51 protein-coding genes (2 of these 51 running past the window's edge) are annotated in these 56727 nt (G+C 58.7%); 17 read left to right on the top strand and 34 right to left on the bottom strand.

The genetic code is table 11. The features are described from left to right. Positions 1-673 carry the beginning of an FGGY-family carbohydrate kinase gene (locus tag AC6I8F_RS09845; protein ID WP_059008819.1) on the bottom strand. 884 nt of this gene lie to the left of the window's left edge, so the window shows 673 of its 1557 coding nt (coding positions 1-673); the start codon lies at positions 671-673; its stop codon lies beyond the left edge, outside the window. A 432-nt stretch (positions 674-1105) separates the two neighbouring features. Here AC6I8F_RS09845 and AC6I8F_RS09840 point away from each other — a divergent pair, with 432 nt between their 5' ends. From AC6I8F_RS09840 to AC6I8F_RS09820, 5 genes are all read left to right on the top strand, one after another. Further along, the gene (locus AC6I8F_RS09840; protein ID WP_021506049.1) at positions 1106-1759 is read left to right on the top strand and encodes a DUF2291 domain-containing protein; all 654 of its coding nucleotides are present in this window, start codon (positions 1106-1108) and stop codon (positions 1757-1759) included. Next, entirely contained in the window at positions 1756-3294 is a 1539-nt protein-coding gene (locus tag AC6I8F_RS09835) for a sugar ABC transporter ATP-binding protein (protein ID WP_211726182.1), read from the top strand. The genes AC6I8F_RS09840 and AC6I8F_RS09835 overlap by 4 nt, the downstream gene beginning before the upstream one ends. A gap of 22 nt (positions 3295-3316) precedes the next feature. Continuing rightward, a complete protein-coding gene (locus AC6I8F_RS09830) occupies positions 3317-4372 on the top strand; it encodes an ABC transporter permease (protein ID WP_058758647.1) in 1056 nt (351 codons plus the stop codon). Between the two features lie 74 nt (positions 4373-4446). Further along, positions 4447-5394 (top strand): D-ribose ABC transporter substrate-binding protein, encoded by a 948-nt coding sequence (locus AC6I8F_RS09825; RefSeq protein WP_058758551.1) that lies wholly within the window; start codon positions 4447-4449, stop codon positions 5392-5394. A 128-nt stretch (positions 5395-5522) separates the two neighbouring features. Then, positions 5523-6386, top strand: a complete 864-nt coding sequence (locus tag AC6I8F_RS09820; RefSeq protein WP_021506045.1) for a DeoR/GlpR family DNA-binding transcription regulator — start codon at positions 5523-5525, stop codon at positions 6384-6386. 15 nt (positions 6387-6401) lie between these two features. On the opposite strand, the gene AC6I8F_RS09815 is transcribed toward AC6I8F_RS09820, so the two are convergent. Both AC6I8F_RS09815 and rihB read right to left on the bottom strand, forming a co-directional pair. Further along, positions 6402-7652, bottom strand: coding sequence for a NupC/NupG family nucleoside CNT transporter (locus AC6I8F_RS09815; RefSeq protein WP_031279101.1), 1251 nt, complete (start codon positions 7650-7652; stop codon positions 6402-6404). 83 nt (positions 7653-7735) lie between these two features. Further along, the gene (gene rihB / locus AC6I8F_RS09810; RefSeq protein ID WP_058769797.1) at positions 7736-8668 is read right to left on the bottom strand and encodes a ribosylpyrimidine nucleosidase; all 933 of its coding nucleotides are present in this window, start codon (positions 8666-8668) and stop codon (positions 7736-7738) included. Positions 8669-8804: 136 nt separating this feature from the next. Between rihB and yeiL the strand changes: the two genes are divergently transcribed. Continuing rightward, positions 8805-9497: a transcriptional regulator YeiL gene (gene yeiL, locus AC6I8F_RS09805; RefSeq protein WP_498028798.1), complete on the top strand. Its 693-nt coding sequence runs from the start codon at positions 8805-8807 to the stop codon at positions 9495-9497. Between the two features lie 3 nt (positions 9498-9500). Here the strand turns inward: yeiL and AC6I8F_RS09800 are convergent, their stop codons facing one another. Continuing rightward, positions 9501-10235, bottom strand: coding sequence for an SDR family oxidoreductase (locus AC6I8F_RS09800; RefSeq protein WP_058769798.1), 735 nt, complete (start codon positions 10233-10235; stop codon positions 9501-9503). A 109-nt stretch (positions 10236-10344) separates the two neighbouring features. Between AC6I8F_RS09800 and AC6I8F_RS09795 the strand changes: the two genes are divergently transcribed. Then, positions 10345-11178, top strand: coding sequence for a LysR family transcriptional regulator (locus tag AC6I8F_RS09795; protein WP_152391003.1), 834 nt, complete (start codon positions 10345-10347; stop codon positions 11176-11178). A gap of 40 nt (positions 11179-11218) precedes the next feature. Here AC6I8F_RS09795 and AC6I8F_RS09790 read toward each other — a convergent pair whose 3' ends face one another. Next, a complete protein-coding gene (locus AC6I8F_RS09790; protein ID WP_104186652.1) occupies positions 11219-11974 on the bottom strand; it encodes an SDR family oxidoreductase in 756 nt (251 codons plus the stop codon). A 322-nt stretch (positions 11975-12296) separates the two neighbouring features. On the opposite strand from AC6I8F_RS09790, the gene AC6I8F_RS09785 reads away from it, so the two are divergent. Then, positions 12297-12740 (top strand): NUDIX hydrolase, encoded by a 444-nt coding sequence (locus AC6I8F_RS09785; RefSeq protein WP_264443549.1) that lies wholly within the window; start codon positions 12297-12299, stop codon positions 12738-12740. Positions 12741-13530: 790 nt separating this feature from the next. Here AC6I8F_RS09785 and AC6I8F_RS09780 read toward each other — a convergent pair. From AC6I8F_RS09780 to AC6I8F_RS09765, 4 genes are all read right to left on the bottom strand, one after another. Then, entirely contained in the window at positions 13531-14046 is a 516-nt protein-coding gene (locus AC6I8F_RS09780) for a phenolic acid decarboxylase (protein WP_058758650.1), read from the bottom strand. 182 nt (positions 14047-14228) lie between these two features. After that, positions 14229-15146 (bottom strand): nucleotidyl transferase AbiEii/AbiGii toxin family protein, encoded by a 918-nt coding sequence (locus tag AC6I8F_RS09775; protein ID WP_058780563.1) that lies wholly within the window; start codon positions 15144-15146, stop codon positions 14229-14231. After that, positions 15121-15675 (bottom strand): type IV toxin-antitoxin system AbiEi family antitoxin, encoded by a 555-nt coding sequence (abiEi, locus tag AC6I8F_RS09770; RefSeq protein WP_021506034.1) that lies wholly within the window; start codon positions 15673-15675, stop codon positions 15121-15123. The genes AC6I8F_RS09775 and abiEi overlap by 26 nt, the downstream gene beginning before the upstream one ends. Before the next feature lie 146 nt (positions 15676-15821). Then, positions 15822-16553 (bottom strand): YoaK family protein, encoded by a 732-nt coding sequence (locus tag AC6I8F_RS09765; protein ID WP_021506033.1) that lies wholly within the window; start codon positions 16551-16553, stop codon positions 15822-15824. A gap of 228 nt (positions 16554-16781) precedes the next feature. Here AC6I8F_RS09765 and AC6I8F_RS09760 point away from each other — a divergent pair, with 228 nt between their 5' ends. Continuing rightward, positions 16782-17561 carry an alpha/beta hydrolase gene (locus AC6I8F_RS09760; protein ID WP_058774676.1) on the top strand — a complete coding sequence of 260 codons (780 nt, stop codon included), beginning with the start codon at positions 16782-16784 and terminating at the stop codon, positions 17559-17561. Positions 17562-17645: 84 nt separating this feature from the next. On the opposite strand, the gene AC6I8F_RS09755 is transcribed toward AC6I8F_RS09760, so the two are convergent. Beyond that, positions 17646-18176, bottom strand: a complete 531-nt coding sequence (locus AC6I8F_RS09755) for a GNAT family N-acetyltransferase (RefSeq protein ID WP_058769804.1) — start codon at positions 18174-18176, stop codon at positions 17646-17648. Positions 18177-18451: 275 nt separating this feature from the next. Here AC6I8F_RS09755 and AC6I8F_RS09750 point away from each other — a divergent pair, with 275 nt between their 5' ends. Next, a complete protein-coding gene (locus AC6I8F_RS09750; RefSeq protein WP_088515770.1) occupies positions 18452-19879 on the top strand; it encodes a purine-cytosine permease family protein in 1428 nt (475 codons plus the stop codon). Positions 19880-20006: 127 nt separating this feature from the next. Further along, positions 20007-24590, top strand: a complete 4584-nt coding sequence (locus AC6I8F_RS09745) for an ATP-dependent helicase (RefSeq protein WP_498027971.1) — start codon at positions 20007-20009, stop codon at positions 24588-24590. Here AC6I8F_RS09745 and AC6I8F_RS09740 read toward each other — a convergent pair. The 5 genes from AC6I8F_RS09740 to AC6I8F_RS09720 all read right to left on the bottom strand — a co-directional run bounded on the left by AC6I8F_RS09740 (position 24587) and on the right by AC6I8F_RS09720 (position 31212). After that, complete coding sequence (locus AC6I8F_RS09740; protein WP_498027970.1) at positions 24587-26683, bottom strand: FUSC family protein; 2097 nt, start codon at positions 26681-26683, stop codon at positions 24587-24589. The two genes, AC6I8F_RS09745 and AC6I8F_RS09740, sit on opposite strands and share 4 nt — an antisense overlap. A 322-nt stretch (positions 26684-27005) precedes the next feature. Then, positions 27006-28121, bottom strand: a complete 1116-nt coding sequence (locus AC6I8F_RS09735; protein WP_211726173.1) for a lactonase family protein — start codon at positions 28119-28121, stop codon at positions 27006-27008. Positions 28122-28442: 321 nt separating this feature from the next. Then, positions 28443-29717 (bottom strand): MFS transporter, encoded by a 1275-nt coding sequence (locus AC6I8F_RS09730; protein WP_498027969.1) that lies wholly within the window; start codon positions 29715-29717, stop codon positions 28443-28445. Further along, positions 29692-30762: an amidohydrolase family protein gene (locus AC6I8F_RS09725; RefSeq protein WP_498027968.1), complete on the bottom strand. Its 1071-nt coding sequence runs from the start codon at positions 30760-30762 to the stop codon at positions 29692-29694. The genes AC6I8F_RS09730 and AC6I8F_RS09725 overlap by 26 nt, the downstream gene beginning before the upstream one ends. A gap of 267 nt (positions 30763-31029) precedes the next feature. Next, positions 31030-31212: a DUF1289 domain-containing protein gene (locus AC6I8F_RS09720; RefSeq protein WP_021506023.1), complete on the bottom strand. Its 183-nt coding sequence runs from the start codon at positions 31210-31212 to the stop codon at positions 31030-31032. Between the two features lie 121 nt (positions 31213-31333). Between AC6I8F_RS09720 and AC6I8F_RS09715 the strand changes: the two genes are divergently transcribed. The 4 genes from AC6I8F_RS09715 to AC6I8F_RS09700 all read left to right on the top strand — a co-directional run bounded on the left by AC6I8F_RS09715 (position 31334) and on the right by AC6I8F_RS09700 (position 34531). Further along, positions 31334-31609, top strand: coding sequence for a metal/formaldehyde-sensitive transcriptional repressor (locus AC6I8F_RS09715; RefSeq protein ID WP_058769814.1), 276 nt, complete (start codon positions 31334-31336; stop codon positions 31607-31609). Between the two features lie 46 nt (positions 31610-31655). Beyond that, the gene (locus AC6I8F_RS09710) at positions 31656-32006 is read left to right on the top strand and encodes a DUF3147 family protein (RefSeq protein WP_394516156.1); all 351 of its coding nucleotides are present in this window, start codon (positions 31656-31658) and stop codon (positions 32004-32006) included. Between the two features lie 83 nt (positions 32007-32089). Next, a complete protein-coding gene (curA, locus tag AC6I8F_RS09705) occupies positions 32090-33115 on the top strand; it encodes an NADPH-dependent curcumin/dihydrocurcumin reductase (RefSeq protein ID WP_498027967.1) in 1026 nt (341 codons plus the stop codon). Between the two features lie 150 nt (positions 33116-33265). Continuing rightward, entirely contained in the window at positions 33266-34531 is a 1266-nt protein-coding gene (locus AC6I8F_RS09700; protein WP_166718968.1) for an SfnB family sulfur acquisition oxidoreductase, read from the top strand. Here AC6I8F_RS09700 and AC6I8F_RS09695 read toward each other — a convergent pair. The 6 genes from AC6I8F_RS09695 to rluF all read right to left on the bottom strand — a co-directional run bounded on the left by AC6I8F_RS09695 (position 34528) and on the right by rluF (position 41528). After that, the gene (locus tag AC6I8F_RS09695; RefSeq protein WP_498027966.1) at positions 34528-35892 is read right to left on the bottom strand and encodes an LLM class flavin-dependent oxidoreductase; all 1365 of its coding nucleotides are present in this window, start codon (positions 35890-35892) and stop codon (positions 34528-34530) included. The two genes, AC6I8F_RS09700 and AC6I8F_RS09695, sit on opposite strands and share 4 nt — an antisense overlap. Positions 35893-35904: 12 nt before the next feature. Then, complete coding sequence (locus AC6I8F_RS09690) at positions 35905-36825, bottom strand: ABC transporter permease (protein WP_052022779.1); 921 nt, start codon at positions 36823-36825, stop codon at positions 35905-35907. A 46-nt stretch (positions 36826-36871) separates the two neighbouring features. Next, complete coding sequence (locus AC6I8F_RS09685) at positions 36872-37885, bottom strand: ABC transporter permease (protein ID WP_267410491.1); 1014 nt, start codon at positions 37883-37885, stop codon at positions 36872-36874. Further along, entirely contained in the window at positions 37882-39405 is a 1524-nt protein-coding gene (locus AC6I8F_RS09680) for a sugar ABC transporter ATP-binding protein (RefSeq protein WP_498027965.1), read from the bottom strand. The genes AC6I8F_RS09685 and AC6I8F_RS09680 overlap by 4 nt, the downstream gene beginning before the upstream one ends. Next, positions 39395-40381, bottom strand: a complete 987-nt coding sequence (locus AC6I8F_RS09675; RefSeq protein WP_498027964.1) for a sugar ABC transporter substrate-binding protein — start codon at positions 40379-40381, stop codon at positions 39395-39397. The genes AC6I8F_RS09680 and AC6I8F_RS09675 overlap by 11 nt, the downstream gene beginning before the upstream one ends. 265 nt (positions 40382-40646) lie before the next feature. Continuing rightward, the gene (gene rluF / locus AC6I8F_RS09670) at positions 40647-41528 is read right to left on the bottom strand and encodes a 23S rRNA pseudouridine(2604) synthase RluF (RefSeq protein ID WP_021506014.1); all 882 of its coding nucleotides are present in this window, start codon (positions 41526-41528) and stop codon (positions 40647-40649) included. Between the two features lie 264 nt (positions 41529-41792). Here rluF and AC6I8F_RS09665 point away from each other — a divergent pair, with 264 nt between their 5' ends. After that, positions 41793-42425: an MmcQ/YjbR family DNA-binding protein gene (locus AC6I8F_RS09665; protein ID WP_498028797.1), complete on the top strand. Its 633-nt coding sequence runs from the start codon at positions 41793-41795 to the stop codon at positions 42423-42425. Here AC6I8F_RS09665 and AC6I8F_RS09660 read toward each other — a convergent pair. The 11 genes from AC6I8F_RS09660 to AC6I8F_RS09610 all read right to left on the bottom strand — a co-directional run bounded on the left by AC6I8F_RS09660 (position 42409) and on the right by AC6I8F_RS09610 (position 54271). Next, positions 42409-43353, bottom strand: a complete 945-nt coding sequence (locus AC6I8F_RS09660) for a metallophosphoesterase (protein WP_498027963.1) — start codon at positions 43351-43353, stop codon at positions 42409-42411. The genes AC6I8F_RS09665 and AC6I8F_RS09660 overlap by 17 nt on opposite strands. A gap of 12 nt (positions 43354-43365) precedes the next feature. Further along, positions 43366-44184, bottom strand: coding sequence for a carbohydrate ABC transporter permease (locus AC6I8F_RS09655; RefSeq protein WP_021506011.1), 819 nt, complete (start codon positions 44182-44184; stop codon positions 43366-43368). Further along, positions 44181-45092 (bottom strand): carbohydrate ABC transporter permease, encoded by a 912-nt coding sequence (locus tag AC6I8F_RS09650; protein ID WP_498027962.1) that lies wholly within the window; start codon positions 45090-45092, stop codon positions 44181-44183. The genes AC6I8F_RS09655 and AC6I8F_RS09650 overlap by 4 nt, the downstream gene beginning before the upstream one ends. Positions 45093-45102: 10 nt before the next feature. Then, positions 45103-46380 carry an ABC transporter substrate-binding protein gene (locus AC6I8F_RS09645; protein WP_104092961.1) on the bottom strand — a complete coding sequence of 426 codons (1278 nt, stop codon included), beginning with the start codon at positions 46378-46380 and terminating at the stop codon, positions 45103-45105. A 27-nt stretch (positions 46381-46407) separates the two neighbouring features. Continuing rightward, positions 46408-47511, bottom strand: coding sequence for an ABC transporter ATP-binding protein (locus AC6I8F_RS09640; RefSeq protein WP_498027961.1), 1104 nt, complete (start codon positions 47509-47511; stop codon positions 46408-46410). A 156-nt stretch (positions 47512-47667) separates the two neighbouring features. Further along, on the bottom strand, positions 47668-48633 hold the full coding sequence (locus AC6I8F_RS09635) for a sugar-binding transcriptional regulator (RefSeq protein ID WP_021506007.1): 966 nt from the start codon (positions 48631-48633) through the stop codon (positions 47668-47670). A 108-nt stretch (positions 48634-48741) separates the two neighbouring features. After that, complete coding sequence (locus tag AC6I8F_RS09630) at positions 48742-49599, bottom strand: phosphogluconate dehydrogenase C-terminal domain-containing protein (RefSeq protein WP_058769825.1); 858 nt, start codon at positions 49597-49599, stop codon at positions 48742-48744. Next, positions 49596-50414, bottom strand: coding sequence for a sugar phosphate isomerase/epimerase family protein (locus AC6I8F_RS09625; protein ID WP_058769826.1), 819 nt, complete (start codon positions 50412-50414; stop codon positions 49596-49598). Before AC6I8F_RS09625 ends, AC6I8F_RS09630 begins: the two co-directional genes overlap by 4 nt. Then, positions 50411-51187: a triose-phosphate isomerase family protein gene (locus AC6I8F_RS09620; protein WP_058769827.1), complete on the bottom strand. Its 777-nt coding sequence runs from the start codon at positions 51185-51187 to the stop codon at positions 50411-50413. The genes AC6I8F_RS09625 and AC6I8F_RS09620 overlap by 4 nt, the downstream gene beginning before the upstream one ends. 2 nt (positions 51188-51189) lie before the next feature. Then, positions 51190-52935: a dihydroxyacetone kinase family protein gene (locus tag AC6I8F_RS09615; protein ID WP_498027960.1), complete on the bottom strand. Its 1746-nt coding sequence runs from the start codon at positions 52933-52935 to the stop codon at positions 51190-51192. Between the two features lies 1 nt (position 52936). Beyond that, entirely contained in the window at positions 52937-54271 is a 1335-nt protein-coding gene (locus AC6I8F_RS09610; protein WP_152390992.1) for an MFS transporter, read from the bottom strand. A gap of 434 nt (positions 54272-54705) precedes the next feature. On the opposite strand from AC6I8F_RS09610, the gene AC6I8F_RS09605 reads away from it, so the two are divergent. Next, a complete protein-coding gene (locus AC6I8F_RS09605) occupies positions 54706-55164 on the top strand; it encodes an RpiB/LacA/LacB family sugar-phosphate isomerase (RefSeq protein WP_021506001.1) in 459 nt (152 codons plus the stop codon). Between the two features lie 115 nt (positions 55165-55279). On the opposite strand, the gene AC6I8F_RS09600 is transcribed toward AC6I8F_RS09605, so the two are convergent. After that, positions 55280-55984, bottom strand: coding sequence for a pirin family protein (locus AC6I8F_RS09600; protein WP_498028773.1), 705 nt, complete (start codon positions 55982-55984; stop codon positions 55280-55282). 80 nt (positions 55985-56064) lie between these two features. Continuing rightward, positions 56065-56727, bottom strand: the 3' portion of a protein-coding gene (locus AC6I8F_RS09595; RefSeq protein WP_064511383.1) for a hypothetical protein. 15 nt of this gene lie beyond the right edge of the window; 663 of the gene's 678 nt are visible here — the last part of the coding sequence; the start codon falls outside the window, past its right edge — the gene reads right to left on this strand; its stop codon occupies positions 56065-56067.

Genomic DNA, 56727 nt, shown 5'->3' with positions numbered 1-56727 from the left:
CAGCGGTGAGGCCATGGGTGATTTGCGTACCGTCGATAATCTCCGGCAGCAGGTGGCGCCGGTGGTTAAGCCCCAGCGCGTCGATCACCGTGTCGTCGTAGCGCTGATGACGATAGTTGCCAAAGGTAAAGCTGGCTTCAGACGGGTCGGTGGCGCGTACGCCGGTCAGATTGAGATAGAGCCAGTCCTTGCAGTGCAGCGCCACTTCGGCGCGCGCCAGCAGTTGCGGATAGTGCTGGTCCATGTGCGCCAGCTGCGCACCCTGCTGGCAGGTGTTAAGACCGGTACCGGTGGCCTGAAAGCGTGCGGCGGCCAGCGGCTGCTGATTGAGTTTTTCCACCGTGGCGGCGGCGCGGGCATCCAGCCAGATCCACGCATCGTCCACCGGCTGATTATCAGCACCGACCAGCCAGCTGCCGTCGCCCTGGGCGGTCACCGCCACGGCCACCACGCGCGCCGCCAGATTCTCCACCCGATCGCCGAGCTTGTGAATCGCGCTGACCGCATCCTGCCAGGTTTGCGTCATTGACTGCTGGGCGGCACCGCCTGCGCTGCGGTAATAGCGATTGCGCGCCGACGCGCACGCCAGCTGGTTACCTTCCAGATCAAACGCCACCGCTTTAACCACCGAGGTGCCGGAATCCAGACCCAGAATGATATCGCCACTCTCCACATACACCTCCGTTCGCTGCTCCCGGTGCGGGAACCCCTGTTTGGTTTATCCGCAGCCTTGTTAATGAGCTGTGATGATTTTGCTAAATACTGTCTTACACCACTTCTCATGGAGATAACATATCTGATGTATTATTTTTCTCAAAAAAGAATAAATTTCACTCCGGATGGCGAGTCCGATCACAAAATCAGTGGAGGTTGCGGATGCGCCCGAACACTGTGAAAGGTTTTTAATGATTGTATTAAAGGGGTTTTTAAACGAATTAAGGGTGATCGCGGGCAAATAAGCGATCCAGATCGCGCTGTGCGAAAAATTGCGCGCCACCTGTTGACAATTTAGTCACAACAGCACAATTCTCATCACACAAGTTATCACATTTATAACATTGCACGGCGATGAACATCGTCGCTGTTCACCCTGAGAGGTCACGTTATGTCCGAGGTCTCAATCTTAACGCAGCAGCTGGCACGCAAACGTCGGCGGCGCTACACGCTCAGCGGCGTGGTGATCGTGGCGCTGGTGGCTGCAATGGCGCTGGATACCAAAGTGGTGCGCATCGGTTCGGCGGACGACGCGCGTCAGCAGGGCTTCTCCGCAGACAGCTACGGGCAGAAAACCTTTCCCGGCATCCAGCAGGATGTCGAAGCGCGCGCGGTGGATGCCGCCACGCTGGCGGCCGCACTGAACAGCGATCGGCAGCAGGCGGTGGCCAGATACGGTGTCGGCTCGCCGCTGCCGGTGCTGCCGGTCAAACTGCAGGGCGTGGTGCAGCCGGGGCAAATGGGTGTTTTCCCGTTACAGGTCGCTGGTCTGCCGGCGGGCACGCAGCTGCGGTTGCAAACCGGTCCGGCGATTACCGGCACCGATCTGCGTGATGCCAGCGGCAAAATTCAGTTTGGTGATTTTACTAATCAGATCGAATACCAGAACGCCGGGGCGGCGATTAACCGTGCCATGAAAGCGGCGGTGCTGGAGAAACTGGACCGCGACGCGCTGCCGGGCAAAACCGTGCAGGTGGTCGGCGTGTTCCGTCTGCTCAGTCCAACCAACTGGCTGATTACGCCGGTGCGCGTGGAGGTGCAATGAAACCGTTCAACGTCAACCCGGCGCTGCTGAAAGGAGAAGTGATTCTGCAGGCGCGCAACGTCAGCAAAGTATATGGCTCCACCCATGCGCTGAAAGGCGTCAATTTTGAAATCCGCCGCGGCGAAGTTACCACGCTGTTTGGTGAAAACGGCGCCGGTAAATCGACGCTGATGAAAATTCTTTCTGGCGTGATTACGCCAACATCCGGGGAAATTCTGTTAAACGGCGAAGCAAAGGTGTTCCGTTCGGCCACCGAGGCGCGCGACTGTGGTATCTCGATTATTCATCAGGAGCTGAATCTCGCGCCCAACATGAACGTGCGCGACAACATTTTTATGGGGCGGGAAATCATGCGGCCCGGCGGGGTGGATTACGCCGAAGAGGCGCGGCTGACCCGCCATCTGATGGCGGCGCTGGAGGAGGAGATTGATCCGCTGACGCCGGTGGAAAACCTGCGTCTCGGGCAGCAGCAGATTGTGGAAATCGCCCGTGCGCTGTCGGTGAATTCACAAATCCTGATCATGGATGAACCGACCTCGGCGCTTAGCGCGGCGGAAGTGGCGGTGCTGTTTCAGGTCATCCGCGATCTGACCAGTCAGGGCGTGGCGATTGTGTATATCTCACACCATCTGGAGGAAGCACTGGAGATCACCGATCGCGCAGTGGTGCTGCGTGACGGCGTGATGACCGCTTATGCCCGGCGCGACGAGATCGACCTCGAATGGATCGTGCGCAACATGGTGGGAGAGCACTTCGACCTCGGTTCACCGCCCGGCGGCTATGCCTTCGGCGGTGACGCGCTGACGGTGCAGGCGTTAACCGTGAAAAGCAAAACCGGCATCCGGCTGGTGGATCAGCTGTCGCTGACGGTGCGGGCCGGCGAGATTGTCTGCATTTATGGCCTGATGGGCGCGGGGCGCACCGAGCTGCTGGAGTGTCTCGCCGGACGGCTGAAGCAGAGCAGCGGGCACATCCTGCTGCAGGATACCGAGATCTCCGCGCTGTCGCTGTCGCAGCGCATCAAAATGGGACTGGCGCTGGTCCCGGAGGATCGCCAGCGCGATGGGCTGGTGCAGACCATGACGGTGGGCGAAAACCTGTCGCTGGCCAGCATCAGCGAGTTTGTGCGCGGGCTGGTGCTGTCAACGCGACGGGAGAAACAGCTGATTAGTGACAGCATTCGTAACGTGACGGTCAAGACTGCCGGCGGTGAGGCGGCTATCGGTTCCCTGTCCGGCGGCAATCAGCAAAAGGTGGTGATCGGCAAAATGCTCGCCACCCGACCCAAAGTGATTCTGCTGGATGAGCCGAGCCGCGGCATCGATATCGGTGCCAAAGCCGAAGTGTTTCGTCTGCTGGCGGAGAACGCCAGCAAAGGGCTGGCGGTGGTTTACACCACCTCAGAAGTGGGCGAGTGCCTGAGTATCGCCCACCGCATCGTGGTGATGAGCAAAGGGCGCATCTCCGCCATCTTCGACGCCAGCGTGAGCAAAGAACGCATAATGGCCGCTTCGGGCGAGTCTCTGGTGGCATGACATGAAAAACGGAGCAAACGGTATGACTGACAGAACCCAAACGCTGGATAGCGCACCGCGGGTAGCGAAACCGGCCAGCGGCAAGCGCCTCAACCTGGCGCGGCTGCTGCTGGAAGGGCGCGCCTTTATCGCGCTGCTGGTGATTATCGCCACTTTCTCCCTGCTATCGCCCAACTACTTTACCGGCGCGAACTTCCTCACCATGGCATCGCATGTGGCGATCTTCGGTTTGCCGGCGATCGGCATGCTGCTGGTGATCCTCAACGGCGGGATTGATTTGTCAGTCGGCTCGACGCTGGGACTGGCTGGCGTGATGGCCGGCTTTATGATGCAGGGCATCAACCTTGAAGCGCTGGGCGTGGTGCTCTATCTGCCGGTGTGGGCGGTGGCAATTCTGACGCTGGTGCTGGGCGCGCTGGTGGGACTGGTCAACGGCGTGCTGATTGCGATTTTTCGCGTACCGGCGTTTGTCGCCACGCTCGGCACCATGTATGTGGCGCGCGGTATCGCGCTGCTGATCACCAACGGTCTGACCTACAACAAACTCTCCGGCAGCGAAGCGCTGGGCAATACAGGTTTCGACTGGCTCGGTTTTAACCGCCTGTTCAACATCCCGGTCGGCGTGCTGGTGCTCGGCGCAGTGGCGCTGGCCTGCGGTTTCCTGCTGAGTCGCTCGGCGTTTGGCCGCTGGCTGTATGCCTCAGGCGGTAACGAGCGCGCCGCCGATCTCTCCGGCGTGCCGGTGAAACGCATCAAAATCAGCGTCTACGTGCTGTCGGGTATCTGTGCGGCGATGGCCGGGCTGGTGCTCTCTTCGCAGCTGACCTCCGCCGGTCCGACCGCGGGCACCACCTACGAGCTGACCGCCATTGCTGCGGTGGTGATTGGCGGTGCGGCGCTGACCGGAGGACGCGGTAACGTGCGCGGCACGCTGCTCGGCGCGTTCGTGATTGGCTTTCTCTCTGATGGCTTGGTGATTATCGGCGTTTCTGCCTACTGGCAGACGGTTTTCACTGGCGCCGTGATTGTACTGGCGGTATTGCTCAACACCCTGCAATACGGCCGGCGCGGTCGCTAACCCTGTGCGCGCTGGCAGGCTGGCGCGCGAGTAACCGTAAAACAAACCTGTACCCTAATAATAACGGAGCACCTATGTTCACTAAACGTCTGTTTATCGCCGCCGCCGCGATGGCCATCTCCACCTTTGCCTTACCCAGCTGGGCCAACAACGGCCTGATGACCATCATCGTCAACGATCCCTCCAACCCTTACTGGCTGACTGAGGGCCAGGTCGCGCAGAAGGCGGCGGAGAAGCTGGGCTACAGTGCCAAAGTCAGCGCGCACAAAGGGGATACCAACACCGAAAGCCAGCTGATTGATACGGCGATCACCAATAAATCGAAGGCGATCATTCTCGATCCGGCTAACGCCGACGGCTCGATTGGCTCGGTAAAGAAAGCCATCGCCGCCAATATTCCGGTGTTCGTGATCAATGCCGAACTGAACCAGAGCGGGCTGGCTAAAGCGCAGCTGGTGTCGAATAACGCGCAGGGCGCGGCAGTAGGCGCGATGGAGTGGGTGAAGCAGGTGGGTGACAGCGCCAGCTATGTCGAGCTGGTGGGACCGCCGTCGGATAACAACGCCGCCACGCGCGCCAACGGTTTCGATACCGTGCTGTCTCAGTACCCGACGCTGAAGAAAGTCGGCCAGGAAGTGGCGAACTGGGATCGCACCCAGGGCTTTAACAAAATGCAGTCGCTGCTGCAGGCTAATCCGAACATCAAAGGGGTGATCAGCGGTAACGATGAGATGGCGCTGGGTGCTATCGCCGCCCTGAAGGAAGCCGGCAAACTCAGTCAGGTGAAAGTGGGTGGGTTTGACGGTTCACCGGATGCGGTCGACGCGGTTAAAGCCGGTACGCTGGCCTATACCGTGATGCAGCCGGTAGCGCAGTTTGCGCAGAAGGCGGTAGAGCAGGCGGACACCTTCCTCAAAACCGGCAAAACCGGGGTAGCACAGGAGAAGCAGCTGTTTGACTGTATCCTGATCACCAAAGACAACGCCGGTGATTTCGTTTCGCCGTTTGTCCTGAAGCAGTAAGTCAGATTACCGATGGCGGCATTCTGGCCGTCATCGGTTGCCTGCTGCGCGCCTGATTTGCAAAAGAAACGTTTACGCGCTGTAATCAAAGCCGAAACTGCATTTCCGCTTCACTTTCCGGACGAAACATGGCGCATAACCCGCAAGAGACCTCCGCTGGTCACTTCCTGAATGAAACCTTACCGGGCGACAGCCGTCAGGCGCGTCAGCTGGCACGACGCCAGCTCATAGCCGAAGCCGTGATGGCCGAAGGCGCGGTGCGTATCGAAGATATTACTGAGCGCTTCGGGATCAGCCTGATGACCGCCCATCGCGATATTGATGAGATGGTTGAGCGCGGGCTGCTGCATAAATCACGCGGCGTGGTCTCTGCCACACCAACCAGCCTGGTGGAATCCAGCGATCTCTATCGTGCCACGCGCCAGCTGGAAGAGAAACAGGCGATTGCCGAAGTGGCCGCTGGCTACCTTGAACCCGGCCAGGCGCTGTTTCTTGATGATTCCACCACCGTGCTGCAGATGGCGCGGCTGCTGCCGGCCAAAGCGCCGCTCACGGTGATCACCAACTCGCTGACGTTAATGAATGAATTACGTAACGGACGCGATATCACTTTGATGGGGCTCGGCGGCCAGTTTCATCACTGGTGTAACGCCTTTATGGGGCGCATGACGCGTGACGAAATCGCCAGCCTGCGCGCCGATGTGTTTTTTGTCAGCATGTCGGCGATTATCGATGATGCGGTGTTTCATCAGTCGGCCGAGACGGTGGAGACTAAGCGCGCGATGTTCGAGGCGGCGCAGAAGCGCATCCTGATGATGGATAACACCAAGTTTGAGCGGCGCGCGCTGCATCGCTTTGCCCACCTGAGCGAGTTTGATGTGGTGATCGTCAATCAGGGCACGCCGGTGCCGGTGCTACGTCGCCTGCAGGAGCTGGGGGTGAATGTGGTGGTGGCACCGATGAAAACCGGGCAGGGACGCACAGAGGCGTAATGCCCGGTTTGCGCCTTAGCCAAGGCCGATGAAGAAGCCGGCGATGGTGGCGCTCATCAGATTGGAGAGCGTTGCGGCGATCAGCGCGCGCAGGCCCAGCCGCGCGATTTCCGGGGTGCGCTCTGGTGCGACGGCAGAAAAGGCGCCGACCACCACGCCAATCGAACCAAAGTTAGCAAAGCCGCACAGGGCGAACGAGACGATGGCGATGGTTTTGCCGTCGAGCGCGCCCGTCTGATGCAGATAAGGTGAAAAGCTGATGTAGGCAACAAACTCGTTCACCACCAGTTTCTGACCTATCAGACTGCCCGCCAGCGCCGCATCGTGCCACGCCACGCCCATCAGCCACGCCAGCGGGGCCAGCGCGAAGCCGAGTATTCCCTGCAGGCTGATGTCGCCGTGACCAAACCAGCCGCCGATGCCGCCAAGTATGCCGTTGAGCATCGCGATGATACCGACAAACGCCATCACCACCGTCGCCAGACCGGCGGCTATTTTCATCCCGGTAATCGCTCCGCTGGCGGCGGCTTCAATCAGGCTGCGTGCCGGCGTGTCGCTAAACGACAGGTGGGTAAAAGTCACCTGCGATGCTTCCGTTGCCGGACTGAGCAGCCGGGCGAACAGAATGCCGCCAGGAATGGCCATCAGCGAGGCGGCCAGCAGATATTCAATCGGTACCCCCAGCCCGGCATAGCCGAGCATAGTGGAACCGGCTATTGAAGCCATGCCGCTGCAGATGGCGGTGAACAGTTCGTTGCGATTGAGACGGTTGACGAAGGGTTTGACGATGGCCGGGATCTCATTCTGCCCGAGGAAAATGGTGGTGACCGCCACGAAGGATTCGATCTTACTGATGTTGAGCGCGCGCTGAAAGATGCCGCCCAGCAGCCGAATGATGGCGCCCATCACGCCAATATAGTAGAGCACGCTAACCAGCGCGGTGATAAAGATGATGGCCGGCAGAACGTGAAAAGCGAATACAAAGCCGGCGCCGTTAAACACCTTGTCCATTTGCGGTCCGGCCAGCGCGCCAAACAGAAACGCGCTGCCCGCATCACTGTAAGCCAGCGCCTGATGCACGCCGCTGGCGACTTTTTCCGCCAGCCATTTGCCCGGCGGCAAATAGAGGATCGCGCCGCCGAGGGCAATCTGAATCAGTAACGCGGCACCGGTGGTGCGCAGACTGATGTGCTTTTTATTTACTGACAGCAGAAACGCGATCGCCAGTAATACCACCATACCCAGAACACTTCTCATTATATCCATCATGATATTTCCTGATGTCAGCCTGGTGAGGTTGCATAGCGGTATGGGCGACCACTTTCTGCCCATATTGTGGGGTTAAATGATTAGCGGTACCTGCGCACGCAGTCTTCGACTAAATCCCAGAACCATGCGGTATCCAGCGTGATGCCCACTTTGGTGTTTGCCGGTTTCCCCAGCACGCCCAGCGCATCACACACCGTGCGGCCATAGCAGGGACCGCTGTTGACATCGATTTCGACAAACATCGGCTGAACGTTGAAGGCATCCGGATTGATTAGATAGGCGACACAGGTGGCGTCATGCACCGGGCCGCCCGCCAGACCGTAATTATCGTGCTGGGTTTTCAGCGTAAAATTCATCATGTCGCTGAACAGCTTTCCGGCCGGGCCGCCGGCCTTTTCCATGCGGGTAATGATGTCCGGCGTGCACACCGTCTGGTGCGTTAAGTCGAGCCCCATCATCACCAGCGGGGCGCCGGCGGTAAATACCACGCGCGCGGCTTCCGGGTCGGCAAAAATATTAAACTCCGCCGACGGGGTAAAATTACCGGTGCCGTAAGCGCCGCCCATCAGCACAATTTCACGGATTTTAGGAATGATTTTCGGCTGCATGCGCATCGCTACTGCAATATTAGTGAGCGGGCCGACCGGCACCAGCGTGATATCCCCGTCGCTGTTCATCAGCGTATCGATAATAAAGTTCACCGCGTGCTTTGTTTCCGCCTTACGCGTCAGCGGGCCGAACACCGGGCCGTCAAGACCGGTTTCGCCGTGAATATTATCGGCGACGATCTGCTGGCGCATAATCGGCTGCGGCATGCCGGCATAAACTGGCGTGTCAATATTCAGCATCTGGCAAACGTTCAGGCCGTTGACCAGCGTTTTGTCCAGAATTTGATTGCCCGCCACGATACTGATACCGAGCAGTTCAATCGAAGGATGTTTCGCGGCCAGCATGATGGCGATGGCATCATCATGACCGGGATCACAGTCCAGAATAATTTTACGTGCTGTCATGGTTTACTCCTCAGCTTCTTTATTTATCACCTTAATTTCATTGCAGAAATTTTCCGGTGCGGTAGGGTAGAGGCCTTCACCTTAGCAGCGGCGTGACACGCCAGAGTATGAGAAATCTCATAGTGGACATCGAATGATGAAAGAAATAAATAATGACGCGCTGAAGCAGCAGTTAATAATGGCGTCCGGCTATTGCGATAAATTTTCAGCCGATGTGATCCCGCACACACATTTATTTCATATTCTTGCCGAAGACTATATTGTGCGCGAGGGTTCTCTGCCGGCGTATATGTTTTATCTGGCGCGCGGTCGCACCAAACTGTATGTCACGCTGGCCAATGGCCGTATTTCGCTGGTGGATTTCTTTAATGCGCCCTGTTTTATTGGCGAGATTGAAGTGCTGGATGAAACGCATGCTTCACGCGCGGTGCAGGCGATTGAAGCCTGCTGGTGCCTGGCGCTGCCGGTGAAAACCTGCCGCACGCTGTTGTTAAATGATGCGCAGTTCCTGCGCCACGCCTGTCTCGGCCTGGTGAAAAAGAATTACCGCAATATTGTCACCTCAACGCGCAATCAGGCGTTTCCACTGGTTAACCGACTGGCGGCCTTTATCCTGCTGACCCAGCATGATGGTGTATATAAAGAGAAGCATACGCAGGTGGCGGAGTACCTTGGCGTGACCTATCGCCACCTGCTGTATGTGTTTGCGCAGTTCAGCGCAGAAGGGGGGCTGCGTAAGCAGCAGGGGGGTTATGCGATCGGTAACCGCGCGGCGCTGACGGCCTTAGCCGAAGAGATGGAACCCGGCGCAGCGCTGCCGGGTCACTGAGGTTTATGCGCCCTGGCGGGTGGCCGCCAGCACGATTTCCCGCACGCAGACCGACTGCGGCTGTGAATAGGCGTAATCGATGGCGCTGGCCACATCGTCTGCGCTGAGCACCTTGCCGCCCATTTCGGCTTTCCACGCGTGATAACTGTCCTTAATAGCTTCGCTGGTGGTGTGGCTCAACAGTTCAGTTTCAACAGCGCCGGGTGCGATGACGATCACGCGTACATTGTGCGGCGACAGCTCTTCGCGCAGGTTCTCTGACATGCCATGTACAGCGAATTTAGTGCCAACATACACTGCGTGATTAGGAAACGTCTTCCGTCCGGCCACTGAGCTGATATTAATGATCGTGCCACTTTTACGGTCAATCATGCCTGCGGTGACCGCCTGCACGCCATTGAGCAGGCCTTTCACGTTGACGTCGAACATCTTATCCCATTCGCCGGCATCCTGTTGTTCAATCGCGCCGAGCAGCATCACGCCCGCATTGTTAATCAGCGCATCGACCGGGCCAAACTGCTGCTCAGCATCATGCACTGCGGTGGTAAATGCGTGGCGATCGGTCACATCAACCGCGCGGCACAGGGCGTTGGGCAGATTCAGTGCCGTCATACGATCGATACGGCGAGCCAGCAGCAGCAGGGCATGTCCACGCGCCGAAAGCAGTTTCGCCGTGGCAAGACCGATACCGGAGCTGGCGCCGGTGATGACGATTAAGGGTTTAACATTCTGCGTCATAATGACTTCCTCATAGATAAAATTAATGGCGAAGCTGAGGCGTGCACTTTAAATCGCGCGGCAATTGGTGAAAAATGGTTTATTTCTTTCGCCGATATAATGATTTTCTATGGATAAGCGACAGCTAAAAGCTTTTATCTGCGTGTTTGAAGAGCGCAACATCACGCGCGCCGCACAGTTACTCAATCTGACGCAGCCCGCGCTCTCGGCCACGATCAAACTGCTGGAAGAGGAGCTGGCCACCACGCTTTTTATCCGCAGGCCGCGCGGCGTGGAGGTCACGGAGGACGCTCGCGTCCTTTATCCGCAGGCGCGCAAGATGCTCAGCGATATGCAGGCGCTGGTGACACGCTTTCGGCAGCCGTCGGATTGTCTGCCGTTGAAGATTGGCGTTGAAGGGGATGTCGCCCCCGCCCAGCTGGCGCAACTGCTGACGGCCATCCGGCAACATTTTCCCACGGTGCTGCTTAACGTCGAGCCCGGTTGCGTGGGCGATATCCGGCTGGCGTGTGAAAGCCTGCGCTGCGAAGACGAGCTGTTTATGCCGCTGTTTGAAGAGCACTACGTGCTGGCGTATCCCGCCAGTCATGCGCTAAATCAGCTGGAAACGCTGACCCATGATCAGTTGCATCCGCTGTCGTGGGTGATGGTGCCGACTGATGAGTCACATCAGCGGCTGCTGCCGTTTTACGGTGCGGGTGCGGCAGCGGCCAACGCCGGCAGCTACGCGCTGGCGCTGGATCTGGCGGAAGCCGGCTTTGGCGTCACCATTGCGCCGGCGCCGCTGGTTGCCGCGCGGCATCGCCTGGCCTGGCGCGCTTTACCCGGTCAGCCGCTGATGCGGCGTGTCGGCATTTGCTATGCGGTTCAGGCGCAGGCCAATCCGGCGGTAGAACGGCTGCTGGCGCACTTCAGCCACGGCGCGCCTTTGCGTACTTCGTGATAGATCCGGTACGCTGCCGGGCGCACCGGTTCAAAGCAGATTAGCGCGGGTTCATCATGTCAAATATGGCGTCAAAATTGCCGTCGCGTTCGGCCCAGCGCCGCGTATAGTCGCGCTCCAGCAGCAGTTCGCCGCGCGCGACCGGACCATTTTCCAGCATCTGCAGAATCTGCGCGATATAGTCTTCCAGCGGCATGGCACGGGGATCGCTGAGCTGGTGATCACCGGTCAGCGCCGTCTGTAGATATGGCGGCAGCATTTCCAGCACCTCAACCGGGGTATTACGCAGCTGATGACGCAGCGAAACCAGCCAGGAATGCAGAAAGGCTTTGCTGGCGCAGTAGGTGGGAAAACTGGCCAGCGGCATGAAGGCCAGCGCGGAACTGGTTGCCATCAGCGTGGCCTGCGGCTGACGGCGCAGCAGCGGCAAAAACGCGGCGGTGACGCGAATCACACCGAGGATGTTGGTCATCACGATTTGCTCAGCAATATCACTGGTCCATTCGTCTGTCGTCACCGTTTCCGGCTGCGAGATACCGGCGTTGGCGATCAGCACGTTGATATGCGGGAACTGCGCGTGAATCGCCGCAGAACAGCGGGCGAGGGCGGTGGTGTCATTAACGTCCAGAGCAAAGCCGGTAATGGCCGGGCGCTGGGCGGTGATCTCATCGAGCAGCGCCTGACGTCTGCCGGTGATAATGACGCGGTTACCGCGATCGTGAAAAACCTCGGCCATGCGGCGGCCAATACCGCTGGTTGCGCCGGTGATGAGCAGGGTGTTGTTGGTCAGTTTCATAGTGTGCCTTGTCAGTCAGAGAATGAAAGGCCACGTGCAGTGATGCACTGCTAGCGATCCCGTGAAACAGGATGCGTAGAAAGCGTGAACGATGCCGTGGCGCTGTTCCGGTTTTCCTCTGCGCAGAGGCCCATTCCGGTTCAGGGCGCGTTGGATGACGGTAACGCCTACGGCAAGTCAGAAGTGAGATGCGCGCTTACTATATAGCGAGCCGGGGAGGGATGTCTATCCTGTCGTCCTGTTCCTGCAGACTGTGGCGTTTCGTTTTCTGACCATGATCAGTTATGCTGATTTGTATTAAAAATCATAAAGGAATTATAAAGTGCGCACCCGCGATTCGGCTCGTTTGCTTATTATAAATCCCCTTAATCAGGTTTTATTATTCTGGTTTAAGCATAAAAATAATGCCCTGTCAGGCAGAGAATACTGGGCTACACCCGGTGGAGGCGTTGAACCGGGAGAGACTTTTGAACAGGCAGCTATCAGAGAGCTCAGAGAAGAAACAGGCTTTTATGTCGATGATGTGGGTCAGCCGTTAACTGAGCGCATTTTTGAAATGACGCTTCCCAGCGGTGAGGTGGTTTTGGCAAATGAACGATTTTATTTAATTAAAGTTGGAGATGAAGATATCTGTACCAGTGGTTGGACTGAAAATGAAAAGTCAGTCATTGATAGTTATCACTGGTGGGATCTTACTGAGCTGCGAAACACTCGCGACGTCGTTTATCCAATAAATATTGCTGATCTCTGCACATTGCCGGATTAATTACGCGACGTGTCATAGCGTTGAGCGTATGAATCTATCATTGCCGCTTTCAAATGGAATCTTATTGCAGGTGATCAGAGTATGTTCAGTGGAGCCGACACAAGCTCAGGGAAGCAAAGTTTGAAGCATGAACTCACGGAAATGCTTGCAGAATTTATACAGGTATCTGAGGATTTTCAGCAGGTAGCCTAAGCGGCCTGGTCAGCTTAGCTCACAGCGATCAGGTCAGCTTTGCCCCCGCGATCAAATGGCGCATAATGTATATTATGTTAAATAAGATGTCTGATCACGTATCTCAATCCTTCAGTTTCGCCCTTCACGCCTCTTACCAGGCCTACAACTCATTCCACCTATCCCACCGGTCTGTTTGATGGACACCACGGCGTTATCCTGGTGCGCATCAATGCGCACCCTACAACAGACTGCCCGGTTAGCTTCAGCTATCTCTTTCGCTCATCCACAATGACAACGAATCACGCGACACCATGGCGATATCCTGGTGCGCATCAATGCGCACCCTACAACTGAATACCCGGTTAGCTTCGCCCGGTGGCTTTCCATGTCTTTAGCTCATCAGCTCATCCAGCATGACAACGCTACGCGAAAACTTCCCGGTTATCCCTCAGCGCTTTTGTCAGATTTCATGTAGCGCGATCGGTCTGTTTGCTGAATATCGCGATGTCATCCAGGTGCGCATCAATGCGCACCCTGCAATGCTACTCCGCACTGCACAATCGCAGGGGCGCCATTCATGGCGACCGAACCCGGCGCCGTCAGCGGATTGCCAGCCTCATTTATCTTTAAAATAATCTTCCGGCATTTGTCCCGGCGGCATGTTGATTACGGCATCATTATCCGGACCTTCATTCTTCATGTAGGTCACTTTGGCAAACTCAGGAATCACTACGTACGGATACGCTGGCCCTTCATCACGGAAACGATGCATATCTTCGATAAATTCATTCTGATAGCAGATGGTTTTTTCCGGATGCTGTCCTTCGCCTGCAATCCACTGCGGGAAAAAGATGGTGCCGTGAATCACCTTACGGTTGATATCAAACAGCAGACTGACGCAGGTGCCGGTCGGCTCGTGCCAGTCGACTTTATAAATGCCCGGTGCGAACTGCACCGCATTCATGCTTTGATTGGTCACCCAACGGCCACCAACCAATCCCTGATGGATACGATAATCACAGGTCGTCGCGTTGCGCGCGTACCACTCATATTTCCAGCCATTATCATAGGTATAAACGAAATGCGTCCCGACAAACGCAGACAAATCTTTGGAAAATTCATCCGTTATCATGGTGTTATCCATTGTTTTACCTCATCAGCAGTTTGTTGAAGCAGGAATAGTAAGTTATAGCGCCTGTGAGAAAACCAGACGGCAAATTAACAAAAAAAATCCGCTTCCTGAGCGTGCTGCCGGCTTGACAGCGCCCGTCCCCTGCTCTTTTATCTCCTCTGTACGCCGGGCCAGCGTCGCTGTTACATTCTGAAGGCGTCGTCTGGCCGTTTTCCTGCTAAATCTCGCTGCAATCTTTGCAACAGCGAGGTCAAACGTTCGGCGATGTAATCGGTAAATTCTGCACGCCCCAGCGTTCTGGCAAATACCTGCTGGGGTATAAAACGGCGCATTTCGTTGTAAAAACGTCCGTCTTTGACGATGTTTTCGATACCAGCCAGTCGCTGTTTTAATAACTTTTCATAGTCAGGAATCCGGTAATCCTCGATTTTTTGCCGAATCCAGCCCACATCATACGCAGCGCCTTGCTGCATCAGCCACGGTAAATCCCAGACATCGCGGTAACGAAGATATTTGGTGGTCGCAACCAGAGAAATAAGCTTATCACTCATGATCTCGTCGAGACTTTCACACATCACCAGCGTATCGCTGTAGCCATCCGGCAACACCGGATAATTGCGGCTCAGCGGCAACGGTTTGCGACTGTAAGCGGGAATATTAGCAACTTCGACTTTGATGCGTTGCTTAGGCATATCGCGCTTTTCGGGTGCCGTCGTCACGGAGACCTGCCATTTATCGACCCTGATCTCTTCATAGCCGGGCTGGCGGCGAAGTTCTGCCGGCTCTTTGACCGTAACTTCTAAACCGTAACGCGTGCCGAGATAGTCTTCGATACAGACCTTCATGTTTTTTAAATCTGCACCGGAAAAGTTGATGCCGCCGGCGAAATCCAGGTCCTCGCTAAACCGATTGCCGTCATAACATAGCCGCAAAGAGGTACCGCCCTGAAACGTCAGATTTTGCAGCAGACCCGCTTTATCCAGACAGTAAAGGATGTCGTAGTGTAAAAGCTCTTTTTCCACTACGTTACGCATACCCTCGAGTTGCGCTGAAGCCATGGCCTTAGCGACCAGTTCAGTGAAACTGACTTTCTGATTCATCGTTTGTTTCCGCCTCATCAATCAGATGCGTATTACGCCCCACCCGACGTAAATCGCGCAGTGCGGCTTTTTTAGTTGCCAGGCGCAAAGGTGACTCGCCCAAAATGGTGTCCTGCAAAATTTGTTCAGGCGATCGTTTGGTATGCGTGAATTCGATCACGCCATAAGGCGTAATGTGTTCTTCAGAACGGCCCGTGGTCATAACGGTAAGACGCCCCATCGGGATTTGTGAAATTACCCCGTAAGCCGATAACGCCGATTCCAGGCTCAGGTAGCTGTATTCTCCTCTGCGCAACGTCTGTACGATTCTTTCCAGCGTGTAAGCGTCTTTACTTCTCGCATAGGCGTAAACATAGACGCCACGGCTGGCGCGCTGCAGGATGCCGTCCTTCACCAGACGGTTCAGGCCAGCGTTGAAAGCCTTGTCACTGTCGTCATAAAAGACTTTGGCTAAATCACGAACAGCAAAGACATAGCGCCCCTGCCTGTCAAACGCGTTAAGCCGCTCGATTGCCGTCATTTTGTTCATATAAGTCTACGGGAAAACCACATTTATAGAGTATTCATGTGTACATGATTTGCCCTGCACTTTCAAGTGCACATGAATACCAGCAATAAGTAGTGTTCATGTGCACTTACTCCATCGGCTTCAAATCGGATAACTTTCGGTCGGTGTTACCAAAATCGCATGCCGGTTAAATGCAGGGTTCTGGCGATGCCACCGACGGCGATCAGCGCCAGCACAATGCCTAACCCCGCCATCGCTTCAAATCCAAGGTGCCTGAACAGCAGATAACCGACAACGCAGCCGGAAAGAAACGAGAAGATAGTGACCAAATGAGTAAAAAGCACGGTTCGGTGGCCATCGCGATCGGCGGCCTCGCTTTGACTGAAGGATGCGCGCAGCCAGGATCCCAGCGCGATGCCGGCGTCGGTCAGTGTGCCGGTCACGTGCGTGGAGCGAACGCGACCGGAGGAAAGCTGAGTCGAGGTTGAGTTATGGATGCCCATCAGCAAACTCAGCGTAACCAGAATTTCGCCGTTGTTTCGTTCGGAATACCACAGGATTTCTACCAGGGAGGTCAGCAGCAGGAAAATACCCTCGGCCAGCAGCACCAGACAGTAAATGGTGCGCAGATTCCGCTTCAGGCCGTAAGCTACCGTCAAACGCGCCAGCATGGCACCGCAGACAAAAGCAAAAATCAGCACGGCCAGAAACAGCAGATCGTGCAGGTCAGAACCATTTACCTCTGCCGAAATTTGCGAGGTGTTGCCGGTCATATGGGAAGGGAAAAAACCAAATGCGCCAAACGCCATGGCGTTGAGGATACCGGCCGTGGTGGCCAGCGTTAACGCCAGCAGGCGGTCTTCGCTGTGAGAGCGGATTTTCTTCTTGCGCAACAGCATAATCTATTCAGCACTCCTTTGAGAGATTCTCGGGTTGGTCGGGTCTCATCCTTATCAAGCATAGCGGCTATGCTCCGACTCACGGCTAATCCTCTGCTTTTATTACTTTTAAATCCTCCGCTGCCACATTGTGTCGCTGTCATTTTTTTGTCATTTCCACGTCAGCGGAATGTTGGTCCCCGGCGCTTACAGTGGTGCATGAACCCCGATTAATTATGAGGACCGATCATGACATTACGCAAAATCACGGCGCTGACGGCGCTAGTAATCTCTGCCCTGAGTGCCGGACTGGCGCACGCCGACAGCGCTGCCGCGCCGCAGGAAGTAAAAAATATTGTGCTGGTCCATGGCCTGTACGCTGATGGCTCCAGCTGGGGCAAAGTCATCCCACTGTTGCAGGCGAAAGGTCTGCACGTCACCGCGGTACAAAACCCAACGACGTCGCTGAATGATGACGTGGCGGCGGTGAAACGCGCGCTGGCACAGCAGAACGGACCGGTGATTCTGGTTGCGCACTCTTATGGCGGCATGGTTATCAGCCAGGCGGGCGATGAACCTGAAGTGAAGGGGCTGGTGTACATCGCGGCGCGCGCGCCGGAGGCCGGTGAAGATTATCCGGCGCTCACCAAAAAGTTCCCTGCAGCACCGGTTGCCGCTGGCCTGAAGTGGCGTGACGACGGTTTTGGCGCGCTCAGTGAACAGGCGTTTATCCACGACTTTGCCGGCGATCTGCCAGAAAGCGAAGCGCGGGCTTATTACGCCGTTCAGCAGCCGATGGGTAAAGCCATTACCCAGGCGAAAACCAGCGTGGCGGCCTGGCATAGCAAACCGAGCTGGTATGCGGTGTCTACGGAGGATCACACTATCAATCCGGATCTGCAGCGCTTTATGGCGAAACGCATGCATGCGCAGACCATCGAACTCAAGGCCAGCCATGTGTCGCTGATTTCCCAGCCGCAGGCGGTGGCAAATCTGATCATGAAAGCCGCGCACGTACCAGGGTATTGAGCGCACCCTTACCGGGTGCATGTTTGATAGCGGCGCAATTTATTGCGTGATAAACGCGCCGCTACCAGAGGTGCGCGCCCTGCCTCATGAATGCGCTGGGGCACTCTTCATATCCAGTTCATAAACCACACAGGGCTGGTCGTAATGCTGCTCGATACCGCGATAGCGCATACCCAGCCGCTGCATCACCCGATGGGATGCAAGGTTTTCCGGATGTGCCACCGCCACCAGATAATCCACGCCAATCTGCCCGGTAGCAAACTGCACAATCGCCGTGGCGGCTTCGGTGGCATATCCTTTCCCCTGACTGCTGCGCAACAGTCGCCAGCCAATTTCCAGCGGCGCCTGTTCCTGATGGGCCAGATGCTGCAGACAAGCCGCTCCGACGATGTCATCGCTGCTCTTCTCGCGCAGCGCCCACCAGGAAAAACCATAGCGCTGCCAGCGTTGCTGCACGCGCTCAATGGTCGCCAGCGTCTCGTCCTCGCTCTTCACCTGTCCCTCATTGATATAACGCATGATTTCCGGGTCATCATCCATCGCGCGCAAGCCGGCGAGGTGGCTTAGCGCAAAAGGTTCCAGTCGTAAGCGTTCTGTTTCAATCACTGCCTGCATAACTCTCTCCCCGGGTTGTCCTGTTCGCCACCAGTAGTGGCTATGTAGTTAGCGCATCATCGCCTTTGTGCGCGTCCGTTACCGGCCAGGCTCCTGACATTAACGGACAACATTGCCAGCGTCATCACAATTTCCAATGACCGGTCAGCTTGTAACCTCATCAACCTCGTGACAATATCGCTACATGTATATACATGTATGTTTCGTGACATTTACCACCGACTAACAAGAAAAATCAATGACTAACCACCTTTAGCCGTTCCAGCGAGGAAACTATGTCCGCTCAGATACCTGCCGCAGATTATTCAGGTGCAGAGAAACAGCGCCTGTCAGAAACACGTTCCATTGATTACATCCCGCTCAGCGAGCGTCACGGGCATCCGTTTAGCCAGTTCACATTGTGGTTTGGTGGCAATTTGCAGATTACCGCCATTGTTACCGGTGCGCTGGCGGTGGTACTGGGCGGCGATGTGGTGTGGTCGATTGTCGGTTTACTGGTGGGACAGATCGTCGGCGCGGCCATCATGTCGCTGCACGCGATTCAGGGCCCGCGGCTTGGCCTGCCGCAGATGATCACCAGCCGTATGCAGTTTGGCGTGTTTGGCGCGGTGATCCCGCTGGTGCTGGTGTGCATTATGTATGTAGGCTTCTCGGCCAGCGGCACGGTACTGGCCGGCCAGGCGCTGGCGAAGCTGGTCAACGTCAGCAATGCAGCCGGCATGATCATCTTCAGCGCCATCATCATTGTGATTGCGGTGCTCGGCTATCGGGTGATTCATAAACTCGGCAAAGTGGCCAGCGTCATCGGCGTGCTGGCGTTTGTTTACCTGTTCATCACCCTACTCTCCAGCCACGATTTAGCGGCCGTCTGGCAAAATCAGCACTTCAGCGTTGCCAGTTTTCTGCTGGCGGTATCGCTCTCCTCGTCATGGCAGATTGCGTTTTGCCCTTATGTGTCGGACTACTCGCGCTATCTGCCGGTGGATGTCTCCGCGAAAAAGCTGTTCAGTTCGGTGTTTTTTGGCACCGTGCTGGGCACGCAGGCATCCATGACGCTGGGCGTCATTGTGGCAGCGATTGCGGGTAAAGCGTTCTCCGGTAATGAAGTGGGCTACATCGTCGGGCTGGGCAGCAGCGCCACTATGGCGATGGTTATCTACTTCGCCATCTGCTTTGGCAAAATCACCTTCACCACGCTCAATGCCTACGGCAGCTTTATGTCGCTGACCACCATTGTCTCCGGTTTTCGCCAGCAAACCGCGATTAGCCGTGGCGGACGCATCCTGTTTGTGGTGTTGATGGTCACGATCTCATGCATCATTGCGCTGCTCAGCGAACCGGCGTTTCTCAAATCATTTACCCACTTCCTGCTGTTCCTGCTGGCCTTTTTTGTGCCGTGGAGCGCCATCAGCCTGACCGATTTTTATCTGATTACCAAAGGGAAAGTCGATGTGCCCGCGCTGTCTCAACCGGATGGCCGCTACGGTCGCTGGAACTGGGCCGGCATTATCATTTACTTCCTCGGGGTGCTGGTACAGCTGCCGTTCATTGATAACCCGCTGCATCATGGTTCCCTGACGTGGATTTTTGCCGGCAACGATGTGTCATGGATCATCGGCTGGTTTGTTACCGCGCTGCTGTGGCTGGCCGCACGTCGCTTTGATCGACGCGGGAAACTGGCCGACTCGGTTTATCCTCAGTGACGTTGTCACATACTAATGCTGCGGCGCGTGTTTTCGCGCCGCCCTCATCGGCAATATCCTGATAATGCCGTAAACGCTGCGGCACGCTACACTGCTGATCGCCCTTTCGAGAATGCAGGAGTCATGGATGCCAGCCTCAGCGCTTTCACTGTTCACCCCGGCCACGCAACAGTGGTTTCGCCGCACTTTCCCGGCGGCGACTCCCGTACAACAGGAAGCCTGGCGCGCCATCGCCAGCGGACAACACTGCCTGGTGATTGCCCCAACCGGCTCCGGCAAAACGCTGGCGGCATTTCTGCATGCGATCGACGCGCTGTATCGCGAGCGCAGCCGTGACGAACCCGTAGCGCGCAGTCACAAGACGCGCATTCTGTATATTTCACCGGTTAAAGCGCTTGCGGCTGACGTGCAGCGTAACCTGGCGCTACCGCTGGCGGGCGTTGCCGCTGAGCGCGCGGAATTGGGTGAGGCGGAAATCACGCTGGAGGTCGGCATGCGCTCCGGCGACACGCTCAGCGCCGAACGGGCAAAGCTGCAGCGCCGGCCGCCGGACATCCTGATTACTACCCCGGAATCGCTTTTCCTGCTGCTGACGTCAAAAGCCCGCGAAACGCTGCGTGGCATCTCGACCGTGATTATTGACGAAGTTCATGCGGTGGCGGGAAGTAAACGCGGCGCCCATCTGGCGCTCAGCCTGGAACGGCTCGATGTATTGCTGGCGCAGCCTGCTCAGCGCATTGGCCTGTCGGCCACCGTGCGACCGCCAGAAGCGGTGGCGGCTTTCCTCGGTGGCGCGGGTATTGCGCGCATCGTCAACCCGCCGGCGCAGCGGCCGCTGCAGCTGACAATTACTGTGCCGGTAGAGGACATGACGGACATCCAGCAGCGTCCCGATGCGCGCGCCGCGCAGGAGAGCAGCCTCGCCGCCGGTTCCATCTGGCCACATATTGAAGCCGGCATTCTGGATGAGGTATTGCGCCATCGCGCGACTTTGGTGTTTACCAATTCGCGTGGGCTGGCGGAAAAACTCACCGCACGGCTCAATGAACTGTATGCGCGACGCGCCGCGCCGGAACAGGGCGTAGCAGAGCCAGCCCTCGCCTATGGCTCTTTTAGCGGTGGAACCGAAAAACGCGCCACGCCTGCTGAAGCGTATATTGCCCGTTCGCATCATGGCTCGGTGTCGAAAGAGCAGCGGCTGGAGATTGAGAACGCCCTGAAAGCCGGCGAACTGCGCTGCGTGGTGGCGACATCCAGTCTTGAACTGGGAATCGACATGGGCGATATCGATCTGGTGATTCAGGTCGGGGCACCGCCTTCGGTGGCCAGCGCGCTGCAGCGTATTGGCCGGGCCGGTCACCAGGTCGGCGGTACGCCGAAAGGCATTATCTGGCCGCGCACGCGCCGCGATCTGGTTGATGCGGCCGTGACGGTGGACGCAATGCTGGCAGGTGAACTGGATGCTATCGCTTTGCCACACAATCCGCTCGATATTCTCGCCCAGCATACGGTGGCGGCGGCGGCCATGGACACCCTGTCCGTCGAGGCGTGGTATCAACAGGTACGCCGTGCCGATCCGTTTAAAACGTTACCACGTAACGCCTTCGATGCGGTGCTGGATATGCTGTCTGGCCGCTACCCTTCGGACGAGTTTGCTAACCTGCGCCCGCGCATCATCTGGGATCGACAACAGCAAACCTTAAGCGGTCGCCCGGGCGCGCAGCATCTGGCCGTCACCAGCGGTGGCACCATTCCGGACCGCGGGATGTTCAGTGTGATGCTGCCGGAGGGCGAAGAACAGTCCGGTGCGCGCCGGGTCGGCGAACTGGATGAGGAGATGGTGTATGAGTCGCGAATTAACGACATCATCACGCTTGGCGCCACCTCGTGGCGCATCCAGCAAATTACGCACGATCAGGTGGTAGTGGTGCCGGCACCCGGTCGCTCGGCGCGCCTGCCCTTCTGGCACGGCGACAGTCTCGGGCGTTCGGCGACACTCGGCGAAGCCATTGGCCGCTATTTGCGACATGCCGCCAGCGGGGTGTTGCCCGGCAGCGACAACCTTGACGCCAATGCCCGACACAACATTCGTGCGCTCATCGACGAACAGATTGCCGCCACAGGCCTGGTGCCTGACGATCGCAATTTGCTGATTGAGCGTTGTCGCGATGAAACCGGCGACTGGCGCGTGATTTTGCATTCCCCTTATGGTCAGCGTGTGCATGCGCCATGGGCGCTGGCCATCGCTGAGCGGATTGGCCGCCAAATGGGCCTCGATCCGGCCGTGGTCGCCAGCGATGATGGGATTGTCGCGCGCTTCCCTGACAGCGAAGGCCGGGTGCCAGGCGCTGAACTGTTTTTGTTTGCGCCGGACGAACTCCAGCGACAGGTGACGGCTGCGGTGGGACATTCTGCGCTTTTTGCCGCCCGCTTCCGCGAATGCGCCGCGCGCGCCCTGCTGCTGCCGCGCCGCAACCCCGGTAAACGTTCTCCGCTGTGGCAGCAGCGGCTGCGTGCCGGGCAACTGCTGGAAGTGGCGCGGCAGTTCGACGATTTCCCGATTTTGATCGAAACCGCGCGGGAATGTCTGCAGGACGTGTATGACCTGCCGGCGCTGCATCAGCTGATGGCGCGGATACAACAGGGCGAGGTTAAGCTGACTGAAGTCACCACCGATACGCCCTCGCCGTTTGCTGCACCGCTGCTGTTTGGCTATGTCGCCGAATTCATGTATGCCAGCGATGCGCCGCAGGCGGAGCGGCGCGCCTCAATGCTGGCGCTCGACAGCACGCTGCTGAGCGATCTGCTGGGCCAGGTTGAGATGCACGAGCTACTGGCGCCCGAGGTGGTGGCACGCATTGAGCAGGAGCTTCAGCGCACCGTCCCCGATTATCAGGCCAGCACTCAGGAAGCCGTGGTTGATCTGCTGCGCGAGCTGGGGCCGCTCACTGTGCCGGAAATCACGGCGCGCTACAACGGCGAGGCGGCGCTGATGCCGCTGCTAACCGCGCTGCAACAGGCGCAGCGCATCATTCAGGTTACGATTGCGGCAGAGACGCGCTGGGCTGTCGCCGAAGATGGCGTGCGGCTGCGCGACGCTCTGGGCACGGCGCTGCCAGCTGATCTGCCCGGCGGGCTGCTCGCGCCGGTGGCCCGTCCGCTGCATGACTTACTTAATCGCTATCTGCGCACCCACGCTGTCGCCACCAGTCTGAAAATCGCCGCCCGCTTTGGTCTGGGCCGCGCCGTGGTCGACGATACGCTGGAGGAGCTGCGTCAGCAGCAACGCGTACTGAAAAGCGATTTCCTCTCGCCTGCAGTCGATGCGTCAACGCAGTGGGTAGCGGAAAGCGTGTTCCGTCGTCTGCGCGTGCGCTCGCTGCAGGCGGCGCGCGAGGCCACCCGACCGGTCGAAGCGCCGGCGTACGTGGCTTTTCTGCTCGAGCGTCAGGGATTACTGAGCGACGTCGCAGCATCCGCGGCACAGGGCGCCTTTGCCGGTATCAACGGCGTGGCGCGGGTGATTGAACAACTGGCTGGCGTGGCGCTGCCGGTTTCGCTGTGGGAAAGCCAGATTTTGCCGGCGCGGGTGCGTGACTATCAGCCTGCGATGCTGGATGAGCTGCTCTCTTCCGGTGAAGTCATCTGGAGTGGCCAGCGGGCACCTGGCACGCAGGACGGACTGGTCTCCCTGCACCTGAGTGAGTTTGCCAGCGAAACGTTACCGGTGCCTGATGAGGGTAACAATGTGACGTTGTCACCCTTGCAGCAGACAATTGTGGCGCAGTTACAGGACGGCGGCGGCTGGTTCGCCCGCGAGCTGCTGCCGCGCGTGATGGCGCAGCCTGAACAATCTGTCGATCCCGGCGAAGTCTTTGCCGCGATGTGGGAGCTGGTATGGCGCGGCTATCTGACCATGGATACCTGGGCCGCGCTGCGCCAGCTCAGCACCACCAGCCACACGCCGCGTCCACGCCCGGCCCGTCCTGCGCGCAGTCGCCACAGTCGGGCCAGTTTCGCGGCCAGCCGCAGTGCTGCTGCGCAGCCCTCGCTCAACAGCATGGCCGGACGCTGGTCGCTGATTGTGCGGCAGCCGCTGACCGACACCGAACGCGCCCTGGCGCTGACTGAAAATATGCTCGACCGCTTTGGCGTGATCACGCGCGGTGCCGCCGTGGCAGAGCAGATTCCCGGCGGCTTTCCGGCGTTGCAGCCGCTGTTGCGCGGCATGGAGGATGCCGGACGGCTGCTGCGCGGGCGCTTTGTTGCCGGCATGGGCGGCGCGCAGTTTGCTGAAAATCCGGCTATCGACCGGCTGCGCCAGCTCGGCAGTGCGCAGGCCACGCATCCGCCGGTGGCGCTGGCAGTGCTGGATCCCGCCAATCCCTTTGGCGTGCAGCTGGCGTGGCCGCTCAGCGTCGGTGGCGTGCGGCCTACCCGCCGCAGCGGCGCACTGGTGGTGATTGGCAATGGGCGCGTTATGCTGTGGCTGCCGCCGGGTGGTAAAGAGCTGTTAACTTTTGGCGACATGAGTGAGGAGCAACGCCAGGCCGCGATCGTGGCGCTGGGCCATGCCTTACGCCGGGAGAAGACCCACAGCTTCATTCTCGAACGGGTGGACGATCAGCCGGCCAGCCAGTCATCACTGCTACCGGCCCTGAAAGCCATCGGCTTTTCCCGCGTGCCGAAAGGTTACAGCTGGTATGGCTAAGCCTGCAGGCGGTAACGATGCTGCTGCAGGCGTTCGGCCTGACGCGGCGTGGCCACCGGCCAGCTAAGTTGCGGAAACAGGTATAACCGGATGCTGAACAGATGAAACAGCGGCAGCAGCAGCGCCTCGTCACGCTGCGCCAGCTGTTCCAGCTGCATCAGCAGCACATCGAGCTCCTCCTGCAAATCCTCATGCGGCGGCGTCTGCAGCGACTTCAGCCTGCGCTTAAGAAACAGTCCCAGCTCGTGAAACATCTGCCCGCTGTCCAGCTGATAACGGCTCAGCAGCGCCTGATGGCGCGCGTAGTAGTCAAAGCTATTAACCCCCAGCCACACCTCGGTCAGCAGCATTCCTGCCGGCGCCATATCGGACTGCGGATCAAGGTGCAGGCGTGGCAGCACCACGTTGACCTTATCCAGCATCAGGCCAATAAAACGCTGGCGTCCCAGCAGCGATGAGCCGTTGCGCTCAATCTCCTTGATAAAGCGCAGCAGTTCACGCAGGCCGTGACGCACGGCACGGCGCGCGGTCCACGATGGCCGCTTGTTGCGCATCAGCGCGGTCAGGATCACCGCAAACAGCACGCCGGCCATTGAAGCAATCGCGTTATTCACCAGCAGCACCAGATCGGGTTTCAGATGATGTCCGAGCCCGATAAAGCCGGGGATCTGAATCGCCACGCTCAGACCGATCATGTTGCTGGCCGGTCGCGCAATCATCAGCCCGAGCAGCAGCAAACCCGGAGCCAGACAGAGGATCAGCGCCTCGAACGAGGTTGCCTGCGGCAGCAGCAGCGCGACATAAATCACGCTGTTAAAAATCGCCACGATCACCCCACGAATAAACAGCTTCATTGAGGTCAGCGGCGTATCGAGGCTGGCGAAGAAGGAGCTGAGAATCGCGGCCATCACTGGCGCTGATGCCCCGTCGCGCCAGCCGGTCGCCATCCACAGCAGGCAGGAACCAAAGGTGGCGCAAAATGCCGTCAGCGCCGACAGCCGAATCAGCCCTTTGTCGAAAAAGCGATGCGTGCGTTTGCCGCGCGCCAGCGTGGTGTCGCCTGACAGATCGCTGACCAGCCCGCCCACGCTCTGGTAAGCCCCGGCGATACGCACAAAATCCACCAGCCGCTCCAGCAGGCCGGTAAACAGCAGGCAGTGTTCGGTAGACAGCTCGCCGTTGCGCCACGCCGCATTCAGCCGATCCTGACAAAGGCTCAGTTCCAGCTGAATGCCAATGACATCGCCCACCGCTTCGCCGTCATTCAGCCACAGCAGGAACTGCTGCAGGGTCTGCTCAACCCAGGCAGGAAAGGCAATCTGGCGCGCCGCCAGCCGCTGCAACCGCATCTCAATCGCCGTCAGCGTGGGGATTAAGTATGAAAGATGCTGATACTGCGTGCTGACCAGGCGAATCAGACGCCGGGCCGCGTCGCCCTCGTACACGCAATGGGTAATCAGGATCTCGACCTGCTGCGGATTAGTGGCCATGCGGGTCAGGATTTCGTCGCGTTCTGGCGATCGGTCAGCGGAAATACCAGAGAGTAAATCGCGGCACAGCTTGCGCCCGTTGAGATACCACTGGCTGACGCTCTGCTCCAGCAGACTGCGCATCGAGACCGGAAACAACAGCGCGTGCACCAGGCTGCTACACACAATGCCTAAAGTAATTTCCTCAATGCGCGACAGCACGGTGCTGGTGATACCGAGCGGCGTCGTCACTTCCGGGAAACCCATAATCGCGGCGCTGTAGCCCGCCAGCATAAAAACATAGCTTTTCGGTGTGCGGTCGTGCAGCGACAGATAGAGACACAGGCTCACCCACAGTGAGATACACAGGCTGAACAGCAGCGGATGCGCCACGGTGAGCGGAAAGATAAAAAAGATGAAGACGCCACCGAGCAGCGTGCCAAGCAGGCGGAACAGCGATTTGGAGATGGTGGAGGCCGAATAAAGCTGCGATGCCACAAACACCGTGGTCAGCGCCCAGGCGGGACGATCAACATTCAGTTCAAGAGCCAGATACAATGCCAGAAAGCCGGCCAGACAGGTTTTTACAGCAAAAAAAACGGCGTTTTTCGAAAACCACTGCATGTCACGGAGACCAGAAGGCGCTAAGTGCGGCGTATCCTGCCAGAATCTGGCGGGCGCTCATCCCGATAACTACGACAAATTGTTTCGTAATCGAAAACGGTGTTCATACGCGCCTGACAGCAGGCACAGAATGCTTTAAAGAAACTAATCGAACGCAGCGATCGGCGGGTCGCCGGCGGGATATCTGCGCTGTCACTGCCGCAGAAAGCAGCAATCTGCCTTCAGCGGCAGAAATGTGTCGCAGATCACACTTTACTGCCAGGCGATGCTATCCATAAAATAATTTCGCGCAATAAGGCGCAGTTTCCTGCGCCCGATCATTTTAATAGCTGACGATGGTCACCCAGTTCGCATCCCGGCCGGCTGGCGCCTCGCCGACCCGCTGCAACACTCCGCTGCGCGCCTCAATCGCGTAGCTGCCAATAACCGCACTCTTCTCACCGCTCACCACCAGCCAGCGGCTATCGGGGCTGATCGCCATGCCGCGCGGCTGTTTCTCCACCGGCCAGCTGCCGATCAGCGTCAGTTTGCCATCCTGCTGATTAACACGATAACCGCTCACGGTACTGCTGGTGCGCTCGCTGACATACAGAAAACGCCCGTCCGGCGTCAGTTGGGTATCCGCTGACCAGATGCGCGGCGTGCTGTCGCTGTAACCCGGCGGCCGTTCACGGCCATGTTGCAGATGATACTGCGCCGCCACCGCGTTGGGCGTTTCCGCCACTTTCACCAGCTCGCCGCTGGCTTCGCGCCGGAACTGGGTAATGATGCCGCCCATTTCACCAATGTTGTACAGATAGCGATTATCCGGCGATAACACTGAGTGGCGCGGACCGTTATCGGCGGCGGTTGCTACCTCCCCCTTGCCGAGGGCGCTCAACGTACCGTCTGCGCCCAGCCTGAGCTGCAGCACGCGATCGGTGCCAAGATTACCCACATAAGCGTGACGACCGCTGGCATCGACAATCACTGAATGCGCCGCATGACCGGTTTTATAGCTGCCGACCGGCGGCGTAGCGATGGTGCCGCTGGCTGTCAGGCGGTAAACCTGCACCACGTCGCCATCATAAGAGGCCCCCAGCAGAAAGCGTCCCTGACGGTCAGTGCTGATGTAGGGGTAACTGGCCGCAGCCGGCACGGTGTGCCGGTTGTTCAGCTCGCCGCTCTGCGAGTCAATCTGCCAGCTCGCCAGCTGCAGCGGTTTACTGCGAATCGCCGCATACAGCGTTTTGTGATCCGCACTCAGCGCCATCGGCATCACTTTGCCCCCGGCCTCAGTGTGGCCAAGCAGCTGCAAAGCGCCGCTGCGTGCGTCCAGCGTATAGCGCGCGATGGTGCCGTCGTCGGCGGCGGATACGTAAACAAAGGTCTGCGCCAGCAGTGGCGCGCTCACCGTCATTGCCGCCAGCAGCGTAACGGTGCGCAGGCTGTTTATCATGGTGTTCTCCTTGATGAGGGGTAATCAGACCCGGTTATACGCAGTAAAGCATGCGCCTGTTATGTGAGTTTGCCCGACCTCACCTGGGCACTTCTCCAGCAAGCCAGGCTAATCAGGCAATTAGCGCGCCGGCGAACCTGATGTTTTGTCCGGGTTTGTGCGCGGGCTCACCTGGCGTGGCCGCGATGTGGTGCAGGATTTTGCGGTGATGATTCTGGCTACGGTGGGTATACCACACAACTGGCTGAATACCTGACAGCGCGTCAGGTATTCAGCCGTGTCACCGGATTTAGCGTACCGATTGCGCGACAGGCGCAAAGCTTACTGCAACTTCACGCCTTTGGTTTCTGGCGCTAACCAGACCACGACCATCGCGGCAAGAAAGGCGATCACCGTGGTAGCCAGCCCGGCGGTGAATCCTCCAACGCTGGCCACAAAGCCAATCAGTAGCGGCGCGATAAAGCCGCCCAGGCGCCCGCCGTTATACGCCAGCCCCATTAAAAAGCCGCGTGACTGCGTGTCGCCAATGATCTCGGCGAGAAAAGGACCGGAGCCGGCAAAAATACCGTTTACGCCAAACCCTGCCATAAAGATCGCGACCATCAGAATCAGCGGCTGAGTGGTCGCCAGATACATGCCGACCGCCACCGCACCGATAAACAGGTAGAGCAGAAACATCGGCCTGCGCCCCCACTTATCGGCCAGCAGTGAGAACACCAGGAAGCCTGCAATGGCACCGGTTTGCAGGGCCAGCACAAATTTCAGGCTATGAAGAAAATCAAGATGCTTAACTTCACGAAGATAGGTTGGCGTCCAGGTGAATACGCCCCAGAACAGGTACTGAATGAAAAAGATAAAGGTAAATGCCAGCAGCAATCCTTTGAGGTTGATTTTGCCGGTAACTGCCGTTTTGCTCTGGCGGTGAGCGCGTTCCTGCTGGCGCGCCAGCCAGACAGGTGATTCAGGCGTGATATAAGCAATGACCATCATGATAAACACCGGCAGTGCGCCAATCATGAAAAGGTAGCGCCAGCCGCCGTTTTCCAGCCCGCCGGTCAGGGCCGTCACCAGCGCCGTCAGGCCAATCGCCAGAATCGCCCCCACCGGTAACCCCATTTGCATCAGCGCGCCACCGCGTGCACGACGTTCCGGACGCCATGTTTCGGCGATCAGTGCCGCTCCTGACGTCCACATGCCGCCCATACCCAGCGCACCGCAGAATCGCAGCGCAGCAAACGCCTGAGGATTGTGGGAGAACGCCAGCAGTCCGGAGAAAAGTGAATAGATCGCGATACAGATAAAGGCCGTTCTGACGCGTCCGATCTTATCGGCAACCAGCCCAAACAGAATGCCACCAATAATCTGCCCGCCTGCCGTGGTGCTGATAAACACGCCAAGTTCCGTTTTGCTGACATCAAATACCACGCCCAGTACCGGTAATAACAGCGAGAGCAAAAACGAGTCATAGCTTTCAAACGTCCACCCTAACCCGCCCAGCGCCAGCGTCCTTTTTTCTGCCGATGTATACGAGATCGCTGCAGCGGACGCATCCTGCGCCAGGGGAGGCGCTTCATGCAGTCTTGATTTGATATTCATCCATATTCTCCAGGGAGGATAAGCGATAGCGTGCAGCCGCGGTGCGCCAGAACAGCTGTTCTCTTTCGGTCGGCGAAGCGTGCTCAGCCAGCCTTTTACAGGCATTCCAGAATACGCCGTAGCTGAACATCCCTTTGTCGACAGGGAAGTCGCTGGCGAACATACAGCGCCCGACGCCAAACGCGTCAACCAGGGTTTCAAACTGCGGCCGCCAGGCCTGCGAGAGCGTCAGGGAGTCCGGTGGCGTGGCGTGCTGGGCGAAGGAGTAGCCCATGACGGTCATGCCGAAACCGCTGATTTTGATGCTCACGTTTGGCAACGCCGCCAGCGCGATGATTGCCTTTTTCCATTCCTGGAAGGTGGCATCCCGTTTGTCGGCATACGGCCCGCTACCGATCGGCCCGCCGCAATGGTCCACAATAATGTGCAGTTCGGGTAGCGCTCGTGCCAGCTCAGCGATTTCATCGAGTTGGGTGTGATAAACCCAGACATCCAGCGACAGTCCTTTGCGGGCCAGACATGCGGCACCGCGCCGGAATGCGGCACTGGCCGCCAGACCGGCGGGCGGCGTCGCGGGACTGGATACCACGCGCGGGTCATCGTGCCAGGCCAGCGGATTACGCATCCCGCGTAATCGTCCCCCTGAACGTTCCGTCATGGTTTCAATCACCGGCAGCAGGTCATCGCCAGTCAGCAGGCTGGCACCGCCGACAATCGCTTCACAGCCTGCCGCCGCGCCGTAATGGCCGCTGTCAAACATTGCCGCGACGCCGCTGGCAAACTCCACCTCACCGACGGGTTTGAAGGCCTCCGGTCCGTTGCGGCGCAGCATTGAACGGCACTGAATGTAGACGGTAGAGAGTATCCGGTGGCCGGATGTTTCGATATCGTGGCTGAATTCAGGCGCCAGATAACGCCCTGACTGGCGGTCCCATAAGTGATGATGCGCATCGACCATCGGCAGGTCGGGCATCAAAGCGGGTTCACGATGCAGTGCCAGCCAGTGCTCTCTGACTGGCAGATGCGGTGCGTTAACGATCTCCATAGTATCCCCTCTTAACTGCCTGATTTAAATCAGGTCTGAAACGCTGCTGGCATGCCTCATCGGCTAAGCCATGAGTTGCACCAGATAAAACATAGTTTTACATAGTAAATTGACTATAGATTCACCGCATAACCGATAGCCAGCAAAAAGGGGATGTTAATGATGTAAGTAAGATGTTAATCACAAATGTCCTGCTACATCGCCAGGTTTCAATCTTTAGCAGCAGCGTCACCCTCAATGTGCGTCGCCTCGACCTGACGAACAAGACTACGCCTCTCGGGTTTTAAGCGCTTTCAGGCGCGCCGGAAGCGCCCGCTCTGTCGCTTTGCGATGGTAAGGCGAAAGCTTGCGCCAGCTTTGGGTTTCCCCACGGGTGCGTCCGCATCCTTCGCACCAGCCGGTTTTCGTATCAAACACACAGAGATCGATGCACGGCGATTTTGCGGCCATATCCAGCCTCCTGGGATTTGGATGTCAATGTCGGGGTAATCAGTTGCAGGCGGCCCGAAAGCGCCGTAAAGTGAGTTATATACTATACCCCAGTATAGAACATGATCAACCGGAGGCAGTAATGGCCCATACCCTGAGAAATCAGAAAAGCTTGCTCACCCGCATTCGACGTATAAAAGGTCAGGCGGCGTCGCTGGAAACCGCCGTCGAATCGGGTGAAGAGTGCCTCAAGGTACTGCAGCAGGTCGCGGCAGTGCGCGGCGCTATTAATGGCCTGATGAGCGAATTGCTCGAAGGCCATATACGCGAACATTTGATGAACGCAGAGGCTACGCCGCAGGCGCGAAGTGAGGATCTGGAAGAGATCGTGGCGGTCATTCGTTCTTACCTGAAATAGAACCTCAGGCACGCAGCCGGCTTAATGATAATTATCGGGAATAACGATGCTCTGGCTAATCTCAAAATACGCGTTAACCGCCTTTATGGTGGTACTGATCTCAGAAGCCGCGAAACGCAGCGATCGTCTGGGCGGCCTGCTCGCCGCTTTACCGCTGGTCACCTTGCTGGTGCTTATCTGGATGAAAATAGAAGGACAAACGCAGGAAAAAATTGCCGCTCACGCATGGTATACGTTCTGGTATGTGGTGCCGACACTGCCGATGTTTATCCTGTTTCCGTTTTTTTACCAGCGCGTCGGCTTCTGGCTCACGCTACTGCTCTCCTGCGTGATTACCGTGGTGCTGTTCGCCCTCTGGGCGGTAGTGCTGAAGCGGTTTGGTATCATTCTGATGTAGGCGCAAGCCGCATCAATCATCCATTCCCTGCCCGGTCATTGGCTACACTTACTGTTTTACCCGCGCAGAAACAAGGAAATGCTATGACTCAACACGCTTCACTCAATCACGCCTGGCTGCTGGCGTCACGCCCGGACGGCGAGCCGGTGAAAGAGAACTTCCGCTTTGTCGAACAACCGCTGCCGCAGGTGCAGGCGGGACAGATGCTGCTGCGCACCCACTATCTGTCGCTCGACCCGTATATGCGTGGCCGCATGGATGACAGCAAATCCTACGCGCCGCCGGCGCAACTCGACCAGCCGATGGTCGGCGGCACCGTATGCCAGGTGGCGGAATCGCAGCATCCGGACTTCAGCGCCGGCGACTGGGTACTGGCGGCCAGCGGCTGGCAGAGCTATGCCCTGTCCGATGGCACTGGCGTGACTAAAATCGGTCATCTGCCCCATCCATCCTGGGCGCTCGGCATTCTGGGTATGCCGGGCTTTACCGCCTACATGGGCCTGATGGATATCGGTCAGCCCAAAGCCGGTGAAACGCTGGTTGTCGCCGCCGCCACCGGACCGGTGGGTGCCACGGTCGGTCAGCTCGGTAAGCTGAATGGCTGCCGCGTCGTCGGCGTGGCCGGCGGTGAGGAGAAGTGCCGCTACGCGATTGACACCCTCGGTTTTTCCGCCTGTATCGATCATCATCGTGACGATTTTGCAGAACAGCTGGCGGCCGCCTGCCCGGACGGTATCGACATCTATTTTGAAAACGTCGGCGGCAAAGTATTCGATGCCGTCTTCCCGCTGCTCAACACCGCCGCGCGCGTGCCGGTGTGTGGCCTGGTGTCGGGCTACAGCAGTCGCGAACTGCCACCCGGCCCCGATCGCACGCCGCTGATCATGGGCGGGATTCTGAAACGCCGCATCCGTATGCAGGGCTTCATTATCTTCCAGGATTATGGCGATCGCTATCCGGAATTCCTGCAGGCGATGACGCCGCTGGTCGAGCAACAAAAAGTGTTGTACCGCGAACACAGGGTAGAAGGGCTGGAGCATGCGCCGCAGGCGTTTATTGACATGCTGAAAGGCAAAAACTTCGGCAAAACCGTGGTGAAAGTGGCGTAGCCAGCGGTTCTCTCCCCGACTGTAAATCCGGCCTTAGTGTGCGAGCACTAAGGCTTTTTTGCGCTTTGCTTAACCGCTATTGAGATATAAGCCCTCCGCGTGCGCATGCGATGATGCCCTCCTCTATCCTCTTCTACCGGAGAAGTCATTATGTCGCTGACCTTAGCCGACTCCGCGGCGCTGCCGCGTAAAGTCAATACGCAACAGGCGGAAGCACCGGTGCCATTACCGGCTGGCGCCGCGCATATCATTCGCGACGATGCGGAAGCTATCGCCGTAGCCCATCAGCTGGCGGCCAGCTTCGCGCGCGAGGCGGCACTGCGCGATCGTGAGGGCATTCTGCCCCTCAAAGAGCTGGATGCGTTCTCGCAAAGCGGCCTGTGGGCAATGGCCATCCCCAAAGCCTGGGGCGGAGCGGGCGTGTCGTGGACCACCGTGGCCAGGGTGATCGCCATCATTTCAGCTGCCGATCCGGCGCTCGGTCAGCTGCCGCAAAACCATCTGGCCGGTGTGGCCCATCTGCTGGAAGACGGTAGCGAAGCACAAAAACAGGTACTGCTGAGCGAGGTACTGGCCGGGCTGCGCTGGGGTAACGCCTTTTCGGAGAAGCATGGCCGCACGGTCGCCGATTTTCAGACGCGCTTTCGGCGTGACGGTGATGAGGTGGTGATTAACGGGGAAAAATTTTATGCCACTGGCGCGCTGCTGGCGCATCGAATCCATGCCGTGGCGCTGGACGAGCAGGACCGGGCGCATCTGATTGTGCTCGATCGCGACACGCCGGGCATCAGCGTCATTAATAACTGGTCGGCCTTTGGTCAGCGCACGACGGCTTCCGGTACCGTACTGCTGGAGAATGTCCGCGCCCCGCTGTCGCGCGTTATTCCAACCTGGCAGGCGTTTGAGCGGCCAACCGCTGCCGGGCCGATTTCACAGATCATTCAGGCGGCGGTGGATGTCGGTATTGCGCGCGGCACCATTGAAGACACCCTGCAATTTGTTCGCGAACGCTCGCGGCCGTGGATTGACAGTGGCCAGGCGCGCGCTGCCGATGACCACTTCACGCTGGCGGCAGTCGGTGATTTGAAAATCCGCCTGCACGCTGCCGAAGCGCTGCTGTGGCAGGCCGGAGCAGCGATTGACGCCGCGCTGGCGCAGCCCGATGAAACCAGCGTGGCACGCGCGACCGTGGCCACCGCCGAGGCCAAAGTGCTGACGACGGAGATCGCTCTGCTTGCCGGTAACAAACTGTTTGAGCTGGCTGGCACCCGCGCCACGCTGCAGGAGTTTAATCTGGACCGCCACTGGCGCAACGCGCGCACCCATACGCTGCACGATCCGGTGCGCTGGAAGTATTACCACGTGGGTAATTATTATCTCAACGGCACGCCGCCGCCGCGCCATGCGTGGAGCTAAGGGCGGCGGAAGCGCGTTGCCGGATGGTCAGCTGCCAGGCGCGGCTGACCCGTCAGACGTTCACGCAAGGTTAACGGCTGTGCTGGCTGAGGACGCACCCGCCCGCGCTGGCGCAGTACCGGCATGACCCAGGCAATGAAATCGTTGAAGCTGCCCGGGCTGATAGCCCAGCCCAGATTAAAGCCGTCCACGCCCGATTCTGCCGCAAACTGATCCAGCCGATCGGCAATGGTTTCGCCGCCGCCCACCAGCAACGGATGCAGACCACCGATACCGATGTAGCGGGCTGCCTCACGCAGCGTCCAGCGTTTTTGATCGTCAATTCGCGTCAGGCTGGCCAGCGCCGAACGGCAGGCGTCGGTTTCGCGAAAGGCCAGCGGCATGTCCGGATCCTCCTGCGACCAGTCGATACCGGTCCACGCCGAGAAAAGCGCCAGCGCAGCCTCTTCACTGATGTATTGCTGATAATCCTCAAGTTTGGCCCGGGCGGCATCATCATCCTCGGCCGTGATCACCGTGATGGCTGTGACAAAACGCAGCGACGCCGGATCGCGCCCTTCTGCCACGGCCAGCTGACGAATGCGCTGAATATCGCTGGCAATCGCCTGCGCGGTGACGCCACCGAGGAAAATGACTTCTGCGTTACGGGCAGCAAACTGCGCACCGCGTGCCGAAGCGCCAGCCTGAAACAGCACCGGGGTGCGCTGTGGGCTGGGCTCACTGAGATGTGCATCCGGCACCTGATACCAGCGACCATAATGCTGAATAGCCTGCACTTTTTGCGGATCGCTATACAGGCTGTTGGCTTTATCGCGGCTAACCGCATCTTCCTCCCATGAGCCTTCCCACAGCTTCGCGGTCACATCCAGAAACTCCTGTGCGCGATCGTAACGCTCATCATGCGGCAGCTGCCGGGTCAAACCCAGATTGCGCGCCCCGGAATCAAGCATGGAAGTCACCACGTTCCAGACGATACGCCCGCGGGTGAGATGATCAAGCGTCGTGAACTTGCGCGCCAGCAAATAAGGATGTTCGTAGGTGGCAGAGACCGTAATACCGAAACCGAGGTGCTGCGTGACGGCTGCCATGGCTGAGACCAGCAGCAGCGGATCGTTCACCGGCATCTGAGCGGCCAGGCGCAACGCCGCGTCCGGCTTGCCCTGCCATACATCCAGTTGTCCCAGCGCATCAGCAATGAACAGCGCATCAAAACCTGCGGTATCAAGCTGCCGCGCGAGGGTCGTCCAGTAATCCAGCTCGGTATAGCGGTGCGCCTGATCCTGGGGATGTCGCCACAATCCGGCAGAGAGATGACCAGGGACATTCATCATGAACGCAAACAGCAAAAACGGTGAAGGCATCCGTTACCCTCCTCAGACAGGGCGACGCGCACGCAGCGCACCCACGGCCAGTACCACAAAGATCAGTGCGCCGGTTGCCACCTGCTGCCAGTAAAAGTTCCAGCCGACCAGCAACAGTCCGTTGGCGATGAAACTCAGCAGCACGACCCCCAGCAGCGTACCCGGCACATTCGGGCGGCGCGAAGGCGCGAAGGTCGCGCCAATAAAGCTGGCACCGATGGCATTCAGCAGATAGGCATTGCCCGATAACGGTACCCAGGCTTTGACATTGGCGGCGAGAATTAACCCGACGATACCGGCGACCAGTGCACTGAATATGAATGCCAGCGCGGTGAGACGTTTGACCGCCACGCCAGAATGATGCGCTACGCTGAGCTGTTCACCCATCATGCGCAGTGCGCGACCGCTGGCGCTGCGGTGCAACAGTTGATACAGCACCAGCACCACGCCCAGCAACAGCCAGAGCGGCAGTGGAACGCCAAGTAGCGTGCCGTGACCAATAGCGGTAAAACCCGCCGGCAGCGTCTGGCTTAGCAGATAGACCGGCTGCCCACCGTTGGACGACAGTTGCTGTACGCTCTGACCAATAAACAGCGTGCCAAGCGTGGCGAGAAACGGCTCAACGCCGAGTTGTGTCACCAGAAAAGCGTTGAACACGCCTACCAGCAGTGCCGCCGTCAGCGCACCCAACAGCGCCAGCGGCAGCGCGACCTGATGCAGTACCAGCGTCACCAGCACCAGGCAGGCGACATCAATCGCCGTACCGACGGACAGATCGATCGCGCCGATACGCGTGACCAGCGTCATGGCCAGCGCCACAATCGCCAGCGGTGCGACATTATTCAGCAGCACGCTACGAATGTTGGCGACAGTGGCAAACGCGGGCGCGGCGATGATGAAAAACAGCAGCAGCGCAACAAAGGTCAGCACCATCAGGCTGCGCAACAGCCCCGGCACTTTTTTACCGCTCAGGCTCAGTTCAGACATGAGATGCCCTCCCCGCCTGACGGCGCCGCAGTAGCGCGGTCAGCGCCACAACCAGCAGGATGAGCACACCCTCGACGCCGTTAATCCAGTAACTTGAGACGTTAACCAACTGAAAGCCGTTGGCTATCAGACTCAGAAACAGCGCGCTGATCAGTGCACCGCCCAGGGTCGGCACCAGGCGACGCGAAAACACCACGCCGAGCAGCGCGGCGGCAATCACCATCAGCAGATTGTCGTTAGCGCCCGGCGAACTGCCGCTGAGCAGCGCCACCGAGGCAATGGCTGCCAGTGCAGCGCTGAAGCCGCACAGCACATAACTCAGACTTTGATAGCGCGCCACGCTAATGCCCGCCGCGTTGGCGGCCTGCGGATGGCTACCCACCGCCTGCAGGCGCAGGCCAAACGCGGTGAAACGACTGAGCGCGAGTGCACTCAACGCCAGCAGCAGAAATCCCCAGCCGAGCCAGGAAACGCCCAGTGGTCCGCTGGCTATCAGCAGGTTTTGCAGCGCGCTGCTGGCTGAAATCGACGCGTTTCCGCTCAGTACCATCTCCAGTCCCATGGCGATGTTCATGCTGGTCAGCGTCGCCAGCAGGGGCAAAATACCAAGCCAGACAATCGCCAGGGCATTGAATATCCCCACGGCGATGCCGGTGAGCAGTGTGAGCAGCAGCGCATAAGTGACAGAGTGTTGCTCAGCGATCTGCGACGCGAATACCGCGGCACACAACCCCATATTAGCGGCAATGGATAAATCAATGCCGCCGCTAATCCCCTGAACACCGCCACCGCTTAGCACCAGCGTCAGACCCAGCGCCAGCGTTCCCACCACCGCCGTTTGCTGCAATACGTTACCAAGGTTGATCACGCTGAGGAAAATAGGCGACAGCCAGGCAAATACCGCCAGCACCAGTACAATAATCAGCAGCGCGACGTGCTGCAGCCACGGCTGCCCCTGCGGTTTGCCTGCCGCCGTCACCACCGCCGGTTGGCTCAGTTCACTCATAGGATTTGCTCCGTCAATGCGCCCGTGCCGGAAGCCAGGGACAGAATCTCCTGGTGACTGGTGTGCCGGGCGGACAGCGTGGCGACCTGCTCGCCGCGCGCCAGCACAATAATGCGGTCGGCGAGCGTTTGCAGTTCCAGCAGATCGGTGGAAAAAAGGATAATCACCGCCCCGGCAGCCGCCAGCTGCTGCAAGGTTTGATAAATGGCGGCCTTGGCGGCAATGTCGACGCCAACCGTGGGCTCATCCAGCAGATAGAGCGTGGCGTGGGTGTTGAGCCATTTCGCCAGCACCGCTTTTTGCTGATTTCCGCCGGATAGCTGACGCAGCGGTGCCAGCTGGCCCGGTGTGCGGATCGCCAGCTGGCAGATGTTGTCCGCCACCAGCACGGTCTCGGCGGTTGCAGAGACGCCGCCCCAGCGCAGCAGGCGCTGCACGGTCGTCAGGGTGATATTGTCGCGCAGGCTCACATCGAGCGCGATGCCGTTGGCGCGGCGATCTTCCGGCACCAGCGCGATGCCACGTTTCACCGCGGCATGTGGCGAAGCCGGTACGCCGTGCGTCTCACCTACGCGCAGCGTCCCGCTCACGCCACGTTCCAGACCAAACAGTGCGCTGATTAACGCCTTCCCTCCGGAGCCCAGCAGGCCGGTAATGCCAACGATCTCGCCACGTCGTGCGCTGAAACAAACATTGTGAAAGCGACCCGGCGCGCTCAGGGCGTCTACGGTCAGCACCGGCTCGCCGTCAGGTGGCAGACCGCGCGGTGCAATCGCCTGCTGCGTCTCACCGATCATGGCATTAATCAGCGCCTGCGGAGAAAGGGCGTCGCCGGTAAAATGCGCGACGTCTTTACCATCGCGCAGCACCGTAACCCGCTGGCACAGCGCCTGGATTTCATCGAGATAGTGAGAAACGTAGATCAGTGCGATCCCCTGCTGACGCATACGTTCAATAACGCGAAACAGCGCCTGCACCTCGTGGCGCGCCAGCGCGGCGGTCGGTTCATCCAGTACCACCACGCGCGGCGCGCGCTGTAATACGCGACAGATCTGCACCAGTTGCTGTTCCGCCACACTTAACCCGGCGATCAGCGCATCGGGATCGATCTGCAGATCGAAGTGCTGTTGCAGTAGCTGCCGCGCCTGCTGCCGCATACGCCGGCGATCGATAAACGGTGTGCTGCCAATCCGTGGCTCATTACCGAGCAGCAGCGCTTCCGCCACCGTCAGCGTGCCGGGCAATAGCCGCTCCTGATGAACAATGGCGATGCCCTGCTGTTGTGCCTGAGCCGGACTGGTCAACACCAGTAGCCGGCCTTCCAGCGTCACGCTGCCCTCATCGGCGGCGTGGATGCCGCCCAGCACTTTGATCAGCGTCGATTTTCCGGCTCCGTTATGCCCAATCAGCCCATGCACTTCGCCGGCGTGGACATCAAGCGATACCGCCTGCAGCGCGGGAATGCCGTCAAAGGCTTTACTGATCTGGCGCAGTTGCAGTCGCACTGTCTTATTTACCATCGCTCTGGCCCAGCGTTTGCTGCGCCTGCGCCGCATTCTCTTTGGTGACCAGAATGGCCGGAACATAGGTGGCAGGCGGAAGTGAGCGATCGCCGGCAAGGTATTTCGCCACATTTTGTACCGCAGTCTGTCCGATCAGATAGGGTTGCTGCGCCACCACCGCCGCCGCGCTGGATTTCGGATCTTTCACCAGCGAGACCACGTCCGGGCTGCCGTCCACGGCGTAAGTTTTGATTTCACTGCGACCGGCAGCATCAATCGCCTGAGTGGCACCAATCTGCGGTACGTCCCATGCCGCCCAGATAGCCTGTACTGACCCTTGCGGATACTTGTTAAGCAGCTGACTAATCTGCGCATAGGCATCCTGCACGGTATTGGGAATGACGTCGCGCAGTTCGGGCTGAATGATTTTAATTTTCGGATACCATTTCAGCACGGCTTTTAACTGGTCATAGCGCATCGCCACCACCGGCACGCCATAAAAACCATTAAACACCAGAATATTGCCTTCGCCGCGCAGATCATTGACCAGTTTTAATGCCAGCTGCTCGCCAATATAAAAGTTATCGGAGGTTGTGACGTTAATACTGGATGGGCTGGCGGTATCCACGGTAAATAAGGGAATGCCGGCGTCGCGAATTTTTTTCAGCCAGGGTTCCAGCACTGAGGCGGTGCCCAGCGTTTCAATAATGGCATCCGGTTTTTGTGCAATCAGCGTTTGAATTTGCGCGATCTGCTGTGACTCTTTGCGTCCGCCATCCAGGGCGATAGGCGTGCCACCCAGCCGCTTTACTTCATCAATTTGTCCCTGATAGGCTTTCAGATCCCAGTAGTGATCGGTACCGGCCACGGTAATACCGATACGTTTACCGGCCAGTGAGGGAATGGATGCGTCAGCGGCGCGAGCGTGCAGCGACAAGCCGGCGAGCAGCGATGCAGAGGCCAGTAATAGTCCGGCCAGGCGGTGTTTATGCATTGTTTATATCCCTGGAAAAGGTTCAGCTAAATAAGGTGAGTGACGCCTGCTATCCGGCGTATAGCTGAAAATTATCACAGTCACTATTTATCCCTAATGCCATTTTCTCCTTTGGATATGCAGCGGATTTGCATATTGATTGCGTGAAAAAGCATGACCGGGCGCAGATATTCTGACGCCCGGTTATAAATAATAAAAACGTGGCTGGAATGAAGGCGTGCGGCGCTAAAGATACGTGATGGTCGCGGGCGCCGCGGGTGTGATTTTAACGCCCTTTTTTCTTGCGTCCCGGCTGGGTAAAGCGCTTGCGGTTCGCGCCCTGACCCGCTTTGTCACTCTGTTTCGGTGCGCTGACGGCCGGTTTTTTCGCGGCGGGCGTTGCCGCTTTTTTCTTCGCCTGTGCCTGCTGCGTTTTTTGATCTTCTGACGACGAATCCTCAATCAGCTTAAACAGGTCGATCAGTTCATCGTCCGTCAGATCGCGCCACTCACCGAGCGGGATACCTTTCAGGCTCACGTTCATGATCCGCGTGCGCTCCAGCTTCGTCACTTCATAGCCAAAGTGTTTGGCCATGCGGCGAATCTGCCGGTTCAGTCCCTGCACCAGGATAATACGGAATACAAAGGTCGACTCCCGCTTCACTTTGCATTTTTTCGTCACTGTGCCGAGCATCGGTACGCCCGCCGCCATACCGGCAATAAACTCGTCGGTGATCGGCTTATCCACCGTGACCACGTACTCCTTTTCGTGATTGTTACCGGCGCGCAGGATTTTATTCACCAGATCGCCGTGATTGGTGAGGAAAATCAGCCCCTGCGAGTCTTTATCCAGCCGGCCAATCGGAAACACGCGCTTGCTGTGGTTGACGAAGTCACCAATGTTGTCACGCTCGCCCTCTTCCATGGTGGTGACAATGCCCACCGGCTTGTTGAGGGCAATTAATACCAGATCGTCTTCGTTGCGCGGTTCAATCAGCCGCCCGTTGACTTTGACCTCATCCCCGGCGAACACCTGCGCACCGACGCTGGCGCGTTTGCCGTTAATGAAAACGTTGCCTTGTTCGATGTAACGATCGGCGTCACGGCGCGAGCAGATTCCGCTCTCGCTGATGTATTTATTCAGGCGCGTGGATGAGTTGGGCAGCATGGTTCCTCCGAAAAAAAACGGACTATACAGCATGTGCGCGCGTTGCGTAAGGCTGGGTTAAGCGTCCGGTGGCGGTTGTTCTTTGCGGTGTGATATGGCGAAAAAGCGGTGCCGGGTGTCATAGCGATTTATGGCACATAAAAATCCCTCCTGTCGGTTAAAATAGCCCGCATGCCCCTGAGTAAACTCCGGGAATTGTGAACATCTCACCGTTAACCAGGCATGAAAATGTACAACGTAAATCATCTTTTCGTCAGCCGGGAAATGAATGTGAAAAAGCTGCTGGCTTACGGTTTCCGCAAGGACGGGCAGGATTACGGCTACCGCTGTGATGTGATGAATAAACAGTTCACCCTGCAGGTTAACATCACCACTCAGGGTGACATTGCCGCCACCATTACCGATAAAGTCACAGGAGAAGATTACATTCTTCATTGTATTACTTCTGCCACCGGTGCCTTTGTGGGGCAGGTTCGTGAAGAACATGACGCTATCTTGCTGGATATCGCAGAAAACTGTTTCCCGCAGAAGCATTTCAAAACAGCGCAGGCCGATGCGATCGTTCAGCACTTAAAACAGCAGTATCAGACTGAGCTGGAATTCTTATGGCCGCGCTTTCCTGAAAACGCCATCTTTCGCCGCAAAGATAATCAAAAGTGGTTCGGCGCGCTGTTGATGATTCACAGCAGCAAGCTGGGCCGACCGGATGATAGCCTGATTGAAATCGTCAATATTAAAGCCTCGCCGCAGACGATCGCTTCGCTGGTCGATGGCGAGGTATATTTCCCGGGCTACCATATGAACAAAAAGCATTGGGTCACCCTGTGTCTGGATGGATCAGTCCCGACGGCCGAGATTTTGTTGCGCATTGACAACAGTTTTAACCTGGCCGGCTAGCCATCGGCGCGGCACCGTATACCTCTTCGCGGCTGATTTCGCCGCCCCATCCCCGCAGCCGCAACGTCTCGCACGTCAGTTCCACCACCGCAAAGGGCACGCGCGACGGGCCATCCAGCATCCCCTGCAGGGTTATAAACACGGTATCCGCACGGCGATGATAGCCGCCGCGATGATCGTGGCCGGCAAAACAGGCGCGCACGCCATAGCGGCAGAACAGTTCTGCCAGCTGCGCACCGTTGAGCAGACTGTGGCTGTAGCCCGGTGCCAGCGGATAATGGCCGAACACCACTACCTGCTGGCCGCAGGCGCGGGCCTCGATAAGCTGCGTTTCCAGCCACGCCAGCTGCGTCGCACCGACCGCGCCATTCCACGGCTGCGCCTGCGGTTGCTGGCGCGCCTGTAAATCAGCCAGCAGTGCGGCCGCGCGCTGGCGATCGTCGCCGTTGTGTTGATTGCAGTACAGGCTGATATCGTTGCCGTCGTAGACAATAAAGCGCCAGCCCGGCAGCTGAAAGGCATAGTAACTTTTTGGCAGCGGCAGCGCGTCATCAAGGTGCTGCGCGATGGTCTGGGCGTCGTGATTCCCCAGCACCACGGCATGCGGATGGAGTAGCCGATCGTAAAGCGGCAGCAGCGTGGCATAGCTGGCCCATTGGCGATCCACCAGATCGCCGAGCGTAACGACAAAATCCAGCGGCTGCTGATTGAGCGCGGTTATCGCCTGCGGCAGCTTATGCAGCGCATGACGATAGTAGAGATTCGCCGGGACATCCGCCTCAACGTCAGCATATTGCGGATCGGCCAGCAGCCCGAAGCGCAGCGTGCCGTCGAGCGGTGCCGCGCGTAAATCCGGTAACTGATACAGCTCAGCGACATCACCCAGCCGCTGGCGTTGCGCTGCGGTTAGTGCATGGGCATATCCCATCTGTGGCTCTCCCTAGCGAATACCGGCACGCATGAATGACTGAATAAACTGCCGCTGGAACAGCAAAAACAGCAGCAGCAACGGCAAGGTGGTCATCAGCGTTGCCGCCCCAATCAGCGCCCACTGCACGCCCTGCTCCGGCGCAGAAAACAGCTGCAGCCCGACGGTTAACGGACGCACCTGAACCGAGTCGGTGATCACCAGCGGCCAGAGAAAATCGTTCCAGTGGAAGCTGATCGAGACCAGCGCGAACGCCACATAGATTGGCTTTGCCAGCGGAATGTAGATGTGGCGCAGAATGTAAAACCGGCTGGCCCCCTCAACGGTTGCCGCCTCTTCCAGCACCAGCGGAATGCTTTTGAATGTCTGCCGCAGCAGAAAGATGGCGAACGCCGAGGCAAAGTACGGCAGCGCAATGCCGGTCAGGGTATCGCGCAGCCCGAGCGCGCTGATGGTGCGGTAATTATTCAGAATCAGCACATCCGGGCTAATCATCAGCTGCAGCAGAATCAGCGCGAAGAGGAAACCGGAAAATTTCAGGCGGAACCGCACCAGTGCATAAGCGGCCAGCGTGGCCAGCACCAGCTGGACCACCACAATCATCAGCACCAGCAGCGTGGTATTGAGGAAGTAGCGGGCAAACGGTGCCGCGTGCCAGGCATTGATGAAGTTCTCCAGCGTCAGCGGCGCCAGCAGCGAAAAGTGCCCCTGGCCGGCGGCCGGATGAATGGCAATCCACAGCGCCACCAGCATCGGCAAGCTCCACAGCAGCGCGGCCAGCCAAATCAGCAGGTTGAGCGCAAAACCGCCCGGAGAGGATGCAGCTTTCATTGATAGTGGGCTCGCTTATCCAGCAGATGAAATTTGATCAACGCGATCGTTCCGAGGATCACCAGCAGCACCACCGTCATGGCCGACGCGGCTGGCATGTCCCAGAAACTGAATGCGGTACGATAGATATAAAACAGCAGCAGGCTACTGCTGTTGTTCGGGCCGCCGTTGGTCATAGCAATCACCTGATCGACAATGCGGAAGGCGTTCATCGAGGCGTTGATCAGCACAAACAGCGTGGTAGGCAGCAGTAGCGGCCACTGCACGCGGCGGAAAAAGTAACGGCGCGATGCGCCTTCAATCGCAGCGGCTTCGCTGAGACGCGGATCGATCTGCTGCAGGGCGGCGAGGTAAAAGATCATGAAAAAACCCGCCTCGCGCCATACCGAAACCGCCATCAGGCAGTACAGCGTGGTATCCGGCTCGCCGAGCCAGTTGACCGCCGGTAGCGAAAACCATGCCAGCAGGCTATTCAGGATGCCAAGCTGTGGCGTATAGAAAAACAGCCACAGATTGGCGATGGCGATCATCGGCAGCAGCGACGGAATGAAGAAGGCCGCACGCACCAGTGCGTTGCCGCGCAGCCGACGATTGACCGCCAGCGCCATCAGCAGCGCCAGCGTCACCGCCAGCGGAATGGTGATCAGCGCATACAGCAGGTTATTCCACAGCGACTGCATAAAAATGTCGTCATCCAGCAGCGCGCGATAGTTATCCAGCCCGACAAAATGGGCCGGATGCGAAGCGCGCGCGGCGCTGAACAGGCTCTGCCACAGCGTGGCCAGCGCCGGATAATGGGTAAACAGCAGCAGGAAGCTGAGCGCGGGCAGCAGCAGCAAATAGCCGCTGAGCTGCAGTGACCACCCGCGCGGGCGCAGCGTGGCGGCGCTGCCAGAGAATGAGCTCATCACGCGGCCATCACTGATAGTTTTTCAGCAGGCGGTCAGCCTGTTTCTGCGCATCGGCCAGTGCCTGGGCCGGGGTTTTGCTCTGCGTCACCGCTGCTTCAATGGCGTGATTGAGCGCGTCCTGAATCTGCACGCTGTTGTAGGTCGAGAGCTCCGGCTGAGCATATTTTAGCTGCTCACGCGCCACCAGTGCCTGAGGCACCTGCTGCACATAGGCTTTCATTGCCGCTGTGTCCCACGCTGCCGGCGAGGTGGCGACATAGCCGGTAGCGATACTCCAGCGCGCGGCCTGTTCCGGTGCAGTGACCCAGCGGATGAAGCGCATCGCCGCCTGCTGCTGCGCCGGTGAGGCGCTTTTGAACACGTACAGGTTGCCGCCACCGGTCGGGCTGCCGCGCTGGGTTTTCTCCGGCAGCATGGCGACGCCAAACGGGAAGGTCGCGTTATCGTGCACGTTGGTCAGGTTACCGGTGGTAGTGACCATCATGGCCGTTTTACCACTGATAAAGTCCTGCGGCGTGGTGCCCCAGGCAATCGCACCCTTCGGCGAGACTTCCTCTTTCTGGCCGAGGTCGGTCAGCCACTGCAGGGTTTCCACGTTGCCCGGTGTGTTGAAATACACGGCGTTGCCCTTGCCGTTATCCAGCCGTCCGCCATTGGTGGCAGCCAGCCCCTGGAAATTCCAGTAGCCATTCGGCGTGGAAGGGATCTCAATGCCCCACTGGCTGACGCCGCTGGCCTGTTTCAGCGTCAGTTTTTTGCTGAATGCCACCACCTGCTGCCAGGTGGCGGGCGGTGTATTCGGATCGAGGCCGGCTTTCTCAAAGGCCTGTTTGTTCCAGTACATCACCACGGTTGAGCGCTGAAAAGGCACGCCCCACACTTTGCCCTCAATGCGACGCAAAAAGGCCGGATAGAAGCTGTCGATCCACTGTTTGCCCTCTTCACCCGTGGCTAAATCGCTGGCGGCGACGATGGCACCGGCATCCATCAGCGACCAGGCTTCAATATCGCCCATCACCGCCAGTTGCGGTGCGTTACCGCCGCGAAACGCCGTCAGCGCTTTGGTCACGGTGGTGGCGTAATCGCCAGTGTAGACCGGCTGAATGCTGATCTCAGGGTGCTGTTTTTCAAAATCCGCCACCAGGGCTTCCACGGTGTGGCTGACTTTACCGCCGACCGCAATCGGATAGTACATCTGTAACTTCACCGGCTCAGCAGCAAACACTGACGCGGAGGCACACAGCATAACGACACAAGCCAGAGGCGAGAAACGGATCGCAGACATGATTTTCCCTTGAATAAACGACAACGGTTAAACAGCGTATTTTTTCTCAGCGAGCAACATCGGGTGTTCTGCAGCGACACAGCGCTGGCCGCTGGTGGTGGAAAACAGGTATTGCCGGCTGGTGGACCACTGCAGACCGACCAGGCTGTCATCCGTGAAGCGCTGCAGGCCGGGCACTTTGACGGTCAGTGATTCCGTGATGCCGGGCAACCGACAGACCAGCAGCGTATCCGCGCCCATGTATTCGTAGCTCACTACCCGCGCACTCAGCGCGGCCTGCTGCGGGGCGACCAGCTGGATATCCTCCGCGCGCAGGCCCAGACTCAGCGCCGTTTCGCCGGCATAGCTCAGCAGCGGTGTGCTGAGATGGCTGAGGTAGTGATGCGCGCCTTTGCTGTGCAGTGGCAGGATATTCATTGGCGGTGCGCCAATAAACTGCGCGGCAAAACAGCTCGCCGGCTGGTTGTAGAGCTGGTCTGGCGTGCCGTGCTGCTCAATGCGGCCATCGTTGAGCAGAATGATGTGATCGGCCATGCTCATCGCTTCGGTCTGATCGTGGGTGACGTATAACATGGTCAGCCCGAGCTGCTTTTGCAGCACGCGGATTTCGCGCCGCATGCTCTGACGCAGTTTGGCATCCAGGTTGGATAACGGCTCATCCATCAGGCACAGCGTATTGTTGGCGATCACCGCCCTGCCCAGCGCCACGCGCTGCTGCTGCCCGCCGGAGAGCTGTGAAGGCAGGCGCGCCAGCAGCGGTTCCAGTTCAAGCAGTGCGCTGACCTGCGCCAGCCGGGCGGCAAACTGTTGCTTATCTTCACCGCGCGCCTTCAGGCCAAACAGCAGATTCTCCCGTACGCTCAGGTGAGGAAACAGTGCGTAAGACTGAAACACCATCGACAGCTTGCGCTGCGCCGGTGGCAGAGGCGTGACGTCGGTGTGATTGAAATAAATGCGGCCGCTGTCGGCCGTTTCCAGCCCGGCGAGGGTGCGCAACAGCGTCGATTTACCGCAGCCTGAAGGCCCCAGCAGTGCGACGAAACTGCCTTGCGCCACGTCGAAGCTGATATCCTGCAGCGCGATTTTATCGCCCCAGGTTTTGGTGATGTGTTGCAGCGAGAGATGGCTCATGCATCCGCAGTCCTGAAATCAGAATGGCGGTAAGCTAGCTGAGGCGGATGAAAGATTTATGGCGCTGACGTGACGGTTGGGTGATGGACAGCGACCTGGCGCAGGATCACCCTCAACCGGCACGCCCGCAGGTCGCGCCGGGCAGGCGTTTATGCGTTACTGCGACATGCTCAGAATGGTGCGGATGTTCTGCGCCGTGGTGGCAATGATGTCGATAGCGCCGGTGCGCAGTGCGCCGAGGATCGCCATGGCTTTGGTGTTTTCAGCGGCAATGGCAATCACGCAGGGAATTTTACGCAGCTCGTCGATACTCAGGCCAATTACCCGGTCGTTCATCACCGTATCCACGTGCTGGCCCTGGGCATTAAAAAAATCATAGCCGGCCACATCACCGGTCACGCCCTGATTGACGCTGGCATCAATGATCTCATGTGGTGTGAACCAGCCGAGCTTCACCATATAGCTGTTTTCGTTCATGTCGCCGATGCCCACCAGTGCCACATCCGCTTTCCGCGCGCGGTCGAGCGTCTCTTTGATGGTGCCGTTTTGCATGAAGGCGTCGCGTAGCGCCCGGTTTTCGACGTAAGCCGGGGCGTACAGGGTTTCGCTGATGCCGCCAAACTTTTTGGCCAGCCGGCGGCTGATGTGGTCCGCGTTGATGGCATCCCCCGGACGATGGGTGCCGCCGATGCCGCTGATAAACAGGCAGTTGCGCGTCGGCACCTGACCGGGATAATCGGCGACGGCCGCCACGTTGCGCCCCTGGCCCACGGCGACAATGGCGTTGTCTTTCAGCGACTGCGCGAGATGCGCCGACACCAGCGCCGCCACCTGACGCCGCTGCTCGTCGCTGTCTGGCGAATCGAGGGCAATCAGCGCGCGCTGCAGATGAGGAAAGCGCGTCTGCAACTGCTGTTCCAGCCGCGTACTGAACACCGGATGGTAGCGCACATTGATCTCGACGATGCCCTCTTCACGCGCGCGTTTCAGCAGTCGCCCCACCTTGATACGGGAAATCCCAAACTTACGCGCAATCTCCTCCTGGGTGATTTCGTCCTGATAGTAGGCGACGGCAATTTCCGTCAGCAGCTCGGAGTCCTGAGAAAGCGTGTTTTTTTCCATCCGTTACCTGTCTTGTATCGTCGTGCGGAGTGCTCAGCAGGGAGTTATATCATTGATGCGACTCGCTTCGCCAGCCAGCAACGCCGCGAGTCGCCGCTGCTGTCACGCTTAACGCTGAATGGCGTCAATTTTCAGCATGCGGGCAATAACCTTATCCAGCTCTTGCTGATCGAAGATCTGTTTCCAGTCCGGCTTGATGATCTTCTCGCGGCCATACTCCATGGCGATCATGCAGGCGTCCGAGAACGGGTTGGTGGCGCGGAAAGCCACCGCCAGCGCAATCTGAATATGGCCGTACAGCATGGCCTTCGCTGCCTCTTCCGGGACGCCGCTGTGTTTCACCGTTTCATCCAGCGCCTCTTTCATGAAGGCACCGACCATGCAGGCGACGGTTTCGACCAGCGTCGGTTCCAGATACGCCAGTTGCGTCACCGTGACCCAGTGCACCTGATCAACCGGGCCGTACATCACGCTAATCACCTTACTCAGCTCTGCCTTCTGCTCAGCGCTGCCGCTTTCCCAGGCTGCCGCGACGTGCTGAACGGCAGCGACGCCACCAAACGCATCGGCGTGCTCCTCTTTGGTGTAGCGAGCCAGAAATACCGACGGATGGCACGGGTGCGCGACCGCGTATTCGATGTCGTCACGCTGGGCGATCAGGTTGGCGTAGGCCGCGGCCGGATCGAGCGTCAGCAGCACCGCACCGCTTTGCATCTGTGGCACCACGCTTTGCGAGACTTTGCCCAGTACGATATCCGGCACGGCGAGGATCACCACGTCACTCAGCGGCACCACCGACGCGGCATCCGACAGCTCGCGTCCCTGTGCAGTCACCTGCTGCTGCGCCTGCGGTGAATTCTCGCAGTAAAACACCTGATAAGCGCTGTGCTGCAAATTAGCGGAAATACGCATGCCCATTTTGCCGCCTGCGCCGATCACGGTGATGGTTTTCAATGCCTTGCTCATGTTAACGACTCCTGATCTTGTTTACTGCGTAGGAATTCAACGGCGCGGCGGGTCCATTCGGCTTCCCGCGCGCAGGTCTGCGCGGCATCGTCCTGCCACGGCAACCAGTGTTCGATGATTTGGTTGATGTCGCGATCGACCGGCCGCACGCTGGCGATCAGCCGGTCATAATCCAGCTTCCCTTCGCCCATCGGACAGCCGGCCAGGGTAAAACCGACCCAGCCGGCACGGCGGGTAAAGGCGAAATCTTTGATGTGCAGATTGCCGACGCGCGCAGCGGTATTGGCGATCACCTGCTCCTGCAGTTCCAGTCCGGCGACGCAGTTGGCCGGATCGAGACAGACGCACAGCCACGGCGAGAGAAAGCGGTTGATCACCGACATCATCGCCGCGCTGCTGACCTGCTCGTAAGTTTCCAGGCACAGCCGCACCTGCTGGCGGGCAAAATCCGGCAGCACGGCAGCAATCAGATTGGCCGCTTCATCCAGCGATGGCCGGTGATCGGCGGTGTTGAACATTGAGCGCACCACGCGCGCGTCGAGAATAGCGGCGATATGCAGATAGCGGCGCAGATGCGCGCTGCCGAGACCACGCGTGCCCAGCTCCAGCGTGATGCCAAGCGCATCCGCCTGCTGACGCAGCGCCAGCAGCTGTTCATCTGACCACTGCTCAATCGCCGGGTAGTCGCAGATCTGGAATACTGACACGTCGAGATCGGCAGTCTGCTGCAGCATCTGCGCCAGCGTGAGCGGCTGTGGCACCTGGGGCGACATACGCCAGAAAAACGCATAGGTACTGAGTCCAATGCGGCTCATGACGGCAGCTCCTCAGCCAGCTTACTGGCTTCCTGCACGATCTGCGCCAGCGCCTGCGGATCGTGGGCAAAGCGGCCGAGGAACAGGCCGTTGACGTCGCCGCCGAGGCGCTGAATCAGACCCGGCCCGGCGCTGCCGCCGTAAATCACCCGCAGCGTGATGCCGTCGGGCGTCGTCAGCTGCTGTAGCCCGCTGCACACCGCGCGGATGTAGCTGTCCGGCGCCGGATGCGGTGCGCCAATGGCCCACTGCGGTTCGTAAGCAAACAACACCTCACCGCTGAGCGCGTGTTGCGCGGCCTCCGCCAGCGCCTCCTGCAGCTGCTGCTGACACAGCGCAATCGCCTGCTCAGGCGTGCCCTGCTGCGGTTCACCGATGCACAGCACCGGGGTCAGGCGATAACGCAGCGCCATCGCCACTTTGGCGGCAATCTGCGTTTTATCTTCATGAAAATGGCGACGGCGTTCGGCGTGACCGATCTCCGCCAGTGAGCACCCCAGCTCCTGCAGCATGCTGGCGCTGACCTCACCGGTCCAGGCGCCGTTTTCCGCCTGACACACGTCCTGCGCGCCGACGCGCACCGGCGTGCCGGCAAAGATCTCCGTTACCGCCGGGATGGCCGGATAAGCGGGCAGCACAAACAGCCCGACATCACCGCGCTGCACTGCCGGATGCTGCGCCAGCGTCGCAACCTCGCGACACCACGCCAGCGTTTGCTGATAGCCGAAATACATTTTCAGGCTGACGCCAAGCCAGATTTTAGGCTGAGCCATAATTACGCTCCCTGTTCAGATGCACTGTGTTCTTTTAACAGATCGCCAACGGTGTTGACGATCATCGCCAGTGAAACCGCACCGGCGTCCGGCGTGCCAACGCTTTTTTCTGCCAGCGGCCGCGCACGCCCCACTTTCGGTACCAGCTGTGCGGTGGCCTGCGCGGCCTGCTCCGCCACCGCTGCCGCACGTAACCAGGCTTCGGTGAGTGATGCGCCCTGCGCGACCGCAGCGCTCAGCGTGTCGCTAAACGGAACCAGCACGTCAACCATGGTTTTATCACCGACGCGCGCTTTGCCGAAGTGCATAATGCCCTCTTTGGCATCCCGGACGCCGGCAGCGACGCGTGTTGCATCCGCTGCCGCGCTGTCGCCCAGTGCGGTGCCGAGCGCGGTCAGTGCCACGCCCCACAGTGCTCCGGACGTGCCGCCCGCTTTATCCGCCCAGGCATCGGCGGCGCGACACAGCAGACTGCCAGCGCCGGCGCCACGCGCGGCCACCTCACGCGCCTTTTCTACCGCGCCGAGTACGCCGCGCTCCATACCAATGCCGTGATCGCCGTCGCCCGCTACCGCATCAATGTCGCCCAGCTGGCCGGCATGACGCTGAATCATCACCGCCACTGCTTCCAGCAGTTCAAGAACGCGCCGGGCGCTGTGTTGTGATGCGGTGCTGGCCTGCGGTAACGTCTCTTCACGGATCTCTTCGCACTCGGCGGCGCTGAGCGGTTCGGCAATCAGGACGCTGCCTTTGCGGTAGGCTGGCGTATTGGCCGGCGCGCGCCACAGCGTTTCCAGTTCATCATCGAGCCACATCAGCGTCAGCGAGACGCCTGCCATGTTAAAACTGGTGACGAATTCGCCGACATCCGGCTCCACCACCTGCAACTGCGCCGCCGACAGCAACTGGGCGATGCGGCGATACACCACAAACAGCTCTTCATACTTGACTGAACCGAGACCGTTGAGGATTACCGCCACGCGCTGTCCCGCCACCTGCGCCACATCCGCTGGCCGCTCACTCAGCAGCCGGTCGACAAAGATTTCTGCCAGCTCGTCGGCGCGCGGCACCGCCGTTTCGCTAATGCCCGGCTCACCGTGGATGCCCAGCCCGAGCGCCATGCGCCCTTTCTCTACCTCAAACAGCGGATGTGAAGCGCCCGGCAGCGTACAGCCGGAAAAGGCCACACCGAAGGTGCGGGTGCGATCGTTGGCGTGTTGCGCTTTTTTCAGCACCGTAGCCAGATCGTCACCCGCTTCTGCCGCGGCCGCAGCCACTTTAAACACACACAGATCGCCGGCGACGCCGCGTCGCTTCAGACGCTCATCGTGGCTGGCGCTGGACACATCATCCGTTACCGCCAGCACCTCACAGGCAATACCTTCAGCGCGCAACCGCTCGCACGCCTGACCAAAATGCAGCACGTCACCGGCATAGTTACCAAACAGCAACAGCACACCCGCGCCGTTATGCGCCGCGCGCGCGACGTTATAGATTTGCTGCGCCGACGGCGAAGCGAACAGGTTGCCCATTGCCGCCCCGTGCGCCAGGCCCTGGCCGACCAATCCGGCAAAGGCGGGATAGTGACCGGAACCGCCACCGACAATCACCGCCACGGTATCCGGCTGGCTGCGCGTGCTGCGCACCACGCCACCGCTCACCTGGCGTACTTTATCGGCATTGGCGGCCACAAAGCCTTCGATCAGTTCCGCGGCAAACGCGGATGGCTGGTTAAACAGGTACGTCATGTTATTGCTCCTGTACAAATGAAGCTGGCAGAGGCTGCGCGCGACGGCGATTGAGGAACAGCATCAATACAGCGGAGAGCAGCATAAAACCGCCGACCACGAACATCGGTAACACATAACTGTGAGTGGCATCATGCAGTGCGCCGGTGATGTAACCGGCGGAAAAACCCGCCACGTTGCCCAGGGTGTTAATCAGCGCAATCGCCGCCGCTGCCGATGCGCCGGTCAGGAACTGCGTTGGCAGCGTCCAGAAATTGGGCAATGCGGCGAAGATGGCGCTGGCCGTTACGGCGATCACCAGGATGGTGGTAAACGGTGAATCCATGTAGAGCGCCAGCGGTACGCTGAGGCCGCCCGCGACCGCAGGAATCGCGATGTGCCAGGTTTTACAGCCGCGCCGCGCGGCATCCCGCGACCAGAAAAACATCACGACGGCGGCGATCAGGTACGGCACGCCGGTGATCAGCCCTTTCTGCATCACGTTGAAGGTGGTGCCAAACTGCTGCTGGAAGCCGGCGATAATGGTCGGCAGGAAGAACGCCAGCGCGTACAGGCCGTAAATAAAGCCGAAGTAGATCAGGCACAGCATCCACACGCGGCTGTTGCCCATCACCGAACGCACGCTGTGCGGGTGCTGTCCCTGCTTGTGCTGATGTTCCGCTTCCAGTTCGGCTATCAACCAGTTTTTCTCGTCGTCATTCAGCCACTTCGCCTGACGCGGCGAGTCCACCAGCCAGAACAGCGCCACAACACCGATGAGGATTGCTGGCAGCGACACGCCCATAAACATTACGCGCCAGCCCTCCAGGCCAAACAGGCCGTGCTGCTCAATCAGCGAGGCAGCCAGCGGTGCGCCAAATACCACCGTCAGCGGTTGTGCCAGGTAGAACAGCGAGAGAATTTTGCTGCGGTGGCGCGCCGGCACCCACAGGCTGAGATAAAGGATGGCGCCCGGGAAGAAACCAGCCTCGGCAATCCCCAGCAGCAGGCGCAGCGTATACAGCCCTTCGACACTGCTGACCCAGGTAAACAGCAGCGAGACGATGCCCCAGCTGATCATGATGCGCGCCAGCCAGCGCCGCGCGCCGAACTTATGCAGCGCCAGGTTGCTGGGCACTTCCAGCAGGATGTAACCAATAAAGAAGATGCCGGAGGCGAGACCAAACTGCAGCGCACTGAGGCCGAGGTCCTGCGTCATGCCGTTTGGGCCGGCAAAGGAAATGGCGGTGCGATCGAGGAAGTTGATAAAGAACATCAGCGCCACAAACGGTACCAGGCGCCAGGAGATTTTGCGGATTGCGGTCTGCTCAACCGCGCTGACAGCAGAGTGATTCATAACGCACCTCCGAAACGTGCGCAGTGAGACGGTGTTGGCCAGGCGCAAAACCGGCGCTGGCGACAGACAAAATGCGAGGTAAGAAGCAAATGACACATGTTCGAGTCCTCAATGGTTCTTCTTGTACATGGATAGGGTCATGCGAACAAATGAACACTACACGGATATTTGCTCACTCCTCAAGCGCAGTTGGCGAAAGTGTGACAGTGCGCATGAGATTTGATTTCGGTGGCGTTTTCAGGATTTTTCGCAGCAGAGCGGCGCTGCGCGATCATACTGGCAGGGGTTGGCACGAGATTTTGCGCAATCGATCGCTAAATCATATGAACATGTATTGAATATATGTTTGTTTTTGTGGCAGGCTGTCAGTGAACATCTAATCACCTGACGAACATATGTGCAGGTGTCAGACCCTGTATCACTGGAGAGACGTGATGAAAACTATCGCTATTGGTGCCGATGATGCGGCTATCGATTTGAAAAACATCATTAAAAAGCTGCTGGAAGAGCAGGATTATCAGGTAACTGATTACAGTAACGACGCGCAAAATGACCGCCCGATGTATCCGGACGTGGCGTTTGCGCTCGCTACGGCGGTGCAGCAAAAGCAGTTTGAGCGCGGCATTTTGCTGTGTGGCACCGGCATTGGCGTCGCGATTGTTGCCAATAAAGTGGAAGGCGTGCGCGCCGCGCAGTGCCATGACACCTTCTCCGCCGAGCGCGCGCGCAAAAGTAACAATGCGCAGATCATGACCATGGGCTCACGCGTAATTGGGCCGGAGCTGGCGAAAAACATCGTTAACGCCTGGCTGGCATCCGAGTTTGAAGGTGGCGGTTCGACCGCCAAAGTGGAGAAGATCGGTTACTACGAACAGGTGTCACACGCGAAATAATGGTTATCGGGCGCTGAGTTGCAGAGCCGGCAGCGCCTGAGTGCGTGACATCGCCAGCGGCACGCTGACACGACTGGCCACTTTGGTGCGTGCCAGCCGTGTCATAGCCGGTGTTTTAACTGCCGCTTAGCGTACCGCTCAGCACCGCAGGCGCATCCTGCTGCACCAGAAAGGCGACCAGCAGGGCGTCGCGTTCACCGTGGATAGCCGGCAAGGCAGCGCTATCGCTCACCGCATCGCCTTTTTGCAGCCGCACATCCCCGGTGCGTGCAATGCCCTCCAGCACCGTGACCCAGCTGGCATAACCCGGCAAATGCGGCACCTCGATCTGTGCGCCACGATCCAGCCTGACGTCATAGATGTAAACGGCCTGACGCAGCGTCAAAGGTGCCGCGCTGTGCTGCGGACCGGCCAGCAGCGTCCACTGGTTAAGTGCCGCCCCTTCTGCCCGGTACACACTCTGCACCTGCCCTTCACCGCCACCGGATGCCGGGCGGATGTACGCCTGCAGCATTTCGCTTTCAATCAGCGGTGCTGACTCTTCATGACGTACCCCACTGCCCGCATTCACCAGCAGTGCGCGTTTGCCGTTGAGAGCGAGAGTCTCTCCCTCCTCGCATCGGTACTGCACCGAGCCGCGCCAGACATAGCTGAAAATCTCATCATCCTGATGACGGCGCATCGGTACCACCGCGCCGGGCTTCAGCGTCATCTGGTCGACAATCGCCAGCGCGCCCAGTTGTTCTCCCGGCCGCTGCCGGCGAATGGTAAAGGGACCGTATTCAAACAGCTGGTCACGCTGCGCTTTAATCACGTTCATCAGTGGCTTCCTCAAAAATCAGGTTCTGATGACCATCATAAAGGCTGCAAAATTGCGTAACAGTAGGGCTTTTTGTTGGCTTAAATCAGTGGTTTTGAATGACCTTCGTCCGCGCCTTTAGCCTGCTGCAGTACGAAGCTGAGCGCCAGGTGCGGGCTGGTAAGTGGCCGCTGTAGCGCAGGAAAACGCGACGCGGCGCCGGCCATTGACACCTGCGCTAACGCCACCTGAACCGCGCCCTGCTGCTGTCCCTGAGCGACGGCATCGGCTATCAGCGTGTAATAGTCGTCCAGCCGGCCAGCTTTGAATGCGGCCCAGGCATCCGGGATAAGCCTGACTTGCGGACGCTGGTCGGGTGCCAGACTCTCCGGGCAAAACAGCTGGCGTGTGCTGTGCAGCGTAGACTCTGCGGCACACAGCACCAGCGCGGGTGCGCCACGGCGATGCACTTCGTCCGCCAGCATACGGTCAGTGCGATAAACCGCACAGCGCTGTTGTGGATCGCGAAAGCTGTCTGCGGCGGCACCTAAGGTAGAGCAGGTAATCAGTATCGCGTCGAACCACGGCGTCAGGCTGAGTAACAGCTGCTCCAGACGCTGCTGCTGGACCGGCGTCATGCCACCGCTGAGCTCTGCTTCTGCCAGCAGATGTGGCATCACCAGATGGCTGATTTGCTGAGGCGGAATGCCGAGCGACTGCGCGGCGTCATCAAAAATAGCAATATTACTGGCGGCGGTATGCAG

This window comes from gamma proteobacterium symbiont of Axiagastus rosmarus, from assembly GCF_059730925.1.
This window is presented reverse-complemented; position numbering and strand designations above follow the sequence as displayed.

Bases quoted from the DNA above. Each gene is read 5' to 3' on its own strand.
- AC6I8F_RS09840 (WP_021506049.1), top strand. From the start codon at position 1,106: ATGTCCGAGGTCTCAATCTTAACGCAGCAGCTGGCACGCAAACGTCGG.
- AC6I8F_RS09835 (WP_211726182.1), top strand. From the start codon at position 1,756: ATGAAACCGTTCAACGTCAACCCGGCGCTGCTGAAAGGAGAAGTGATT.
- AC6I8F_RS09830 (WP_058758647.1), top strand. From the start codon at position 3,317: ATGACTGACAGAACCCAAACGCTGGATAGCGCACCGCGGGTAGCGAAA.
- AC6I8F_RS09825 (WP_058758551.1), top strand. From the start codon at position 4,447: ATGTTCACTAAACGTCTGTTTATCGCCGCCGCCGCGATGGCCATCTCC.
- AC6I8F_RS09820 (WP_021506045.1), top strand. From the start codon at position 5,523: ATGGCGCATAACCCGCAAGAGACCTCCGCTGGTCACTTCCTGAATGAA.
- AC6I8F_RS09815 (WP_031279101.1), bottom strand. From the start codon at position 7,652: ATGGATATAATGAGAAGTGTTCTGGGTATGGTGGTATTACTGGCGATC.
- rihB (WP_058769797.1), bottom strand. From the start codon at position 8,668: ATGACAGCACGTAAAATTATTCTGGACTGTGATCCCGGTCATGATGAT.
- yeiL (WP_498028798.1), top strand. From the start codon at position 8,805: ATGAAAGAAATAAATAATGACGCGCTGAAGCAGCAGTTAATAATGGCG.
- AC6I8F_RS09800 (WP_058769798.1), bottom strand. From the start codon at position 10,235: ATGACGCAGAATGTTAAACCCTTAATCGTCATCACCGGCGCCAGCTCC.
- AC6I8F_RS09795 (WP_152391003.1), top strand. From the start codon at position 10,345: ATGGATAAGCGACAGCTAAAAGCTTTTATCTGCGTGTTTGAAGAGCGC.
- AC6I8F_RS09790 (WP_104186652.1), bottom strand. From the start codon at position 11,974: ATGAAACTGACCAACAACACCCTGCTCATCACCGGCGCAACCAGCGGT.
- AC6I8F_RS09780 (WP_058758650.1), bottom strand. From the start codon at position 14,046: ATGATAACGGATGAATTTTCCAAAGATTTGTCTGCGTTTGTCGGGACG.
- AC6I8F_RS09775 (WP_058780563.1), bottom strand. From the start codon at position 15,146: ATGAATCAGAAAGTCAGTTTCACTGAACTGGTCGCTAAGGCCATGGCT.
- abiEi (WP_021506034.1), bottom strand. From the start codon at position 15,675: ATGAACAAAATGACGGCAATCGAGCGGCTTAACGCGTTTGACAGGCAG.
- AC6I8F_RS09765 (WP_021506033.1), bottom strand. From the start codon at position 16,553: ATGCTGTTGCGCAAGAAGAAAATCCGCTCTCACAGCGAAGACCGCCTG.
- AC6I8F_RS09760 (WP_058774676.1), top strand. From the start codon at position 16,782: ATGACATTACGCAAAATCACGGCGCTGACGGCGCTAGTAATCTCTGCC.
- AC6I8F_RS09755 (WP_058769804.1), bottom strand. From the start codon at position 18,176: ATGCAGGCAGTGATTGAAACAGAACGCTTACGACTGGAACCTTTTGCG.
- AC6I8F_RS09750 (WP_088515770.1), top strand. From the start codon at position 18,452: ATGTCCGCTCAGATACCTGCCGCAGATTATTCAGGTGCAGAGAAACAG.
- AC6I8F_RS09745 (WP_498027971.1), top strand. From the start codon at position 20,007: ATGCCAGCCTCAGCGCTTTCACTGTTCACCCCGGCCACGCAACAGTGG.
- AC6I8F_RS09740 (WP_498027970.1), bottom strand. From the start codon at position 26,683: ATGCAGTGGTTTTCGAAAAACGCCGTTTTTTTTGCTGTAAAAACCTGT.
- AC6I8F_RS09735 (WP_211726173.1), bottom strand. From the start codon at position 28,121: ATGATAAACAGCCTGCGCACCGTTACGCTGCTGGCGGCAATGACGGTG.
- AC6I8F_RS09730 (WP_498027969.1), bottom strand. From the start codon at position 29,717: ATGAATATCAAATCAAGACTGCATGAAGCGCCTCCCCTGGCGCAGGAT.
- AC6I8F_RS09725 (WP_498027968.1), bottom strand. From the start codon at position 30,762: ATGGAGATCGTTAACGCACCGCATCTGCCAGTCAGAGAGCACTGGCTG.
- AC6I8F_RS09720 (WP_021506023.1), bottom strand. From the start codon at position 31,212: ATGGCCGCAAAATCGCCGTGCATCGATCTCTGTGTGTTTGATACGAAA.
- AC6I8F_RS09715 (WP_058769814.1), top strand. From the start codon at position 31,334: ATGGCCCATACCCTGAGAAATCAGAAAAGCTTGCTCACCCGCATTCGA.
- AC6I8F_RS09710 (WP_394516156.1), top strand. From the start codon at position 31,656: ATGCTCTGGCTAATCTCAAAATACGCGTTAACCGCCTTTATGGTGGTA.
- curA (WP_498027967.1), top strand. From the start codon at position 32,090: ATGACTCAACACGCTTCACTCAATCACGCCTGGCTGCTGGCGTCACGC.
- AC6I8F_RS09700 (WP_166718968.1), top strand. From the start codon at position 33,266: ATGTCGCTGACCTTAGCCGACTCCGCGGCGCTGCCGCGTAAAGTCAAT.
- AC6I8F_RS09695 (WP_498027966.1), bottom strand. From the start codon at position 35,892: ATGCCTTCACCGTTTTTGCTGTTTGCGTTCATGATGAATGTCCCTGGT.
- AC6I8F_RS09690 (WP_052022779.1), bottom strand. From the start codon at position 36,825: ATGGTGCTGACCTTTGTTGCGCTGCTGCTGTTTTTCATCATCGCCGCG.
- AC6I8F_RS09685 (WP_267410491.1), bottom strand. From the start codon at position 37,885: ATGAGTGAACTGAGCCAACCGGCGGTGGTGACGGCGGCAGGCAAACCG.
- AC6I8F_RS09680 (WP_498027965.1), bottom strand. From the start codon at position 39,405: ATGGTAAATAAGACAGTGCGACTGCAACTGCGCCAGATCAGTAAAGCC.
- AC6I8F_RS09675 (WP_498027964.1), bottom strand. From the start codon at position 40,381: ATGCATAAACACCGCCTGGCCGGACTATTACTGGCCTCTGCATCGCTG.
- rluF (WP_021506014.1), bottom strand. From the start codon at position 41,528: ATGCTGCCCAACTCATCCACGCGCCTGAATAAATACATCAGCGAGAGC.
- AC6I8F_RS09665 (WP_498028797.1), top strand. From the start codon at position 41,793: ATGAATGTGAAAAAGCTGCTGGCTTACGGTTTCCGCAAGGACGGGCAG.
- AC6I8F_RS09660 (WP_498027963.1), bottom strand. From the start codon at position 43,353: ATGGGATATGCCCATGCACTAACCGCAGCGCAACGCCAGCGGCTGGGT.
- AC6I8F_RS09655 (WP_021506011.1), bottom strand. From the start codon at position 44,184: ATGAAAGCTGCATCCTCTCCGGGCGGTTTTGCGCTCAACCTGCTGATT.
- AC6I8F_RS09650 (WP_498027962.1), bottom strand. From the start codon at position 45,092: ATGAGCTCATTCTCTGGCAGCGCCGCCACGCTGCGCCCGCGCGGGTGG.
- AC6I8F_RS09645 (WP_104092961.1), bottom strand. From the start codon at position 46,380: ATGTCTGCGATCCGTTTCTCGCCTCTGGCTTGTGTCGTTATGCTGTGT.
- AC6I8F_RS09640 (WP_498027961.1), bottom strand. From the start codon at position 47,511: ATGAGCCATCTCTCGCTGCAACACATCACCAAAACCTGGGGCGATAAA.
- AC6I8F_RS09635 (WP_021506007.1), bottom strand. From the start codon at position 48,633: ATGGAAAAAAACACGCTTTCTCAGGACTCCGAGCTGCTGACGGAAATT.
- AC6I8F_RS09630 (WP_058769825.1), bottom strand. From the start codon at position 49,599: ATGAGCAAGGCATTGAAAACCATCACCGTGATCGGCGCAGGCGGCAAA.
- AC6I8F_RS09625 (WP_058769826.1), bottom strand. From the start codon at position 50,414: ATGAGCCGCATTGGACTCAGTACCTATGCGTTTTTCTGGCGTATGTCG.
- AC6I8F_RS09620 (WP_058769827.1), bottom strand. From the start codon at position 51,187: ATGGCTCAGCCTAAAATCTGGCTTGGCGTCAGCCTGAAAATGTATTTC.
- AC6I8F_RS09615 (WP_498027960.1), bottom strand. From the start codon at position 52,935: ATGACGTACCTGTTTAACCAGCCATCCGCGTTTGCCGCGGAACTGATC.
- AC6I8F_RS09610 (WP_152390992.1), bottom strand. From the start codon at position 54,271: ATGAATCACTCTGCTGTCAGCGCGGTTGAGCAGACCGCAATCCGCAAA.
- AC6I8F_RS09605 (WP_021506001.1), top strand. From the start codon at position 54,706: ATGAAAACTATCGCTATTGGTGCCGATGATGCGGCTATCGATTTGAAA.
- AC6I8F_RS09600 (WP_498028773.1), bottom strand. From the start codon at position 55,984: ATGAACGTGATTAAAGCGCAGCGTGACCAGCTGTTTGAATACGGTCCC.